Raw genomic sequence first — 57,671 nt, 5'->3', positions numbered from 1 at the left:
TCCCGATGCTGGTCGATGCCTCGCGCATGATCGATGATGCCGACCGTCGGGGCGCGACCATTCTCTTCGAGGGAGCGCAAGGCGCGCTGCTGGATATCGACTTCGGCACTTATCCCTTTGTTACATCCTCGACCACGACTATCGGCGGCGTGATGTCGGGTTTGGGCGTGTCGCCGCGCGTGATCGACCAGGTGGTCGGCGTGGTCAAGGCGTATACGACGCGCGTCGGCTTGGGCCCGTTTCCGACCGAGCAGGAAGGCACAGTCGCCGACCGCTTGCAGGAGCGCGGCCACGAATTCGGCGCGACCACCGGACGCAAGCGCCGCTGCGGCTGGCTCGATCTGCCGGCGCTCAAATACGCGGTTCGCATCAGCGGCATTTCGCATGTCGCGATCACCAAGCTCGATGTCCTCGATGAACTCGCCGAGATTCCGGTGTGTGTCGCCTACGACGACGGCGGCAAGCAGAGCGACGATGTGCCGATCGATATCACGCGGCTGGACTCGGTCAAGCCGGTCTACCGCAGTCTCCCCGGCTGGCAGACTCCGACCGCGGGCTGCACCGACTACGACGATCTGCCGTCCAACGCGCGGTCGTACCTGAAATACATCTGCGAATCGCTCGGCGTCGAAATGCTGATTGTCTCGACCGGCCCCGGCCGTGAAGAGACGATCTGTCTGGATCGAGCGGGGGCGGCGGTGTAGGTGGTGATGCCTCATTGACAGATTTTTCGCATTGATGCTGTCCAAAGCGAATTGCTTGGGGGGCGATAGACGTTAGAGATGGGTCTTGGACGATTGGGCAGAGGACTCTATTTTTCTTGGAGGTACGATGACACAAAGTCGAAAATATCGTAATCCTCCCGTGGTTGAGGCGCTCTGTGAACTGTTCTTCGAAGGCTCCAACTGGGACGAGGCAGTTCCGGGGCAGTTTTACGAACGGGTGAAAAAACGTTTCCCTGAGAAGGCACAGCGCGAGGCACAACAAGCTCACGTCGCTATGTCGTCGACGGGCGAAGCAACAGCCGGAGTACGACGGTTGCCTCCTCGACTCCAGTTTTTGACCCCGGACCGGAACAGAATGATTCAACTCGAGCAGGATCTGCTCGTCGTCAATCAACTTCCGCCCTACCCGCATTTTGAAGACTGGCAGCCGGAGATCAGCTCTGCACTCGAGGCCTATCGCAAACTGACCAGTCCCACAGGAGTAAAGCGACTCGGAATTCGTTACATTAACAGAATTGTGATTCCTCACTCTCCCATCGATCTAGAGGATTATTATACCGTTTACCCCAATCTTCCGAGAGATATGGGAAACGTTCTCGAGGGATTCTTGGTTAGATTTGAAATACCACGACAGAACGAGAATCACACGGTTCTTGTCACTTTGGCGGCGGCTCCCGCCGAGAAGCCTGGAGAGGTTTCCCAGCTTCTAGACTTGTATGACGTTTACCAACCATCGGAACCAATCGCTTTAAGTGACGTAGATCATCACGTTTTAGCGGCCCACAAAAACGTACAAGCCGCTTTCGAGGGAAGCATTACTGAGCAGTTAAGGAAACTGTTCGCGCCAGAGGATTGACATGACCAGTATTACGATTGAAGAGCAAGAAACACCATATCGCCACGTCGTGTCGATCAATGCTGTGCGAGACGCTGTACGTCTCCTGATCGCGCCCACCGAGCCTCGCGGGGAAAACTCCATCTATCTACTACGAGTGACTCGACCAAAGAATCGCAGCATTCTTTCGCTCGAAGGGCTCGGGAGTGAAATCTGGCGCGGGGTCGATCCGGTCAATTACGTGCGCGAGCTCCGCGATGAATGGTAGCCTTGCCAGCAGATTGAAGGGCAAACGACGCGTCCACGTCGATTCAAACGTCCTGATTTACTTTCTTCAGAATAATCCCGATTACGTTTCGCTCGTACGGCCATTATTTGAACTAATCGCAGAGGGTCAGATGGTCGGCATCTCGTCGTATATCACGCTTCTTGAAATCATGGTCCGGCCGCTCCGCGAAGGGAAAACGGCGCTGGCACTGGAATATCGCGACTACCTGGTCAGTTCGCGCAACTTTGAACTATTTCCAGTCGACAGAGTGATCGCTCAAGAGGGTGCGGACATTCGGGCTACACTCAACCTGAAACCACCTGATGCAATACAACTGGCCACTGCTCTCACACAACGCGCCGACGTATTTCTAACAAATGACATCCAACTGCGTCGATTCAACCGCGTGGAAGTTATAGTTCTCGACGAACTACTGGAAGCACCTGCGCAGGATCAGTGAGCGATTCACTGCTTCCAATTCACGCGATGCTTCTCTCCGCGTGAGTGGCCTCGGCGTCAGGTCGTGTACTGCTCGTGGGGCAGGCGAGCGGCGTGTGATGCAGACTCTTGCTTCATCATCCAGTCGATGACTTTGGTGATTCCTGATTTCACATCCACCGTCGGGTTCCAGCCCATCAGGTCGCTGGCACGGGAGTAGTCGCAGCAGAGGCGTTCGACCTCGGACTGTGCGGGACGGATGCGCTGCGGTTCGGTGACGACATCGAGCGGTTTGCCCAGGATCTCCCCGACAATCTTCACGACATCGCCGATTGAAGTCTCCACTCCGGTGCCGATGTGCAGTTCGGTGCCCGGCGGCAGATCTGCTGTCGCCGCGGCGATGAATCCCGACACCGTATCGGCGACATACAGAAAGTCGCGTGTCGGATCGGTCGCGCCCAGACGAATCACGTTCCCGGTCAGCGCCTGACGGATGATTGTCGGGATGACTGCGCGCGGCGACTGGCGCGGGCCATAGGTGTTAAACGGCCTCAGGATCACCGCGGGTAGATCGAAGGCACGAGCGTATGACTCGACCAACGCATCGGCGCCGATCTTCGACGCCGCATACGGCGACTGTCCACGACGAGAATGATCGAGCGTGATCGGCACGAATTGCGCGGTGCCGTAGACCTCCGATGTCGACGTATGCACCAGCCGCCTCACGCCCGCATCGCGACAGGCATTAAGAACATGCAGAGTGCCGACGACGTTGGTCTGCACGTAGTCTGTGGGATTCTGATACGAAAACGGAATCCCGATTAATGCGCCAAGATGGAAAACATACTCGCAACCGTTTACTACGCTTCGAACCGCTTCAGGGTCTTTCAGATCACCGCGGACGATTTCGATCTTGTCAAGGTTGGGCAGTTCTGCGAGATGGCCCAGGCGGTTTTGTGAGTCATAACGCAGCAGGGCGCGAACGCGCGAGCCCAATCCCATCAATCGTTCGGTCAGATGCGAGCCGATGAATCCGGCCGCGCCGGTGACAAGGACACGCTTTGTCGACAGCGGGTTCATATTGTAATCATCGGATGATTCTTCGGCTGACCGTAGGGGCACGGCGCGCCGTGCCCCTACGGCTCATTGAACAACACTGCGGCGATTCAGTATCACGGTTGCCCAGCCGATCGTGGCGAGAGCAAGAATCGCCGCGATCAATACGAGCCGCAACGCGCCGGCGTCATCGCCGATTTGCACGCGCTGGTAGATGGCCGAGGGAATCGTCTGCGTCATTCCCGGAATGTTTCCGGCAACGATCACGGTCGCGCCGAATTCACCCAATGCGCGTCCGAACGCCAGCAACACACCCGAACCGATACCGGCTTTCGTTTGTGGCCAGATCACTGACCGGAGAATCAGGACGCGGCCGGCGCCGAAACCGCGCGCCGTGTCGACCAATCGTTCATCGACTCCGGCAAATGCCGCCGCCGCGCTGCGGGCAAGAAGCGGAAAGGCGACGATTCCCGACGCCAGTATCGCGCCCCACGGTGTGAACGCGGGTGTACCTCCAATCGCATCCCAGACCGATCCGAGCGGCCCGCGCGGCGACGAGAGATAGAGTACGGCAAACCCAGTCACAACCGGCGGCAATACCAACGGCAATGCGACAACGGATTCGATCAGGGCGCGTCCTCGCAGTTTCCTGCGTCCGAGTAGTCCGCCGACTGCGATCCCGGGAATCGTGATCCATGCGGTCGCCCCGAGTGCGATCACCAGCGACAGACGCAGCGCATCCCAATCGGCCTGCGTCACTGTCCACCTGCCGACAAACGCATCTGTTGCGGCAACGGCTGAAATCCCGCCTGTGCAAACACCGATCGCGCGCGTTCGGAAATCAGGAAACCGAGCAGTTCGGCGCGTGACGCATCGTTTGCGGGCATCCGGTCGAGCACGACCAATCCATATACAACAGGAGGATAAAGCGTGTCGGGAACGATGCAACCGATGCGCAAATCCGTGAACGGCCGCAGGTCGGTCTCATAGACGATCGCCGCATCGGCCAATCCGACGCGCAGCGTTCGCGTCGCCGCCGCGGCATTCTCCGCGATGATCATGCGGTCCTGCACCTGCCCAGAGAGGCCGCACTGGCGCAATGCGGCTTCGGCATACCGCCCGACCGGTGCTGACTGTGGATCGGCGATCACGATGTGTGCGATCGCTTCCGCTTTCAAATCAGCCAATGAATCGACGCGGTACGTTGCGTTTTTATGCACCGCGACGACCAGCCGATTGGTCAGCCACGGAGTCCATGCCGCTATGCGGTCGACGTCGCCGTCGAGCAACCGTTCGATCCATGTCGTGTCGGCGGTGAGAAACAGATCGGCCCGCGCGCCGCTGCGGATCTGCTGCGCGAGCATCCCCGATGCGCCGTAGGCGACCCGCACGTCGGTGTCGTTTTCCCGCTCAAACTCCGACAGCAATGAATCCAGAGGATTCTGCAGCGATGCCGCCGCGAGGATCACCAGCGGTTTCTTCTGCTTACCGGGAGAGCACGCTCCCAGGATTGCCAAAAGCAGCATCGTCCAGCCGACGATCCGCGCCATCATCGGTCCCCCGCTCCGCCGGGTGCTGAAGGCGTATCGGCGAAAACCCGCCAACGAGCCAGCAACACGCGCAGATGACGCCGATACAGCGAGATCATCCCCAGCCCGCAGAGGCCGCCGTAGACCCAGCCGCCCAGCAAGTCGAAGGGATAATGAACGCCGACATAGACGCGTGAATACGAAACCAGGACAGACACCCCGATCAACGTCCAGAGCCACCGACGATAAAGCAGACCGAAGAAGAGCGCGGCCGCCATGGTCGATGTCGCATGACCCGATGGAAACGACAAGGTCCGGCCGCAGCGGGTCAGGATGCGCGCCCCCTCGACATCGTGGCAGGGACGGGGCCGTCCCACCAACGGCTTGAGCAGATACGATGCCGTCTGATCGGTGATCGCGACCAGTACGATAGCAATCAGCACGACCGCCCGCCCTTTACCTCCGCCGAAAACAACCAGTGGAATCAATGCCGCCGCAACCGCATAACGGATGTATGTGATCGACGTCACGATCGGCATGAGCCAGTCGAAGAATTCGTTGGCGGAGCCGACGTTGAGTTGCAGAAACAGACGGGTATCGATGGCGATCAGCCAGTCGGGCATCGCGACAGTCCCTCTTCGACGGACAGTCTAACAGGAATGGTCGCGCGAAGCGATGTTTAAGGAGAATCTAACAGACAGTCGCGTTCAGTCGGTACAGGGATCGCAACGCTGGTCGTCGTCGCGGAAAGCGGTGGACACGACGACCACGGCATCAAAGACGTTGATCAGTCCGTCACAGGTGACATCGGCGCGATTCTTGTGCGGACAGTACGGGTCGGCAAGCGGCATTTCACCATTGCGGAAGGCAATGTTCACGAGAATGACCACGTCGAAGACAGTGATGATTCCGTCTTCGTCGAAGTCACCCTGGTAACGGCAGTCGCATGCCACGCCATACCAGAAACCGTCGTCGACTCGGGCATCCGCCGATTGCCGCCGGATGACTGCGGTCTGTCCCGCCGAACCGCCGATCGCGCCGCCGCTGGTCAGGCCGCCCTGGTCGACCGTGGCGGCATCGGCCAGGGAGAGCATCAACAGTCCCAGCAGCCCGATGCACCATGTCCGCCGCAGCGACGGCCACGACGGTTGGCGCCAATGTCGCATTCGTCCCATGTTACGTGTCGCACCCTGCTCCGAGAGTTTTATCGGCAGGCACGGGACATCATCAAGTCGATGTCGGTGCATCCCCGGCGGTGGTAAAAGACCCGTCTGTAAGATACTCATTGTTTGGCTGGAGGCAATGAGGGTAACCGCGAGTCGTATTCCCAATGTTCCCCTTGGCTCGACCCGAACGGGCCAATAACTTTGGGGCATGTCCGCGAAGCGCATGCACAAATCGCATCCCGCCGCCGCCCCGTACGACCTGATCTCTGTCGGAGCACACCCCGATGATGTCGAGGTCGGCACCGGCGGTGTCCTATGCAAGATGGCGCAGCAGGGACGGAAAGTCGGGATCGTTCTTCTCACCGAAGGTGAGATGGGGACCGGGGGCAACCGGGGTGTCCGTCGCAAGGAGGCCGATGAAGCCGCCCGCATCATGGGTGCGACGATCATCAAACGATTCGACTGGGGTGACTCGAAACTGGCCGACAGCTACGAGCACCGCGCGGCGCTGGCGGCGCTCATCCGCAAACACCGTCCCCGAATCATCCTCGCCCCGCATTGGGATGGATTCACGGGACGGCGGCAATCACACCCCGACCATCTGGCGGCTGGGCGCATTGTCATGAACGCCGCCAACCTCGCTTCGTTGGCAAAGCTCGGCGGTCCGCACGACGCACATCGCGTGGCGGCAATCTATCACTACTTTCTCCCTTCGAGCGTCAGCCCGTCGTTTGTCGTCGACATCTCCGCCCAGTTTGACCAGTGGATGGCGGCGCTCTCCGCGCACAAGACGCAGTTTCTCAACCCGAGGAAGACCCGCGACTATATGTGGTCGCTGGACACGATGGCCCGCTCCTTCGGAGCGCGGATCGGTGTTCGATACGGACAGGGGTTTCTCTCGGCGGAACCGTTGCGCATCGACGACCCCATGACCCTCGTACAGGGCGACCAAGTTGTGATCTGACCCCCAGCAATCAGACTCCTGCCTCACCCGAACGAGCTCCATCGGGGTATATCCTTCTGATTGAATGCGTGGCTGAACGGAACGGTTCAAATCAGGACGCCGTGGTTCAGCTTCGAATCTTGTCAAATAGTCGGGTCTGGCAGCCGCATTCGAGGGAGCCACTAACAGCTTGGGTGGTATTATATTCCATGTGCGGTCAGAGAGCTGTCCGAGACAGACTGATTGGACGGTTGCTATCCCACAAGCAGGTACATGCGTCCGGGATGGGTAGTCACACGGGCATTTTAGTCACTGCGAATGCAACGGGCGCGGTCGTAGGATTGGTCGAAAGGGCGGCTGTGGAATGAAGCGGATCATCTGGGGAGTCATCATCGTCGCGTTAGTCGCCGGCGGGTATTGGTGGTACTCGAATCGCGGTGATGACGCGGCCACGGCCCTGTCGTTTGTGCGCGAGGCCGTCGCCGAACGAGGCGATCTGGTCGTATCGATCACCGCTACGGGTCGGATCGATCCGGTCGAGCAGGTCGAGGTCAAATCGAAGGCTTCCGGCGAAATCATCGAATTGCCGATCCAGGAGGGGAGCTTTGTTCATAAGGGAGATCTGATCGCGCGGCTCAACCGGGTCACGGCTGAAAACGACTATGAACAGGCCAAAGCCGATTTGGCGGTTGCCGAAGCGACTGTGCGGCAGCGTCAACGCGAACGCGACCGGGCCCAATCGCTGATGGAACAGGGCCTGGCATCGGCCAATGAACTCGATCAAGTCGTGCTGACCTATGAGCAGGCCAACTCGCAATTTGTGCGTGCACGGGCCGCGCTCTCAACGGCGCAGGAGCGATTGGAGGATACCGAAGTCCGCGCACCGATTGACGGTATCGTATTGACACGGCCCGTCGAGATCGGCCAGGTCATCTCCTCGGGGACCACGACCGTGACCGGCGGCACGTTGTTGTGCACCGTGGCCCGGATGGACAAAGTGTACGTTGTCGCCGACGTCGATGAGACCGACATCGGGCGCGTCGAGCCCGGCTTGGTCGCCAAAATCAGCCCCGATGCCTTCTCCGATCTGAGTCTGGAGGGCATCGTCCAGCGCATCGCGCCGCTGGCCAAAGTCGAGCAGAATGTCACGGTTTTCGAGGTCACCGCGCTCGTCAAAAACGAGGATTTCCTTCTGAAGGCGGGAATGAACGCCACCTGCGAGATTGTGATCGCCGAGTCGCGCAACACGATCATGATACCGGCGCGCGCGGTGCAGATGCGCCCACGCGAGACGCGCCCCGAAAACCGCGACACCACCAATGTTCCACGCCAGTTCTCCGCAAGCGATGCGATTGCCGGCGAGGGACCGCCGCGTCGTGGGGGCCGGATGGGACCGGCCGTCGAAGTACGGAGCAACGGACTGACTCAGTGGCGCCCGGTCACAACCGGCCTGTCCAACTACGAAGACATCGAAATCGTCGAGGGTGTGGCCGAGGGCGATACCGTTCTCTACAATCTGTCTTCCGGCGCCCTGCAGCAACGCGCCGATTTTCGTGACCGCATGCGCGAACGCAGCAGTGTGCCGGGCATGCAGCGCTCCCGCTGAGGCAATCCGGAGCACATGAGCTCATCAGACACAGGCGTACGCGTCGGTTCCGGCATCAGTCTGGGCGAAGCCATGGGTGTGGCGACCACCGCGCTCAGCTCCAACAAGATGCGCTCGGCGCTGACCATGCTGGGGATCATCATCGGAGTGGCCGCGGTCATCACCATGGTGGCGCTCGGCACCGGGGCCCAGCGGGCGGTCACCGATCGCATCACGTCTCTGGGCGCCAATCTGCTCTTTGTTCGACCGGGTGCTTCGATGATGGGGCATGTGCGACTGGCAGCGGGCGCCGTCGAATCGCTCGATCAGGATGACGCGGATGCGTTGGCGAAGGAGTGTCCCTCCATCACCGCCGTCGTACCCGAAGCCAGCGGCTCCTATCAGGTCAAATACGAAAACAAAAACTGGAACACTCGCGTGACAGGCACGACCGCCGACTTCGAATGGGTGCGCAATTCGCCGGTCGCCAACGGCGAGTTCTTCACGGTTTCTGATGACGCGCGACGGCAGCGCGTCTGTGTCATCGGCAAGATCGTCGCCGATAATCTGTTCGGCGAAGATGACCCGATCGGCCGCACGATCAAGATTCGCGGCATCAACTTCGCGGTCAAAGGCGTGCTGCAGGAGAAGGGATCGCAGGGGTGGTTTAATCCCGACGACATGATTTTAGTGCCGTTGCAGACAGCGCTCTATCGTGTGTTGGGACGCGACACGTACGGGTCGGTCACGCTGCGCGTCGCCGATGAGAGTCTGATGGACCTGGCGACGGTCGAAGTTGAGAATGTCCTGCGGCGGCGTCACAATCTCGCTGAAGGCCAGGAGAACGATTTTTCGGTACGCTCCAACAACGACGTCAGCGCCACATTGGGCGAGACCACGCAGACGTTTACCGCGCTGTTGGCGTCGGTGGCGCTCGTATCCCTGCTGGTCGGCGGGATCGGCATCATGAACATCATGCTCGTTTCGGTCACCGAACGCACGCGCGAGATCGGCGTGCGCATGGCATTGGGCGCGCGCCGTCGCGACATCCTGACACAGTTTCTGATCGAATCGACCTCGCTGGCGGTGATCGGTGGGATCGTCGGCATCGCATTGGGGATCGGGCTGACGGTGGCGCTGGCGCGCTTCTACGGCTGGAATACGCTGGTCTCGCCGCAGTCGGTCCTGCTCTCATTCGGGTTCTCCGCGGTGGTCGGCATCTTTTTCGGGATGTACCCGGCGCGCAAAGCCGCGCTATTGGACCCGATCGATGCGCTGCGCTACGAGTAGCGAATTTCCAATCACAGCTTGAAGTCGTAACGATTTGTCCGCTATGATGGCCGTGGCCTGCTGGTGGCGAAGTGTGCGGGTCAGCCTCTGGGGGGCCGGGGGTCGATGACCCGGGCGACTTCGTTCGTCGCGATCTCATCGTTGCGCGATGACCGTCGGCCCCAGGGCCGACTGGCACAGAATGAATCCTGAGTTATCGTGGCCATGCGTGTCATACGAACTGCGCCACTCAGACCGCTAAAAGGGAAACGCATCGCCGTTCTGGGATATGGCGCCCAGGGACGCGCGCAGGCGTTGAACTTGCGCGACGCGGGATTTGCGCCGATTGTCGGGCTACCGCCACGCAGCGGTTCGCGACGTGCCGCCCGTCGCGACCGCTTGGCCGTCGTCACACCAAGAGATGCGGTTCGCAATACGGACATTATCTTCGTCCTTGCCCCCGATCATCTGCACGGGCGTCTGTTCACATACGACATTCGTCCCAATCTCCGAACCGGGCAGATGCTGGTGTTTGCACACGCATCGTCGGTGCATTTCGGCATGGTCAAACCACCGAAGGGCGTCGATGTTGTGCTGATTGCGCCGTTGGGACCGGGCAAACGACTCCGTGAATTGCGCGGACAGCGCGACGGTGTCGGCTGTTTCTTCGCTGTGTATCAGAATGCCAGCCGACGGGCACGTCCCATCGGACTGGCGCTGGCCAGGGCGGTCGGCTGCATTTCCGCCGGCGCCATCGAAACGACATTTGCACTCGAAGCGGTGGGCGATCTGTTCGGTGAGCAGGCGGTTCTCTGCGGCGGATTGGGTGCGCTCTTGCAGGCAGGCGTCGAGACTCTGGTTCGCACCGGGCATCCGCCGCATGCGGCGTACCTCGAATGTGTCTATCAAATTGATCTGATCGTCGATCTGATCAAGCGCGATGGATTGGCCGGGATGTACGACGCCATCTCGCCGACCGCAGCGTATGGCGCAGCCGTTGCCGGGCCGGAGATCATCTCAGAGGGCACGCGTCGCGCGATGCGGCGATTGCTGCGTGAGATCGAATCGGGGCGGTTTTTCCGGCAGTGGGTGGAGAAGCAGTCCCGCAGGCAGAGGCGGCCCACGGTTTCGAAGCAATTTCGACGTGGGGAGAAGACAGTTCTGCAGCAACTGGGAGGTCCGTGACGTGATAGGACCGTTACCCGAGGGCGGGAGACATCACGGCGCAGGCCCTTCTGTATCGGAGATCGTGAACTCTTCGAGTGCGCTGTATAATCCGGTCAGCCGCTCGTAGAGTGTCGCGCGTTCTTCGGTCAACGCTGCCAGCCGCTGCCAGTCGCGGGCGCTGGATTCGTCGGCGAGTTCGGTTTCGATTCTTTCCAAACCCCGTTCGGTCTCGGCGATTTGGCATTCAATCTCTTCTCGCTTGCGCTGAATGCGGCGCTGTTCGGAGCGGGCTTTCTTCTGCTCCTGCCACTGTTGCGCGGCGTCGGATGGTTCCTTTGGCGATTCGGCTGCTGCACGTAACACGGCGTCCTGTTGTTGCCGATGAGACCAGTCGGAGTAGTTTCCCAGCGACATCGCAACGCCGCCATCGGCGACATACAGAATCTTTGTTGTGAAGCGATCGAGGAATCGCCGGTCGTGACTGACGACGATGGCGGTGCCCTCAAACTGCGCCAGTGCCTCTTCGAGCACCTCGCGCGCGTCGACATCGAGATGATTGGTTGGCTCATCGAGCACCAGACAGTTCGCATTCGTAAGCATCAACCGCGCCAGCGCCAGTCGGTTTTTCTCACCGCCGGAGAGGTCGACGACATTCTTGAAGACATCATCGCCCGTGAACAGAAACCGCGCGAGATAGCTGCGCAACGGTCCGGCCTCAAACTGCGGGTGCGCATTCCAGATTTCGTCGATGACAGTGCCGGTGCCGTCGAGTGTCGCGAGATGCTGGTCGAAGTAGGCGATGTTGACCCGTTCGCCGATGCGGATGGTGCCATCGTAATCCACATCGTCGCCGATCAGCATACGCAGGAGCGTCGATTTCCCCGAGCCGTTGGGGCCGATCACGCCGATCTTGTCGCCGCGTTCGCAGGCGAACGATACATTGTCCAACAGTGTCAGTTCGCCGATTGATTTGCTCAGGTCCTCGACAATCAGCACCTCGCGAAACGACCGCCGCTGGGCTTCAAAGCGCAGGCGCATCGTCGCGCCGTCGCCCTTGGGCTGCTCCAGACGCTCGAGCTTGCCGAGCGCTTTACGGCGGGACTGCGCCTGTTTGGTTTTCTGTCCGGCAATGTTTTTGACGATGAACTCTTCGATACGGGCGATCTCGGCCGCCTGCAGATCAAATGCCTTCTGCTGCCGGGCGCGGCGTTCGGGCTTGGCGCGGCGGTAGTAGACGTAGTCGCCATCGTAAAACTCCAATTCCTTGTGCGACAGATCGACGACACTTCCGGCAAAACGCTCGAGGAAGACGCGGTCGTGCGAAATCAGCACGACCGCGGCAGTCGATTCGGTCAGGAATGTCTCCAGCCACTCGACCGCGGGAATGTCGAGATGATTAGTCGGTTCGTCCAACAGCAACAGATCGGCCGGACGCAGGAGCAACCGGGCCAACTCGGCCCGGGTCCGTTCGCCGCCGGAGAGCAGGCCGACCCGACGTCGCCATGCCGAGGTCGGAAAACCCAGGCCGCCTAACGTTACCTCGACCTGTCGATCCAGATCGTACCCGCCGAGATGCTCAAACTCCGTCTGCGCCCCGCCTAGCTTCGTGTGAAGATCTTCGTCGTCGGGAGCCGCCGCCACCGCCCGCGTCAATTCATCCAGACGCGCACGCAACGCGAGGATGTCGGCGCGGGCATCGCGGACATACTCAAACAACGATTGTTCGATCGTGCGGTCGGGAATCTGATCCAGCTCGAGGATGCGCACGCCGCGCCCCAGCGTCCGGATTCCGGCGTCGGGGGTCATGCGTCCCGACAGAATGCCCATCAGCGTCGACTTGCCCGAGCCATTGCGCCCGACCAACGCGATCTTCTCGCCGGACTTGATCTCCCAGTCGATGCCGGAGAGGACCACTCCGGTCGGGTAGCGTTTGCCGATTCCATGGAGCGCGACCAGAATCATGCGAGACAAGAAAGCGGATCGGGGATCGGACATGCACCTGGAATCCCGGTGCTGGGGAAACCGGCGGGCTATTCGGCGGCGATCGCCGCCGCGCGCACGGGTTCACCGATCGCATCCCCGGAGAGCGGCATCTCGCGTTTGCGCGTGCGCGCAACCAGCATTTCGAGGAAAAACAGCGCCGCCACCGCCCAGAGGAAGGCGGGACGGATCTCGGTGCCGTAACGAATCTGATTGACGGCGGCCGTCAATGGTTCCTCGCCGTCAACAAAGACCACGTTATATCCCTCCAGCCGCCGCGTCAGCTCCTCACGGCTGATTTGCGCGGGCGCAGTCTCCAGGGGGTCGAGGTTGACGCTGAAGGCATCGATGGCGGCATCGCCGCCGGAGCCGGCCACCACACGGTAAACTCCCGGATCGGGACGACCGTCGAGCGTGATGCGCACCTGAGTCGCTCCCCGGTCGATACCTGGCATCAGGCGGCTGCCGTCGGGAGCGATCACCTCCAGGACGGCGTCGGCCGAGAGCGCCGACGTCAATTCGCGGCTGATCGGTTCGCCGACCAGGAAATCGCCGCGCCGTTCGCCGACATCGGCGGCGCAGTACTCAGCCAGCCGGTTCATGAACGGTACGAAGATCGAACGCAACGGAAAATTGGTGTACGGCGCATTCATCGGCGTCCACAGGACCAACAGTTTGCCCGCGTCGAGGTGGATTTCCTGCAGCGCCGGGCGTCCGCCGGAAAAGCGGACCAACGTGCGCCCGACGTCATCGCCTTCGGTACGGAAGATCGCATACCAGCGCAGCTCGGGAATCTTCTCGCGGCTGACCTCGGCGTAGACCGACCAGATCGGATGGCTCCAGTCGAAGTCTTCCCAGACAAAGTACCGATCGGGCTCCGGCAATGACGGCGGCTGTCCGAGGCGGCGCGAGAAATACGGCCCGGCCAGCAGCATGTTCCATGACGTGGTGTCGGCATCGAACGATGGCACCGCGAAAACTCCCCCTCCGGCGCGCACATAACGGGTCAGATGATCGACGACCGCGCGCTGCGGCGAACGCCAGTCGGTGATCACTACACAATCAAAATCGAAGAGATTAGTCCCTGGCAGATCATCGACTGTCGCATGCGTGACGTCGATGCGACGCTGCGCCGTCGGATCGGGCGCCAGCGCCAAACCGGCCGCGAGCCGCCCGGACGGAGAATCGGCGGCGAGCAGAACCTTGATCCGATCGGGGACCGTCACGGCAAAATACCGGCGGTTGTTGAGCGTGTTGTCGTCGGCGGAGATCTCGACAAAGCCATCGTGCACCCCCGGCGACTCCACCGCCGCATCGAAGGTGATTGTTGCACTCGCGCCCGGTCCGACGTTGGCGGTGTTTTGGGCAATGCGTCGCCCGTCGATGAACAGACTGACCAGTAGTTTGTCGACGTCGGCATCAGTGTTGTTGCTGACGGTGGCGCTGAGACGAAACGGCGACAACGGCTCGATCAACTGGTTTTCAAGATTCACCCGGCCGACACCCAGGTCGTAAGCACCCGGTTCCGACACGTCGACCGCATAGATCGTCACATTCCCGTCGCCGGGCTGCGGCGGCGCGATCGTCGTGTGGATGAATCCCTCGCGGCGAAAATCGCTGAAGAGATACAACTCGCGGTTGAGATTCTCCGACTGCCGCAAGGCGGCCAGCCCCGCGGTGATGGCCGCGCCGGCATCGGTGCCGGCATTTCCGACCGGTGTTTCCGCGAGACGTTTGGTCAGGGCCGCGATATCGGCGGTCGGCGGCAGCGTCGGCGGCGGGTGGATGTCAAACGGCAGGGCAATCGCCTCATCCCCTTCACCCCAGAGATCGGCCATCGAGGCAATCTTACGTTGCGCGCGGTCGTAGGCCGTGCCGTTGGGAGTTTCCAGCGCCATCGAGGCGGAACGGTCGACGGCGAGCACGGCTGTTGTCCGCGCGCGCGAACCCAATGCGGCGAACAACCCGCCTTTCAGAGCCGGACGCGCAAATGCCAGCACCGCCAGCGCGATCATCAGCGTGCGGATGGTCAACAGCAGCCAGCGTCGCCACTGGAGGCGGCGCATCCGCGTCTTGCGCAAATCGCGCAGGAACATCACCGACGAAAACTCGACCGTGCGGAGCTGTCGCCGATTCAGCAGGTGAATCAGCAGCGGCACGAGCGCGGCGGCCAGTCCCGCGAGGATGGCGGAATTCAAGAAGTTCATCAGTTCAAACGACGCCCGTTATCGGGTTTGTTGATCAAGTCGCGCGCAGCCACTTGTTCGGCGTAGGGTGACGGCATCGCAAAAACCTGATCGTACGCTTCGATTGCCAGCGCGCGCTCACCGCGTCGGTCGTGGCATTGGCCGATCAGGCGCGCGATGTGAGCACGGTCGACCACCGCATCGGCGATGTAGGCGGCTGCTTCCAAGTGCTGGAACGCGACATCGAGACTGTCCAGCTCCATGAGCGCTTCCGCCGCTTGTGCCCAGATACCCGGATCGCCGAAGTTTGTTTCCAATTGCTGATTGACGATCGTCAGCGCCTCGACGAAATACGGCCGTGCCAAATAAGTTTTGGGGTCATCACGCAGGCTCCGGCCGATGCGTAACAGCAGATCGGCGTGAGTGCGCGGCGCGGTTCGAGACACCAGTCCCCGCTGCCAGAGCGTCACGGCCGAGTCCACCCGGCGCCGGTCGTACTGGATGTCCCCCAAGCGCAAGAACGCCAGTCCGTTGATGCTGTCCTGCTCGACCAGCGCGTTGAAGGCCAGCGCCGCATTGACCCAGTCGCCCTGCGCCCAATACGCCTCGCCCAAAAGCGTGTAATACGACAACTCCTGTGGGAAACGCTTGTAGAGCCAGTAGAATGCCGACGATGATTTTTCCCAGGCGCCGATGTGTCCGTAGGCGTATCCCAGATCGCGGCGCACCGTCGGCTCCGGCAACGGCGCGACCGTCACCGCTTCCTCCAGCAGGCGCAGCGAACGCTCCAGCCGATGGTAGTAACGATCCCGTATCGCCTCATTGTAGAGTTCCTCGGAAGAAAACGTTCGCGCGTTCAAGTATTGCGCCCAGTCGGTTTCCAGCTCGCCGAGAGTCTTGCCGTACACCGACCACACGGCGCGGTGCACCGACAGATCGGTGGCGCGGTCGTAGAGGTCCCGGAACTGACCGCGACCATGCGTCGCGATCAGCCAGCGCACGAACGAGGCGGCGTGATGTAAAGCAGCCGTCGGATCGCGCCGCTTAAAACCGATCGTCGTCGCGATCGAGTCTAAGGCAATGCGCCGTCCGGCGGCCCAGTCGCCAAGGATTTCGTGGTCGGACAGATCGGCATACGCCGATGCGCCCAGCGCCAGGAGCGCCGGCGCGTATCCCCACCAGCGATACAGGCCGACCAGCATCGATCCCTGCACATTGACCGTGCTGACATCGGCGTCATAGCGGGACACGACGCGGTTGCGTGACGGATCGACCGACAGGCCGGTGGCGTCGTCGAAGGGAAACTCATCGCAGACGCCATCGATGAAATAGTAGCTGACTTTACCGTGCGCAGTGAGATTGAACGTATCGCGCAGTGTGTTGTACTCGTTCTCAAGAATCGGGCGCAAGCGGTCGGCATGAAAGACCGCCAATGAGAACTGTGTCGCAAAGAACTCGTGATACGTCGCCGGGGCCACCCGCCAGCCGGTCGTGTCGTTCGGTGACAGGGATCGCGACGGGACGAATTCGACGCGCGACGGCAGAATCGAAACGCGGTAAGTCGACTTCCCCTTGCCGGAGACGTGATCGATGAGCAAAGGAACGCCGTACTCGACGTGGACGTCCTCGAACAGCGGCGTCGGGTTGGGGCCGAACCGGTATAGTCCGTAACGTAGACTGACCGCCTCAGAGCCCGCCTCGGTGGCCGTGATATACAGCGTGAAATTCGCCGCATGCAGTGTCGCCTCGCGTCCCAACGGAATGACCACGTCCAGCGAATCGATGCGTTGCGACTCCGGCGGGTCGGCGTCGAGTTGCTCGGTCACCGAGATGAGCAGGCGGGTTCCCGGCTGTGTCCGCTCCGGATTCTGGGCGAGAGCCAAACCGGGCGCAGACACCGCTAGCAAAGCGCACAGTACCAGCGGCCGCAGCGATCGGGGTTTTGGGTGATGCATTGACAGCATGCAAGCGCGTGCGATTATGGTTTCGCGCCCGCCTGCTTGCGCAGGAAGGCGAGGTTCATCTTGTCGAATTTGCCGGCTTCGTCCTTCGGCGTCTCCAGCAGTTTGGGGACACGTTTCAGACGCGGATCGCGCATGAGAAACCCGAACGCATCGGGGCCAATAAAGCCCTTGCCGAGATGTTCGTGACGGTCCTTGCGCGTGCCGAAATCATACTTTGAGTCATTGCAGTGGATCGCATGGAGCCGCTTGAGGCCGATGACCGAATCAAAACTGCTCATCGTGTCCTTATAGCCCTTCTCGGTGCGGATGTCATATCCCGCCGCGAAGATGTGGCAAGTGTCGAGGCAGACGCCGGCGCGTTCACCGCGATCGACCTTGTCAAGAATCGCCTTGAGTTCTTCAAATGTCGCACCCAGATGCGCGCCCGTCCCGGCGGTCGTTTCCAGCAGGATCAGCGTCTGGCCCGTTGGCGTATTCGACAGCACATGGTTGATCGCATTGGCGATGCGTTCCAACCCCTGTTCGGGACCTGTGCCCATATGGGAACCCGGATGGAACACCAGTCCGGCGATCCCCAACTGATCGCAGCGTTCGTATTCGACCAGCAGCGCATCGCGTGATTTCTCCCACAGCGCCGCATCCGGCGACGCGCAATTGAGCAGATACGACGCATGCGCGATCGCCGGATCGATCCCGGTGCGCTTGCGCTCTGCGGAAAACTGCGCGACCTCCTCCTCGGTGAGCGGTTTGGCGCGCCACTGGTTCGACGATTTGACGAAGAGCTGCACGCAATCGCAGCCGGCCGTCTCGGCGTGGAGCACGGCATTAAACACGCCGCCGGCAATGGACATGTGCGCGCCGACCAGCGGACCATCGGCGCCGGCTTTGGATGTCTTGGCCATCAGTCTGGTGCCTTCCGGATCAGTTGAATCGGTTCAGAACAAACGTTGACGCTTGGACAGGTACGAGACCAACGCAAAGTCGTACGGGACCTGAGTGTCGATCGGTACATAGTCGATAAAGGCGCTGCGGCATTCGCGCCGGTAACGGTCGACGTGCGCGCGCAGCGACCGTTGATACTCCGAGCGAATCTGCCAGGGCAGTGTCGAGATTTCTTCCCCGGTTTCGAGATCCTTGAACAATGCCTCTTCGGTGAAAGTGAAATCACGTTCGGCCGGATCGAGGATGTGAAACACCAGCACCTCGTGTTTCCGATGACGGAAGTGCTTCAGCCCGGCCAGCACCCGTGTGGGATCGTCGAACAGATCGGAGAGCACGATGATCAGTCCACGCCGTTTGATGCGCTCGGCCATCTCGTGCAGGGCCGAGGCGGCATTGGTCGCACCCGACGGCTCGACACCGGCCAGCGTGGTCAACAGCGCGTGCAGATGCACGGAGGCCGATTTGGGCGGGACATAGTGACGAATTCGCTCATCGAAAACGACCATGCCCGCGGCATCCCGCTGCTTGAGCATCAGAAATGAAAGCGCGGCCGCGAAACTGGCGGCATAGTCGAACTTGCTGATCTTGCCGGAGGTGTAGTGCATCGAGCGCGAAGCATCCAGCAGGATGTATGACTTCAAGTTTGTTTCTTCCTCGAACTCTTTGACGAAATAGCGGTCGGACTTGGCGAATACTTTCCAGTCGATGTTACGGATCGCATCGCCGGGCATGTATTGCCGATGCTCGGCGAACTCGACGGAGAATCCATGATAGGGTGACTTGTGCAGCCCGGTGATGAACCCCTCGACCACCAGCCGCGCCTTCAGCTCCATCGACTTCAGCCGGGAGATGACATCGGGATCGAGGAATTTTCGGTAGTCGGTGGTGGGCATGGGGCGTATCAGATCGCGGTCAGCAAGCTCACTCCAAGATGCACAGAGACTGGGGCCCTACTCCTTCGCCTTCACGTCATTGAGCAGGCGTTCTACAATGTCGAGCGTGCCGACGCCGTCGGCTTCAGCGTTAAACGATGTCACTATCCGGTGACGCAGGACCGGACGGGCGACTGCCCGGACGTCTTCGACCGACGGGGTCGGGCGGCCATCGAGGATGGCACGGCATTTGGCGCCCAAGGTCAGATATTGGGCTGCACGCGGCCCTGCGCCCCAGGATACCCAGTCTTTGATATAGGGCAACGCTTGCGCGCCATTGGCGCTGGGACGGGTTGCGCGAGCCAGTGAGACGGCATAGGAGATCACATAATCGGAGACCGGGACGCGTCGGACCAACTGCTGCAGCGCCTTGATCTTCTCGGCGGTCATCACCACACGCAGATCGGCAGTCGCCGCCGAGGTCGTCGTGCGGACGATGGTGTTTTCATCGGTCTCGTCGGGATAGTCGACAAAGATATTGAACATGAACCGGTCCAACTGCGCTTCCGGCAGGGGGTAGGTTCCCTCCTGCTCGATGGGGTTTTGCGTTGCCAGCACGAAAAACGGCTCATCGAGACGGAATGTCTCACCGCCGGCGGTGACCTCATGCTCCTGCATCGCTTGCAGGAGAGCCGCCTGGGTTTTCGGGGGAGTCCGGTTGATTTCGTCGGCCAACACGATATTGGCGAAGATCGGCCCTTTGACGAACCGAAACATGCGTTTGCCGGTGGTGTGATCCTCCTCGAGGATGTCGGTGCCGGTGATGTCGGATGGCATCAGGTCGGGGGTGAACTGAACGCGGGAGAACTTCAGGTCCAGCGCCCTTGCCACGGTCGAGACCAACAGCGTCTTGGCCAAACCGGGCACACCGACCAACAGGCAGTGCCCATTGGAGAGCATGGCAATCAGGAATTGTTCGATGACTTCATTCTGGCCGACGATCACCTTGGCGATTTCCGCCTTGAGCGCGGCATACGACGATTTGAGGTCTTCAACGGCGTGCAGATCACTGTCGGACATGGGTGCGTTCGCTCCTTGGCGAGGATGTCGTTGGACCGGATGTCGGGGCCATGCAACCCCGCGTGACACAATCCATTAGTATCGTCGTTTTCAGACAGTCCGGTCAACCGCTTTGCCGCAGCTCCCCTCTTGGGGGCCGTCCGGCCTGCCGCTCCCGTCGCCCCAAGTGAGCATGGGGAGATCATGCGTGACTCTTGGTACAGCATCGCCGCACGGGAGTTCCTCACCGCACGCACGGCGGCGCGGATTACTGCAGAGTGATACCGGTCGTGTCGACGAAAAGCTGGGCGGAAAATTCCTCGTTGGAGTTGTACGGGGGCGACTGCAGCCGTTGAACCTCGACAAACGGCAGCCATTTGCGGAACCGGCCGAGCTGCCGGTACAGACGTGTCGGACCACTTCGGATGTTTGTGTGGTAGGTTGCCGACGTGAGGACTCCGTCTCTGGGTTCCGGATGGAAGCTGACTTCGGTCACCTTGGCAAAATCGTCCAAACCCAGCGATGCCAGGATCGGCGCCCAGTGGATTCGCTCGCCGGCGATCCGGAATGCCGCGTCACGGACCGGCACGATTTCGTAGATCTCGCGGCCATGGCGGTCGATCGAGCTGAACACCAGACGCGGTACGCCGTCGGATTCGTTGATCACTCCGACCATCCCGATGGGCAGGCCGGGTGCGACCGGTGAAAACGCTCTCAATTCGCTGCTGAGCCAAAAGACGAGATTGGCCACGCCGATGACCAGCAGCCCTCCCACAACCGCCGCCGCGCGACGAACATCGGATCGCCAGATCCCGGTCTGGTACTTACGTTCCCGGTCGGTCATGCGGGCACTGCGCAGAATCTGCCAGAGCAGAAAGCCCAATGCCAGGATCCCGACGATGAAGAGTGTCGCGGCAATGACGGGCAGAAAAGCCAGAGAGGTCACACAGACTCCCGGATCATCGATTGTTGGCGGCCACCGGCGTGATCTGGCCGCAGACCGATCCCGGTCCACGAGGCCGCAGGGTCGCTTCGGTGCCGGATTGCTACCGATTACTGCCGTTGCCGATCCCTCGCAACGGCAGACCGCCCTTATCGTGTTTTTTCGGCTGTAAAAGCGGGGGCTTTAGGAGCGGTGCTCACGGGCAGCGAGTCGCTCTTGACGGGCACAGGACGCTCAACACCGGATTGGCCCAAGTTCTGGTTCATCTTGCAATTGCCGTGGAAGACGGCGCCCTGCTCGATGATCAGCGACTTTGTCATCAAATCGCCGATAATATTGGCCTTGGCCTGCAGTTCAATGCGCTCGGAGGCGTGGATATTCCCCTTTACGGTGCCGGAGACAACCGCATTCTTGGTCTTGACATTGGCTTCGACCCGTCCCGTCGGCCCGACAGCAACCGTATCGGACACACTGACTTCGCCCTTGACCACGCCGTCGACACGGAGAGTGCCGGACACTTCCAGATTGCCGGAGAAAGTGGTATCCTTACCGATGATCGTATTCATATTACTCCCCCCGTCTGGGGCGATGCCGGTGTCGTCGTCTTTTCCTTTGAACATTGCCATAACCACTCCTTTGTGTCGGCGGGAGGCGCCCCGGGCTTGACCTGCACCCGCAGGGTGGCTAACGCGAGTCTAATCGCTGCCACGGGCGGCGTCCAGCGATAATTGGTGTTTCGACCGGGCGGCGTACTTCCTCAACCCAGAAACCGATCCCGATTCACGGTGGGTCAGTCGCGGCGGGCTTCTCCCTCATTTCGGCCTTCATTTTCTCCCAACGGCTTAGCCGTTCACCGAGGGCCCTTTCTTCCCCGCGATCGGTGGGACGATAGAATGCCTGTCCCCGGATCGCATCAGGGAGATAATCCTGAGCGACAATCGCCTCGTCGCTGTCATGCGGGTAGAGATACCCCTTCCCGTAGCCGGTGTCCTTCATCAAGCGCGTTACGGCATTACGGATGACCATGGGGACAGGAAGTGACGGGTTCTCGGCAATGACCCGGCGCACTTGTCCTTCGGCGCGGTACACGGCGTTCGATTTCGGCGCGCAGGCCAAATAGATCGTCGCCTCGGCCAGGGCCAGTTCCCCTTCGGGGGTGCCGAGGAAATGGTACGCATCCCTGGCGGCGATGCAGACGGTCAATGCTCTGGGATCGGCGAGACCGATATCCTCCGACGCAAATCGCACCAGTCTGCGTGCAATGTAGAGCGGATCCTCGCCGCCTTCCAGCATCCGATAGAGCCAATACAGCGCCGCCTGCGCATCGGAGCCGCGCAGAGATTTGTGCAGCGCCGAGATCAGGTTGTAATGTTCTTCGCCGGACTTATCATACAACTCGGTCTTGCGCTGCACGATGTCGCGCACCAGGCCCGCCGTGAGCGTCCGATCCGGCTCGGCCCGATGGCGCAGATCATCGGCTGCCGCCTCGAGAATCATCAGCACGCGGCGCGCATCGCCGTTGCCCAGCGCCGCGATCAGCCGCAGCGATTCGTCCGGAGAGTGGATCTTCCACTCGCCCAATCCCTGTTCGGCATCCGCGAGGGCGCGTTTCATGAGCGTGACCAGATCGTCCTCGGAGAGCGCATGCAGCATCCACACCGACAGTCGCGACAACAACGCTGAGTTGACCTCAAACGACGGGTTTTCCGTAGTGGCGCCGATCAGCACGAGCGTACCCGACTCGACATGCGGCAGGAAGGCATCCTGCTGGGCTCTGTTGAACCGGTGAATCTCATCGACGAAGAGGATGGTGCGGCCGCCGTCGAAGGCGCGGCGCTTCTCGGCGCGTTCAACCGCGGCGCGGACCTCCTTGACTCCCGAGAGCACCGCCGAGAAGTTGATGAAGTCCGAGCCGGTCATCTTCGAAATGATCGCCGCGAGCGTTGTCTTTCCGGATCCGGGCGGCCCCCAGAACAGCATCGAGCCGATGCGGTCGGACTCGATCGCGCGGCGCAACGGTTTGCCGGGGCCGATCAGGTGTTCCTGCCCGACAAACTCCGCCAATGTCCGCGGACGCATCCTCGCCGCCAACGGCTCGCGGCTGTCGACTGAATCATTCATGCCGGTATTCAACACAAAGTGATGTGCAATGCGATCACTTTGAGATGGTCAACTCATCCAGCGAGATAAGGCCGTTTTGCTCGTGGGCCGTCAGAGCACCCAGCAGATGCCCGATTGATTCCAAATACAAATCGGAGAGACCTGACCAGTGATCGGGCGCGTAGCAGTTGAATGGAGATTCACTGATTATTCGGAGCAGACGCGCTCCGTGCTCGCTGCCCTCTATCTGCAGATATCCCGCTGTCAGGACAGGCGCCGCCGGAAACAGCAGCCCCTGCCAATCCGCCACCCCGGCCGCCAGATGGATTGGCGTGGCATCGAATCCTGCCGGTTCAATCAGGCGTACGCGTCCGAAGCGATCGACCGCAAAGGCATATAACCCTGACGCGAGCGACCGGACCCTCGTGGAGTCAACCGGATCGGCTCCGAAGGATATGATGTCTTTGGCGTGACGACCGCTCGATGCGAACGCTTCCAGTTGTCGCTGCAGACGGTGTGCGTAACGACTTTCCCACAGCGTGTCCGGCGCATCAGCGGCGAATCGCGCACGCGCGGTACGCGTCGGCGTGAACGACACGAGGTCGTGCAGTCCCCAAGCCTTGATCTCGGTGTTGTCGCCCCGCTGGGCTTCGTTTGTCAGGAGACGGATGTCCGTCGTGTTCGAGGCGTTCAACAAATCCATCCATTCCGGCAGGGTGCGCGATGCTGCGACCGGCGGTTCGGTGTCGGGAACGCCTGCGTCCAGCGAGGCGAGGTATTGCCCGACTGACCGCGCATACCAATCGCGCACTTTGGGCTGGATGCTGTCGTTGTCGAAAGCGGGAAAGTAACGATCCCGGGCCCAGATCAAGAAGCGATTCTGCTGTGGCGTGAGGACGCTGACGCCGAGCAGCTCTTTATCCTCGGTGGCACACCAGACGCCGCGAAAGCCGACCAGGCCCGGCGCATCGGGGTCGCGGTCATAGCGCGTGACTTTCTTGATGGGCAACAGGGGCGCCGCTTGCAGAAGCTTGCCGACCGCCAGATCTAGCGCGCTCAGATCGGGGACAACGATTCGTTCGCACAGAAAAAACTGCTGGGCCTGCTGCGGAGTTTTGGGATGTAATCCCAACGGCTCCTCGATAAACCAGCCATCATGTTCGGGAAAGATGCGCAGCAACGTTTGCATGATCTCCGGCATCCGTTCGGCTGGGTGGGCCGAGGGTGTGAGGCGACAGAGTGCCACCAACGCGCCGAGAAGCGCGCACAGCCAACGGCCCGGTCCGATCCGGTTGCGAATCATCATGGGGCACCCGCCCTGCCGCCGCGAATGTAGTCAATGGCGCGCGTGATGCGGCGCAGGCATTCGTCGCGTCCGAGAATCGCTGCGATCTCGAAGAGTCCCGGACCGCCGGTGCGTCCCGACAGTGCCAGCCGCAGCGGGTGAATCAGGTCGGCCGGTTCGTGTCCCAACTCCTCCGCCAACGCGCGCAACGCCGCCTCGGTTGTTTCGGCGTTGAACCGGTCGGGGCCGATCATTTCCCAACGGTACCGCAGCAAATTCAGATTGCCGTCGACACCGGGGCGCTCGAACTGTTTGCGAACACCCTCCGTATCATATTCAAAGTTCGCATCGAAAAAAAATCGCCCCTGTTCGACGACATCGGTCAGCCGCCGCATGCGTTCCCGTAGCACACGGATAATAGACTGCAATCGTTGGCGATCGTACGCATCGCCGATCAGACCCGCGGACACCAGAAACGGCTGCGCCCGTTGCAGCAGGTCGGCCTCGTCGAGCGCGCGGATGTATTCGGCGTTCATCCATTCGAGCTTCTGCAGATCAAAGACCGGATTGGAAGCGTTGATGCGTTCCAGCGAGAATAATTCAACCATTTCCTCGCGTGCCAGAATCTCACGGTCGTCGCCCGGCGACCACCCCAACAGCGCCAGGAAATTGAGGAGCGCTTCGGGCAGATACCCGGCGTCGCGGTATTCGGTGATCGAGGTCGCCCCTTCGCGTTTGGAGATCTTACGACGGTCGCTGCCCAATCCCAACGGCAAGTGCGCGAACACCGGCCGCACCATCCTCAGCGCATCGTAGAGCAGCACCTGCTTGAAGGTGTTGGTGATGTGGTCGTTGCCGCGAATTACGTGCGAGATGCTCATGTCGGAATCGTCGATGACGCAGGCGAAATTGTAGGTCGGAGTGCCGTCGCCGCGCGCCACCACAAACTCATCGATGTCGGTCCCGGCGCGTTCCTGCGTGCCGTAGACGACATCGTCGAATCGAACCGGTCCGTCCGGAATCGCCAGTCGCCAGGCGGGTTTAATGCCCACGGCGAGGCGGCGCTGTTTCTCCTCGTTGGTGAGCGTCTCGCTGATCGCGCGAAAGCGGGGCGCATGCCCTTGCTTTTGCGCATCCTGTCTCACCGGCTCCAATTCGTCGGCCGTCGCCCAGCATTCATAGACATGGCCGCTGTCGCACAGGCGCGCAACCCAGTCGCGATACAGATCGGTGCGCTGCGATTGAAAATAGGGCCCCTCGTCCCAATCCAGTCCCAGCCAGCGCAGCGAGTTTTGGATCGACCGCGTGTATTCATTGAAGGAGCGTTCGCGGTCGGTGTCTTCGATCCGGAGGATAAATGTCCCCCCGTGCCGTCGGGCGTACAGCCAGTTGTACACGGCTGTGCGCGCGGTGCCGACGTGCAGATGTCCCGACGGCGACGGCGCGATGCGGACACGGACAGGGTCTGACATGACAGGTTGGTTACTCAAAGAGCGGCGGCGTCGACGGCGGTTTTTGCGAAGAAGTTTCCGGATATTTTGGCGCGGGTTTCGGCGGCACTATCGCTCCCAAGGGCAGTGGCGCGGCCGAAGTCGGCTCTGTCTCGCTGGGGGGGCGGCGGGCTGCGGTGGTCTGTCTGGAGGGCGCTTGCCCAGGATCCGTCAATTCGACTTCCAGCCCGCCCCAGAATCGCGCGCCCGTATTGTAGATCGCCGCACCGAGAAAACCGCCGATAATCCCCGCGACCGCACCGCCGAATGCGGTTGTCAGCGGAAAGAACAAGAGCATACCCGCGCTGACAAACTCGAACACCTCGGCGAATGAGTCGGGATCGACCCCCATTTGCGCAATGCTGTCTAATGCCATCAACCCAAACAGCGCGCCCACCAACCCGAGCAAGAATCCGCCGATCGCGCCGATCAGAAACCCGGCCTTGACCGCGGAAAACAGGCCGACTCGTTTGATCTCGTACGGTATCGTCATAATCCTCATGGGTTTCGCCTGGTGACCGCGCTTGTCTTCCCGCAGCCAACGCATTCCGGTACGGCACCATACACCGGATGCCGACTGATTCTCTTCGGCATATCCGGCTGAAGAAAGACGGAACCGCGCCCGGCGGTGGCCGTACAAAATACCCGGTTGCCATGAAGCTCAAAAGCGAAAACCGGGACATGATACAGGAGGATCTGCAATGACGCGGCTGACGAATGTCAAAGCGGGACGTTCCTGGGCGGCGGTTGGAGGCGTGCTGGTCGTTATCGGCCTGGTCGCGGTTCTGACTCTGCATGCTCAGGCGCGCAGCGATGAAGGGTATTTGGGGGTCTACATTCAGGAGATCGACGAGGATCTGGCGGCGGCCAACGATCTGACGTCGACCAAAGGGGTCCTGATTACCCGCGTGGTCGAGGATTCCCCGGCCGAGAAGGCGGGACTCAAACGCGGCGATGTGGTGCTGAAATTCGACGGCAAGGATGCCAGTTCGGTACGGCGTCTGACGCGACTCATCGACTGGTCAGAGCCCGATTCCAACAAGGACATTGTCATCGTTCGCGACGGCAAGAAGCAGACAGTCACAGTCGTCATGGGCGAGGACAAGGGCGGGGACTTCCAATTCTTCGGCGACCCTGACATGAACTTTGACTTCGACTTCGACACGCCCACACCACCCGATGCTCCGACTCCGCCGCGGGTCTATGGTTTCTCGACCGGACAGCTCTCGACCTCGCGTATCGGGGTTTCATTGTATGAGCTTTCCGATCAATTGGCCGAGTCCTACGGCGTTGAAGGCGGCGCCCTCGTCAATCAGGTCGAGAAGGATTCGCCCGCCGCCAAGGCGGGGTTGATGGCCGGGGATGTGATCTACAAGATGAACGGCAAGCAGGTCGACGACATCAACGACATCCGTAAGGCGATCGCCGATAAGGACGACGACGAGACCGTCGCCGTCACGATCAAACGCCAGGGAGCGGACAAGTCCTTCGATGTGAGTGTCGAAACCTACGACACTTGGTCGGGAATTGGCGCGCCGCGCATGCACGTCCAGCCCTTCCAGGCCGACATGCACTGGAACTGGGACGAGGATTCCCGTCGCCGGATGCGGGATGAGATGCGCGCATTACGTCGCAGTTGGAACAGCGAGGAAGGCCAGCAATTGCGCGAGGAGTTGCAAGAGGCCCTCGAAGAGCTGCGGGAAGAACTGCGCGACCTCCGCAAGGAACTCGACGACCTGCGTTGATTCGGCTTTTCATTCGTGTCTCATAAACGAAGCGGGACGGTCCTATTGGGGCCGTCCCGTTTTGCCAGTATGCCGCCCAATCATAACAAGGGGCTTAAGCCCCAGGAGAGTTTTTTGGACAAAAACAGGAATTGGAGTTAGGTATAACTTGAGAAAACGGGAGTACATGGCGAACCGCGTCTGGGTATTCTCGGGCCGCGTATTAGGGACTTTCATTGTCGGCACTTCGTCGATAATCGGGCCATGGTTTTCGTGTGTTCAAGAGAGAGCTTTGCAACCTGCCTCGACTCCAGAGGTGTTTTATTATGGCGCCGGCCGTCCGGAGTCGAAGAAGGAACCGAATGCCAGAATCAACTTTCTCTACACATATGAAAGCGAAACTCTCGCGCTGATCGACTCGATCCCACTGAATGGTCTGCCCTATGAGATGGCGATTTCAGCCAATAGAATGTCGATCTATGTCGCGACTCTCTCCGCGAAGGGGAAAGGCACCGATCTAACGAAGATAAACGCAACAACAAAGTCGATTGAATGGTCACGTCCCAGCGACACCTACAGGGCGATTCTGTTCAGCGATGGTGAGCTTGTCACCGACGGCGATACGGTTTATTCTGCAATCAATGGAACCCCAGTGCTCCCTGTCCCAGACACATTGAAGCTGGGGGAGGCATCTTTGAGGGATGAGTCGATCCCTGGGGTCGTCGTTGGCAATAACTTAGACGTACTCGATGACACGCTTATAATGATCTTCATTCCAACGATGCGCACATGTATCGGACAGTACGTGCCCCGATTGGAATCCGGTCGAGCCGTGTCGATTCAGTCGGCGGTCGTTCAACCGCAGGGACGATACCTCCTCGCCATCGGATTCTACCAAGTCGCGGCCAATTCCTGGTTTTTCATTCTCGACATAGCAACAGGGGTGACAGTATTGAGGCATCGGCTCGTCTATTCCGGCGGAGACATAGCCTTCAGCCGAGAAGCAGACCTAGCTGCGGTTACAGATCCGAGTAGAGCAGGATTCATAGAATCGATTCCTACCCTCGATCTCTTTGACCTAAAGAACATATCTCATCTGAAGCGTGTGACCGGACTTGATGGCCCCCAGCGGCCCGGGCAGGTCCGCTTCATCCGCGACGACAAGTATTTGGTCGTCGGACCTCCGGCCGACGGTGCCAGCGGCGGGCCCGTTTATACTCTGCGGGTTCCGTCCCTCGAGATTGAGCAGTATGTCCTATTGCCCGGCGCGGACTCTACTGGGTTCGGAGTCGTCGCCGGTGCTCTGGGAACGACGCATTGTTGGTGATGCCTTCGGTGCGTGGCCCTGACCGTCCGCCGGAGGCGGACAAGCCTTTGGTCCCCCAAACGGGATCGACAGCAGGGCTTGCCTAAGGAACGCTCGATACTGTGAAGTGCATCAACACGAATGTCCGCAATCTCGCTGGAGTCGACGTGGGCCCATCAAGATTTACGCCGCCGACCCGGACACGACGTTCTGCGATCCGTGTCCGTAGGCGCATGATGGCAGCGGCAACCGCGTCACCCGCGTAATGCTACGCCGTCGCCCGCCGGTTCAGTTCGGTCTGCACGATGAACCAGACGGCCGGCGAGAAGACGATCCACAAGAGAAACGTCAACCACTTGTTCATCTTGTCGGAACTGACCTTCTCATACAGCTCGCAATATCGGTACATCGCGAAGATGTTCGCGATGGGGATGAAGAGCATGACGGTCCATAACGTCGGATTCGCCGATGCGTCGTTGCCGAGCCCCTTCAGCTCGGTGGCTGTCTGATGGAACCAATAGATCGTGTAAATTCCGAACGTGACGATGGCCAGCAGTACCTGTGCGACCAAGTTGCGCTTTTTGACTCTCATGAGCTCCACCTCCATAGGGTCATTGCCCCGATGCGAGAATCAATCCGGTATGCAGTGATTCCGCAAGACCAAGTCGTCGTTGGGCTGAGCCCCCCTACTTTTTGCGCAAAACCGGGATCATCCGGTAGGACGCCTTCTCATTGGTCAATGGGTGGGCGATATCGAGCACGCCCAGCCAGGCAACCGGCTCAAAGACGCCGGAGGCGGCGATCAGAAGCTGAAGCTCCTGATGCGTGAGATGGCGGTTCAATGAGATAAACTCGTACTTCTCGGTGCCGCCACCCTTCACGACATCAAGCCGGACTGTGGTGGTGCAGACCTGTGTGATCGGATCGAAGGGGTCGTCGGGTTTGCCCCAGGAGGAGCGGACAATGGTCTCGCCGCGTTGCGACTCCCACTCGTGCTGCAACGATTGACCGACACGAAAGACATCGCGCGGATGCTCCGCCTCGATGACATACAGGCCGCCGGGTGTCAGATTCCGCGCCACAGTTCGCAGATGTGCGAGGGTGTCTTCGTTGGTTAACAGATAGTGGAACGACGACATCGCGCAGAAGGCCAGATCGACTGGCTGCCGCAGTTTGAAATCGCGCATATCGGCCAGCATGAACTCTGCCGAGGTTTCATTGGTCCTCGCCTTCGCCGAGGCGTAGTCGAGCATTTTGGGATTAAGGTCCAGCCCAACCGTTTGAAGGCCGCGCCTGGCATACTCGATGCAGTGATACCCCGGCCCGCAGGCCACATCCAGAAACGACGCGGGCGCGCCGCCGCGATGCGCGCGGCAGATGGCATCCAGCGCATCGCATTCCGCCGACAAATCACGGAAATCAAAGGCGATGTCGTAGGCCTCGCAGAGATCGTACAGCGGCTGATGCGCGGGCATCTGCGGCTGGATGATCGACGGCCCATCCGCGACATTCATACTTCAATGTACAACCTGTCGCCGGCCAGTGGGACCATCCATCCGCATCAGAGGTAACGGTAATTGATTATTCGATTCACGAACGGTTCATCGAACTGGAGCCGCACGGCGAGCCGTTTCCATTCCCAACCGCTCCGACTGCCATCCCCGTACGTACTGTAAAACGGCCAGTCGAGATGCAGCCGCCAGAGGATGATTCCGCCGGGAGCCGGGTCGGATATCGCAAACCCTATACCTCCCTCGCTGACAGGACCCCGAAGCTCACCTGGGCCGCCGACAATAACGAACGGGTATCCGAAGACCGGCCGCCAAAGATCGATTCGCCCCTCCGGACCCGACGACCAAAAGCGTGTTCCCAACTGGTTCCAAACCGGGACCGTCAAGAGCCCGCCATCGGCTCCGAGGTCGTAGAGGGTCTGATTGGGAGTGCTCCCGTCCGCGATCCCCCACGAACTCCAGATGCGGCCATACGAATGTGCCAGCCACAGGGCGCCCGATAGCTTTCGGTATGAATAGTCGCCGCCCAGTTGTCCGCCGGCTATTGTTCCCCTGAGCCCCATCAGTAAACCGAAGGAGCGCTCGGACCGAGTCAAATCGTCGTACACGATCTCGCCTGAGACGGTTCGCACAAGTCCCGATTCCCAGAATCGCTCACCAAGCCAACCCAGCCGGCTGTATTCCGTCAGCGCGGAATTGACCTCAATGCGAAGCCAATCACCTCGTCTCGGCGTACGCCTGTTCCATTCGGCTCCCGCATACCAAATGCAGCCGCGGATCCACGAAGCTGCCGAGTGCAGGACGGCGCGGCGGATCTTCCGGCACAAAGAGTCCGTACCGAAGCGCGAACACTGCGACCGCGGAGAATGTCCCCCACAGTACCACCAGCGTCAGCTATGCCCGAAACAGCCATTTGCGCCAACGGACCATCATCGCTCGCGCGTCCCCTATTCTGCCTCGGGGCCGGGCGAATGCAACCCGACCCCGGACACTCCGCACTCTCTGCACGCTGTCGAGGCACGCAACAACGGGCGCTGGGGGCACAGCAAGAGTTGTGCCCGATCAGCTACGAGGACCGCAAGCGCCGGCGCGATTGACCGTCAACAACTTGCGGCGACAGTGGCAGTCGAACGTGCGATCGATTGCCGATGATAGGGGACCGCGCCCGCGAAGTACGAAGTCGTCGGTGCGAAGTGCGTAGTGACTATGCGAAGTGCTTAGCGGTTTACGCAAAACTTACTCCGGTGTGTCCGAGTCGTCGCAGTCCGTTCACGGTTCAATTGCGAAGATGCCGTCGACGACGCGTGTCAGCCCAGCCACCGTGGCAGCCACTTCAGCGCTTGTCCGATCGCGAACACGCCGAACCCCAGCCACATCATGACATATCCGGGAGGTCGAAACGACTCTTTCACCTTTGGATGCCACATCGGTTTCCAGTGTTTCGGATTGAGGGACGCGAAAGGGACCCCGGGCTTTTTCATGAGTGCCGAACTGAAAAACACAACCCCTCCCAAGATGGTCAACACATTGCCAACTGTTTCCATGACAGCTCCCTCAGATGAAGAAGTCAGCAATCGCACACGCCAACGACGTACCGGCGCATGCATCGCACATAGAGTTGAGAAGGCCCCCGCCATAGATGCATTTGAAGAACGAGCAGAGCGTCGCGATCGAGCAAATGCACTTGTAATCGCAATCCATGGCCGGCAATTCCGGGACATCGGCGGCCGCCGGGACAAACGGTCGCAACCAGTCGGCGAATGCCGCGTCGGCGAGCAGGGCAATCATGGCGCGTCCATCCGGTGTATCGGATTCAGAATGCCTGCGCTCGCTGGGGGAATCACCCCAACCAGCGTGGTAGCCACCGGAGGGCCAGCCCGATCGAGAATACTGCGTATCCAACCCACAGGATGGCGAATCCGGGCGGACGAAGCCTCTGCCTGAACTCGGGGCGCCAGATCGGGATCCAATGGCGTGGGTTCACGGAGGCGAAGGGTGTGCCCGGACGACGGAAAAAGGCCGAGCCCAGGAACATCAGCAGCCCGACGAGCACCAGAATGTTTGACGCCAGTTCCATCACTCACCTCGCTAAATAAAGAAGTTGGCGATCGTACATGCGATGGAGACGCCCGCACAAGGGACGCAGACGACATTCGACCAGCCAAAAAACGGACACTTCAACCATGCACAAGCGCTGGCTATATTGCAGATGCACTCGTACTCACAACCCATGGCCGGCAATTCCGGTACATCGGCGGCCGCCGGGACAAACGCTCGCAGACGATCGGCGAATAGCACTGCAAATCATATATCAGTCCACTCTGGGCCCGACCGCCGTGCCGCCGATCCCCGTAAGGTACACCGGATTAATCAACTCGATGGATGGAGTATCCAATGTGATCACGCAGATCGGGCCTGTCGTCCATCCTTGAATGGGGGCGACTATTGCGACATCGCGTTCCTCGACTAAGTCAATCTGCGAGTTTGCAGTGAGGCCATCGTCACGGCCGTAACGCGCCAGATGTGTCAGTCCCTGTAAGTCGTATACGTCGACGATCCGAACCGGATCGTTGACCGGCGAACCCGGATCGGTCGCGACGGCGCGTGTGCCATCGCGGGTTACGGCAACTTCGCCCGCGGCGTATACGCGCGCGTGTCGATAGAGCATGCTGTCGGCGCCGATGTCGTACACGACAAACCAAGCGTGATATCGCTCATCGACACCCAGGAAGACCGCCCATTCACGGGTCGGGTGGACGACGCCCTGGTAAATGGTAATCGTATCGCCGCCCGGCGCGACCGGTGTAAAGGTCTTCACGACGCGACGTTCACGGACATCGTAAACTACTGCCTGCGGCAGCATGGCCCTAACGTAGCCCAATAGGCGCCGCCCGCGCGGCGGCTGCGCATAGCAGCAAAACGCCAGCACGGTGTCGACAAAGACCGTCCGGAAGTCGTCCATGTCGATCAACTCGATGTCGCAGACGGAACGAACCAGCAGGTTCTCGTCGTCCAGCGCGATCAGGTAGTGCTCGTAGGGGTCCTCGCGGATTCCGGCCTCCTGCTTCGTCCGCAAATCGATGCGGCAGGTGCGCGTGATCCGGTCTCCCTCCAGGGTCAACTCGACAAACAGCCAGCGCCCGTCGGCGGAGGCGGTCATGTGGCTCACCAGCCCCAAGCCGGGGATCGAATCAATGAGGGCCCGCGACGCGACGTCGATGACGTAGATGGTGCCCTCCGGCCCGGCGCTGACGTAGAGGTTGTAGCCGGCGATGTGCGGGGTGAGCGCGCGCTCCGTTGTGCAGCCGGTCCACAGCGCCACTGCTGCCAATGCGGCGATGGCCTGTCTGATCACGGCGGAAGTGATCGATGCCATGTCAATCCCCTTGCAGTATGCGAATCAACGCGAACGAATGAGCGCGCTATCCCTGCAAGCTGCACAACTCCGCCTCAGCCCAGCCAGCGCGGGAGCCACTTCACGGCCAAACCCATGCTGAACAGATCCATACCGAACCACATCATCGCCAATCCGGTCGGTCGGATCCTCTTTGCGGCGTCGGGGTGCCACAGCGGTCTCCAGTCGCGCGGATTGAAGGAGACAAAGGGGACCCCGGGCTGCCGAAAAAACAGGGCCGCGCCGAAGTACATCAACAACCCCGTGAGTTGAAGAATGTTGGCCGCCAAATCCATCGTGTCGTGCTCCTACAGGAAGAAGTCCGCGATTAAGCAGGCAATCGAGACACCCCCACACGAAACGCATACAAAATTTGACAATCCGCCTCCGAATCTACATTTGATCCACACGCAGGCGGAGGCGATTCGGCAGATACAGCTGTACTCGCAATCCATGCCCGGCGGGACGACGGGATCGTCGGCAACGGCGGGGACAAACGGTCGCAACCACTCGGCGAATGCCGCGTCGGCGAGCAGGGTCATCATGGCGCGTCCATCCGGATTATCGGCTTCCAGCGTCCTTCGCGCAAGCCCTGCATCCACCTGATGCTCGTAAAACGCAGCATATTCCGATTGTGCCGACTGCATCGATGGAGCGCCGACTTCATACTCCAGACGGATACTCTGCCCGTTGAAGCGGTACGACTCGACGGTCTGGTCACCTGACCGGGTGGCGCGCAACTCAAGTCGATCGGTCGGTGATTCCTCGGAGAGGAAGTAGTGAACAGTGCCGTCTGGATCCTGATTCCAACGCTGGGTGACGCTCACAAGGAGAGCTCCATCATTATCAGACATTCTGGCCGTGAATCCACGTTCGATACCGTCGTGACTTGGAGCCAGTTGGAGCAGCCGAGTAGATTCTGGGCCGTCATCGCGGCTGACCCTGAGAGGCACAGTGATTATTCTGAGCCGGGAATCCACTTGGTCCGGCTCCGCGAGAACCTGCACCTGGCCCGATTCCCATGCGACGCTTGGCATGACGGGGCCTACCGGATCGATGGTGGGAGTATCAGAGTAGCGACTGCATCCGTAATCGAGTAGAAACGCTGTAAGAGTCAGCGCGCATGTTACTCTTGTGCCCGCTCGCATGTCATTCTCCTCCCGTAACAAGTTGTTGTTCTCGGGATGCGCGGTCGGCATCCCACGCTTGCGGCCCGTTCAACGGCCGCGCCGGGCCGTGGCGCGGCGGTCTGATGCCGCACTAAGCAACGCCCGTGCCAAAACATCACCGATTATCTCGGCTCCGAAACTGATTGAGTTACAGTCGTTTGTCTCTCCCGCAGGGTGACGATCGATACTCTGCAGACGATTCTCTATCGTTCGGCTCGCGTAGTGCTCGGTCGCTGCGCGTAGTACTTCGCAAAAGAAACTTGACATGATCGGCATAAGTGGCGAGTAAATGCATTAGAGACTACAGGTTGCTAGGCACCGCCCGAGGGCGAGGCGACCACGAAAGGACTGATACCAGCATGAAGAAGTACATTGTGCGCGGCGCGGCCGCGCTGGGGACGGCGTTGGTGTTGCTGACGCCGGCGGCGGACGCCAGGAATCTGCGGCAGAATCAGCTGACGCCGGGACGGGGGTATTTCTCGGGACATCCGGACAATGGTCTGCGGGCAGAACTTGCTCCGCCGCAGTCCGAGACGGGACGGCTACGTGTCGTCATTCTCCCTTTACTGGGGACGTTAACGATAGCGTATTGGCCAATACTAAATCCACCAATGCCATCATCCACACAGCACTCCTCGCGGCTCAGTTTCGGTAGGGGAGAGTAAGTCGTGAACAAGGTTGCCGGGGAAAGCGTACTGCTGCAAGCCGAAGCGTTGTTACGCCTTCGTGACTATGGCAGCGTACTGGCAATCCTGTCATCCTTCAAAACCGAAAGTAGTTCGGAGTTGCTTTGGGCCGATGCGCTGCGTGCGGAGTGCTTTGCGCTTACCGGTCGGCAAAGGGAAGCTCACTCGATTGCCGCGCGGATCATGCAGGCGACCGAGGCTACCGAAAAGCATGAGTTGTATGGCCGCGCATGCTTTGCGGCAGGGCTGGCAAGCTATCGGCAAGGAAAGTTTGAAAATGCCGGCGAGTATTTTGAAATGTCATACCATGCGCATCGTCGATGTGAAAGTCCTCTCGGCCGAGTGCGCTCGCTAAACTGGCTTGGCATTACTTATTTTTATCGCGCGAAGTTTGACCGAGCGCTCGAGTATTATTCGCGCGCGATGCCGGAGGCACGCTCTGCGGGGCTGCCACGTGAGGAACTGGCGGCGTCGATGAATGGGCTATTGGCGCTCATGTGGTCGGGTCGGCTGGCTGAAGCACGTGAACGTCTCCCGCTTGCCCGCAAACTTACACTCGCGAATCGCGACGAACTGAACGTGCTCCGCACCGAACTGATTGCCGCTTCACTCTACACGCATTTGCGCGAATTCAACGAAGCGAAGACGATTCTCGAGTCGCTGAACACATCGGTCTTCTATAAGGCCCACCAGCGCGAACAGGGCGCCTGGTGCGAGTATTCGGCCGAGCTGGCGCTGGCGACCGGCGATCCCGACAGTGCGGTTCGATACGCCGAGCGTGCGATACGGATTGCCACGACCGGCGACCGCGACGAATCGGTCGTCGGACAGGCGGGGCGTATCCTGACCGAGGCGCTGGTTGCCAAAGGCGACTACGCGCGGGCACAGACTGCCGGGGACGAGGCGCTGGCATGTCTCCAGCGGATCGGCGAACGAATCGAAGTCGCCATAGTGCAACGGGCGCTGGGCGACACCGCCTGCGCCCTCGGGCAGACCGACAGTGCGCGCGATCTGTACCGGGCATCAGTGGAGTTGTTGCGCACGATCGGCGCGCGCCTCGAGTTGGTCAAATCCTGTCTGCGCTATGCGCAGCCGCCGCTTTTGCCCGACCACGAGCGGCTGGCTGTTTTGTTCGAGGCGCAACGCCTCACGGAGGCCGTCGGCATCGGATACTGGCGTGATCAGGTGCGCGATGCGTTGGCCGGTTTAGTGTCGGTATCGGATTCGGGGTCCGATCAGGATGGCGAAGGCCCAATCGCGATGCGGCCGGATGAGGATTTCATCGCCGTCAGTCCCGCGATGAAACACGTCATGGAACTCGCCTCCGGCTGGGCATCGACCGATATGACCGTGCTCATCACCGGCGAGACCGGGGTCGGCAAAGATCGCCTCGCGAAAATCATCCACGATGCCGGCCCTCGCCGCGACCGACCGTTCGTCGCAATCGATCTGGCGACCTTGTCGCCGTCTTTGTGGGAAAGTGAACTTTTCGGCCACCGGCGCGGCGCATTCACCGGCGCCGGAAAGGATCATCAGGGATTGTTGCCGTCGGCCGACGGCGGGACAGTCTTCCTCAACGAAATCGGGAATCTGTCTTTGGAATCTCAGACCAAGCTTTTGGAGTTCCTCGAGACGCGCCAGGTACGCCCCGTGGGTGAAACGAGTCCGATCGCTCTGAATGTCCGCGTGATCGCCGCGACGAATCGCGATTTGCGGGTTGATGTCCAGTGCGGGAGCTTTCGCGAGGACCTCTACTATCGACTCGAACAGGCCCCGCTGACGATTCCGTCGTTGCGGGACCGGACCGAAGACATTCGTCCGCTGTTGGAGTACTACTTCGAACGCTTCGGGTTCCCCGCAGGATACCGCGCGATGCTCGAAGGGGCCGGTTGGTTCGTGCGTGCGCAGCGGTGCCGTTGGCCGGGAAACGTGCGCCGACTCCGCAATATCTGCGGACGCATGGCGGCACTGGCGCGTATCGGGCCGAGCTTCGATCCGGTCTTATGCGGCGACGATTTGCTTGAATGGCTCAACGATGGCGCCCGTGAGACCGTGTCCACGGTGACGGAGCGCGTGATGCCGCCGGGTCGCGAACAGATTCTCGCCGCCCTGCATCGGCACGACTGGAATCAGCGCGCCGCCGCGCGCGAACTTGGCATCTCCGAGGGCGGAGTCCGCTATCACATGCGCCGATTCGATATCCAACGCCCGATGTCTGCCGACGAAATCTCCCGCATTGCCTGAATCGCACTGCTGCTTATCGCTCATGTCGCCAAATCGCGTGTAGCAACCACGGGCGCAGGGGTGGGCGCACCGATTTTGTCCGCCAGACGGAAACTCATCGTCTTAAACTTGATCGCAATCACGCTGCCGCGGACCAGCCAGTCGGCGAACATCATCCACCAGACGCCCCACAGTCCGAAACCCAGGACATAGCCAAACAGGTACGCCAGCGGCAAGCGCACGAGCCACCCGCCCAACAGCGGCATCATCATCACCCAGCGCGTCTCACCGGCGCCGCGCAACGCGCCGGCCAAGGTCAGCGCCAAAGCCAAGGGCGCCTGAATGGCGGCGGCTACAACGCAGAAGTGCATACCCAGCCGAACGACTTCGGGATCGTCGGTAAACAGCCCGATCCACTGCCGTGCGAAGATCAGGAAGGACAGTCCCAACGCCGACATGAATCCCAGTGCGATCCATGTGGTCATCCAGCCCGCGCGTCTTGCCCCTTCGGGGTCTCCCGCGCCGAGACGCTGTCCGACCAGGGTTGTCGCCGCTTGCCCGAATCCGAGTGCCGGGAGAAACGACACCGCCTCCATGTCGACCCCGATGCGATGCGCGCCGATGGCGGCATAGCCGAATCCGGTGATCATGCGCAGGTAGAAACCCTGCATGCCGTTGACCAGGAGACGTTCCCCTGCGGTCGGACCGCCCAGCCGCCCAACCGCTTTGGCCGCGCCCAATGAGAGGTTGCGCAATCCGCCGCCCCAAAGGCCTCGTCGAATTGCCAAGACAGCGAGGACGATTGTCCCGGCCAGTTCCGAGATTCCCAGCCCCAGTGCAGCTCCCATGATACCAAGCTGGGGACAGCCGAACTCGCCGTAGATGAATACATACGAAACCACGACGTGCAGCGCGTTGACGCCGATCGTGACATACAGAGGCGTGCGCGCGTCCCCGGCGCCCTGGAAAATCGAGGAAAAGACGAAGAACAACCCTGAGAAAACGAAGAACGCGTAGTACAGATACAAGAACCGCATGCCCTCGCCGACGGTCGCTTGATCCGCGCCCATCCAGCGCAGGATCGTCGCGGACGCCGGCAGAAGCAGCGCCGCCACGGCGGCCGCGACCAATACCGAGAGCACAACGACGGCACGAGCAACTTTAAGGCGACGGTCCGGCTCGCGCGCGCCCGTGTGATACGCCACCAACACCTGTGCACCGACACCCAGTCCGCGCACGACCGCCATCGACAGGAAATACGGGATCTGCGCCATTCCGAGCGCGGCGAGCGGAATCTGACCGAGACGGCCCACGAACGCGGTGTCGACAATGGCTGCGCCACGCAACAGGAAGTTCGCTCCCGCAATGGGCCAGGCCAGTTTCCAAACTTCGGCGAAGAGTTGACGGCGGCTGGGGGTCAGGATCGACATGAAGCGGGCAAGTAAGAAGAATCGCCCCACGCGCACAACGGCACTTCCCCGGCAGTGCCCGTCCCTGGCCATGCGAGAGAATCGTGTTGCCGTTGCTGCGCCGTACCGTTTCCCTAAGTGCGTCAAGGAACGCCATGCCCAGTCAATGGCCGGACATCTCGCCGCGACGACTGACAGCGGTGCGCGAATTGTCGACGAAGAAAGGACGCCGTCGGCAAGGAGCCATCCTCCTCGAGGGAGTCCGCCTCGTCGGGGAGGCATTGACCGTGCGGTTGGATGTCGAATGCGTGCTGATTGCCGACGACGCTCAAGGGCATCGGGCCGCGGCGCAATTACCGCTGCAATCGCCGCATGTCAAAGATTCTGTCTTCATTGTCTCCCGCACCGTATTCGACAAGCTTGCCGACACGATCCATGCCGCCGGTATTGCGACCGTGGTCCGCTGGTCGCCGCCGAGTTGGCCACCGCAGGGCGATGTCGCATCCATTCGATCCGTTCTGGTGTGTGACAGAATCTCCGATCCGGGAAACCTGGGGACACTGATCCGCACCGCGGCGGGGCTTGGTGTCGATTGTGTCATCCTGCATCCCGACTGTGCCGAACTGACCAACCCCAAAACGCTCCGCGCCACGGCAGGGGCGGTCTTTCGCATTCCGGTGTACATTGATGTTCCGGCCAGAGTCGTCAGCGATTGGTTGAAGTCACGACAGCTTGATGTACTCGTCGCCGATGCGCACGCGGGCGCATCATCTTATGACGTCGGGCGGGCAGGTGGATGGGCACTGGTCATCGGCGGTGAAACCCAACCACTCGATCCGGTCTGGCGTGCGCCAGACGTGCGCCGTCTACGCATCCCCCTGGCGCGCGGCGTTGAATCGCTGAATGCCGGCGTCGCCGGTGCGCTGCTGTTGGATCGGCTGCGGAGACACGTCGAAACGTGAGAGATGCCCCAATAACAGTTGCAACTGCCGCAGACCGATTCCGTAACTTGACTCGGGCGTTGCCCACTATACGGGGCCGTATGCCAATGTCACTCGACCGACTGATGAAATGCGCGCTGGTGATGTGTATTCTGGGTCTATCGACCGGCATGCCTTCCCGCTGCGTACATGCTCAGGCGTCAAAAATCCAGAGCTTGGGTGGCGGACGTTTCATGACCGAGTGGCAGCAACGCCTGCCGATTGCCGGAGTCGATCGACTCCGGATTGCGGTTTCGCACAACCTCGGCGGGCAAATCGTGGTGGCCGTGACCAGCACGGATACGGCGCGCGTGAATGTGTCCAAAATCCTGAGGGCCGAATCACCAGCGGCGGCCGAAGTGTTCGACCGCGCGGTCAACGTGCGGCTTGAGCGCAACGGCAGCGATCTGCGGCTGAATTTCGACTCGCCGCCGGGTGCTCCCTGGGAAGGGACAGATTTCAGCGTGCGGTGCAATGTCGAAATCCTGCTGCCGCCCAATCTCGCCATCGACGTCGACGCACGTCATTTCGACTACGACTTTGAAGGTCCGTTGCGCGCGGTGAGCATCGACACCGAGTTCGGCCTGATCAAGCTGCGCGATGTGCGCGAAAAAGTCGATCTGCGCGGATCATTCACGCCGATTGAACTGACCCAGGTACGCGGCGCCATTTTCGCGCAGACCAGCTACGCGACGATCAAAGTCTCCGACGCCATCGCCGATCCCGAACGCGCCGCGCGATTTGTCAATGAGTCCGGCGCCATCGAGATCTCCGGTATCGCCGGGGCGTTTGTCGTCGAAAGTTCCGGGTTCATCAAAATCGACGATGCCGTTTTGGTCGGGGCGGCCTCGCGGCTGAACAGCCGGCGCGCGCCGGTCGAATTGGGGATCACTGAATTCTCCGGCGCGCAGCTTAAGATCGCCTCCGACCTCGGCCCGGTCTCCGTAACCTTGCCATCGGCCGTCTCGGCTCGGTTTCAGATGAGCGTTGGCGAGGGCGGCTCGATTCGCACACGCGGCGTCGAACTGCAAACCCACAAACACCTGTTAAGCAGCGGTCGCATCGAAGGAACTGCCGGACGCGGCGAGGGGGTCGTCGATATCGAGGTGACCGGTCGCGGGATGATCAATGTGTCCGGCATCTGATTCGGGCAGGTTGCCGCACCCGGTCGATAGCGGGCCGGTGCCACGGTCCAGGGGTCAGGGGGGGCAACAATCTGCCGATTTCATTCACGGGAGGGTGTCATGTCCAGTCTCAAGCGTCCGGCGCGCGTCATCGTCGCCGTTTGTACGGTTGTCTCGTTCTCCATCTGCGGCGCGGCTGCGCAGGGGGGGCAAACCTTCCCGCGCGACAACATGCTGCTGCCGTACACACCGGCCGCGATGGCCGAGGGACCGTCGGCGATGCGTTTCAATCCCGCCGCGCTCAGTGTCCAAAACGGCATGGCGCTCAATTATTACCACGGCTATACCGATACAGACTTTCCGCCGGACATGACCGGTGATGACGCCCTGTATTTTTCCGCCGAAGGATTCGGGATGAGCGTCGAGTGGCTCGGCGCCGGGGTGTTCGCCGATGGACGGGCGTACTCCGCCGGTTTTTCCAGCGGTGCGCGCTCGGCGCTGCGCTGGGGGACATCGTATCAGTGGCGGTCCTCGGATGATCCGGTGCAGAACAAGTCGCACTTCTGGACACACGGTGCTTTATATCAGCCCACCGACTGGCTGTCGTTGGCGGCCGTCGTGCACAACCACAATCGCATGAAGGTCGATGGGATCCGTAGCGATGCCGAGTTCGTCTATTCGGCGGCGGTGCAGATGCTCGATGGCTCACTCCGCGTCGGCGGCGACTGGATGCAGACCACATCGCAACGGGTCGCCGACGGGACCTACCGCCTGGCGGCGAGTTGGGAGGCATCCGATGGTCTGACCATGTTTGCCGATATCGATGAAAACGAAAACTATTCGTTGGGCGGGCGACTGAATCTCACGCAACTGATCGCCGGGATGCAGGCGTCATTCGACAACAAGCAGGGACATCAGGCCGGGGTCATGTATGCGGGACTGCATGAGGCGCGGCGTCGGCCGTTTGTGCGGGTCGAGCGCGAAGTGGTCATGCTCGACATCGGCGGGACCGTGCCCGACCGCAAACCGCCGCGCCAGTTGTTCGGACGATCCGAGGCCACGACATTGGATTGGTTGACACTGCTGGAGCGCGCTGCCGCCGATCCGGTCGTCGGGGCGGTGGTCATCACGCTCGATGATCCTGAAATGGGGTGGGCGCGGCTGGATGAAGTTCGGCACGGCATCGCGCGCCTGCGTGATGCGGGCAAGTACACGGTCGTGTACGTCAACGGCCGCATCGGCAACGGTGAATACTATGTCGCCAGCGCGGCTGACCTGATCGTGGCCGGGGCCGTGTCGTCGGTCGAATTGGTCGGACTGCGCGCCGAGGTGACCTTCGCACGGCGTCTGCTCGACAAGCTCGGGATCACCGCCGACTTCGAACGGGTCGGAGACTATAAAACCGCATCCGACTTTCTGACACGCACATCGATGTCCGAGGAGCACCGTGAGACGGTCAACCGTCTGCTCGACGACTTCGATACGGCACTGGTCGACGGTGTCGCGGCCGGGCGCGGGGTGACCCCGGATGTCGTGCGCGGCTGGATTGCACACGGGCCCTATGTCTCCATCGATGCCCAGGACGCCGGCATGCTCGATCGCATCGCTTATCCCGATGAACTGCGGGAAATCGTCAGTGACGAGATCGGCCGGGTGTCCCGGTGGGTCGACGGCCGCGAATTTGCCGGTCGAGTTTATTACGATTCGGAATGGGGCGATCCGCCGCGTGTGGCGGTGATCTTTGCCGAGGGATCGATCCGCGACGGTAAGGATCGCAGCGACTGGACCGGAGGGGTCATGGGCTCCGAGTCGGTCGGCCGTGCGATCCGGCAAGCGCGCGAAGATCAGACTGTCGATGCGATCGTGCTGCGAGTCAATTCCGGAGGCGGGGAGATCGTCGCATCGGATGCGATCTGGCGCGAAATGCAGCGCACGGTCGGACGCAAACCGCTCATCGTCTCGTTCGCAGACGTCGCCGCGTCCGGCGGATACTATATCGCCTGCCTCGCCGACTCGATCTTTGCCATGCCCAACACGATCACCGGCTCCATCGGCGTGCTGTACGGCAAGCTCGATCTGTCGGGGCTGTATGACAAAGTCGGGTTGGATCGCGAAGTCGTCACCCGCGGCCGTTACGCCAATCTGTTCGGCAGCTCACAGACTTTCGATGACGAAGAACGCGCCGTGGTTCGCGAGTACACTGAACGCGCATATGAGCGTTTTATCGAGGTGGTGGCCGAAGGGCGCGGTCTCCCGGTCGATTCGGTCGATGCCATCGGGCAGGGACGCGTCTGGTCGGGGACGGCAGCCCAGCGGTTGGGATTGGTCGATCGATTTGCCGATCTGCACGACGCCATCACTGCGGCGGCGCGGATGGCGGGTGTCCGTCCCGGCCAGTCTGTTGCCGTCGAGGTCCTTCCCGATCCGGAATGGCGGCTGTTTTCCTTATCCGGCATGGGACTGACCGGAATCGATCTGACCGGAAATGCGCTGGCATCGCTGGCGACGCGCGCTCTCGGTCTCAGCAACGACGACACCGCGTATGAGATGCCATTTACCATCACGATCCGTTAGCCGGACTTGGATTGCATGTTTTGGAAACGTGCCCTATTTTGAATGGGTGCAACGCACGACAATCCGAAAGTGACGTCATTATGAGCGCAGTCAGCATCGAGACCGATTCGAACATCTGTAAGTTCACACTGCACGGCGTACCTGACCGTCCGGGAATGGCCGCCGAAGTCTTCGGCCGGCTGGGTATTGCGGGAGTCTGCGTGCATATGATGGCGGCAGCCGGCGCGGAAGCCGGCAGAACCGATATTTCCCTGACCGTTGCGGGGCGCGACGGCACGAAGGTTTCCGCCGTTTTGAAGGAGATCGCACAAGAGATGCAGGCCGGGCCGGTCGGACGGCGCGACGACGTCGTCGCGGTCAGTCTGGTCGCCGATGAACTCGACCATCAGCCCGGAGTCGCCGGGCGCATGTTCCGTACACTGTCGGCTCAGGGGATCAACATCGACATGATCTCCGCGACCAACACTGCGGTCACCTGCCTGGTCGACGCCCGTTTTCTCAAGAATGCGACCGAGGCGCTTGAGAAGGACTTTAAGGCAGAGACAGTTCCGTAGTTTCGTCCTCTGGGCCCTTGCGCAACAAGGGCTTAGATGGGCATGGAACAGATTATGAAGGAGTTGTGTTCTGTTCCGATGGATTAGTTAGTGACAGCAAATCAACCGCGTTCCACCAGGTTTTGTCTGGACAGCAACTGAGTCAGAAAGCATGCACGGAAACTTCCGCTCGCTGATCGTCTTGGTGCTGGTATTTGCTTCCAGCGTCGCGCCGGCGCGTATCTGGTACCAGTGCACGATGATGCAGACCACCGATACGAAGCCCTGCTGCTGCTGCGTCGCCGAACAGATACCGGGCTGTTGCGCAAACAAGACGGAAACGGCCACGGCAGAGTCGGATCAAGCGGCCTGTGTCCAGAGTGAATCGGAAACGGCCCTCTCAACGAGCGTGTGCTGCCTCAGAGTCTTCCAGTCCACGATGCCCCCGAGCGCGAACCGGGTCGAAACGGCCGGTCGTGCGGGCGATCTGAGTTCTGCAGGCGCGGATGTTCCGTGTGTGACGCCCGTCGTTCCAATTGTGACTCTCACTGAAGTGAACAGACTTGTTCAAAGCACATCAGCTCCACCATTCACCTGTCCTATCTTCATTGCCATCGGTTCGCTCCGCTGCTGATCTTCTGACATAGCGACGCGTAGTTTTGCCCCCGGGCACGAAGCCCTGTGCCTCGTTGTCGGAGGCTGTGGCCGTCACGCACGCGCGTCCGATTGTTGACACGGACCCCGTGCTCAATGTGAAAGAAGAGACCATGTCGGAATCACATCGAACCTTTACGGCGGTATCTCACGTGTGCCGATGGCGAACGCCATCGGTGGTCGCATCGCTGGGAGCGGTTGCTTTCCTGGCGTCCTCCTGTGCCGGCAGTGGGTATGGGGAACTGCGCGACGAACTGGCCTCCGCACGGCCGAAAGCCGTCGCGGTTGCCCAAACCCCGGCGACCGCACCCGATGCTCTGCCGGAGTCGGCGGACCTCTACGATCTGCTGCGATACGCGCGCGATCATAATCCCGGTGCCGTTGCCGCGTATCATCGCTGGCATGCGTCCACTGAACGCGTCCCCCAGGAACGCGCGCTGCCCGATCCGCAACTTCTATTGGAACAAATCGACGTCAGCGTCGGACCCCGTCCGCGCGAGATCGAAGTCTCGCAGATGGTGCCGTGGTTCGGCACGCTCGGCCTCAGAGGGCAGGTGGCGGCGCACGAGGCGCGCGCAGCGCGCGAAGGATTCCATGCCCTGCTTGATATGCTCTACTATAACGTCGTGGATACCTATGTCGAATACTACTACGTGTCGCAGTCGGCTGACATCACGCAGGCACTGATCGAGTTGATGGCCGATGCCGAGGCGGTGGCGCAGGCGCGGTATCGCGACGGCAGCGGGTCGTTCGCGGATGTCATTCGCGCGCAACTTGAGCAGGACCGTCTCGATAACGAGTTGATTTCGCTGCAATCGGAGACGCGGCCGATCCGCGCACGACTGAACGCCGCTCTCTCGCGGCCGGCCGACGCGTCTCTTGCCGCGCCCAGGGAATTGCCGGCGGAGTCACTCGCCCTGTCGGACGATGAGGTGTTGGCGTCGGCCGCGTCCGGCAACCCCCGTTTACTCGCGCTCGACGAAATGGTCGCGCGGGAGGAACGCGCGGCATCGGTCGCGGCGCGGCGTTATCTCCCGGATTTGATGTTCGGGATCACCTACATGGACCGCGATCAATCCGCATCGGCACACGACGCGGTCGGGGCTGACGATGATGTCATGGCCATGGTGGGATTGAACATCCCGATCTGGTGGGGTTCCTACAACGCCGGACGGCGGGAGGCGCAGGCGCGACGGCGAGCCGCAGAGGCGGAACGGCACGACCAGGAAAACGTGCTGTCCGCCGAGTGCGCCCGTGTACTGTTTGCTTATCACGACGCCGAACGAAGGGTCGCGCTGTATCGCGACGAGCTGATTCCGCGCGCGACCGAGGCGCTCAACGCCGCGCGCGCGGGCTTTGCAGCCGGCGATGTCGATTTTTCCGGTTTTCTCGATACCGAACGCCTGCTGCTGGACTTTCAGCTCTCCCTGGATCGCTCACGCGCGGACCGTCTGTCGCGCCTGGCGCAATTGCGAATGCTCATCGGCGGCGCCTTCGAAGCGTCCGCGGATTGGTGAGGTGTCAGATGACAGATCACGCCCAACATGAAAATCATCGGTCCGCCGGACGGCTGGGATGGTGGATATCGGCAAGACGGCAGCCGTTTTTCTGGGCCATCCTCGCGATGCTGCTCGTCGCCGGGTATCTGCTGCGCGGAGGCAGTGAGCGGTCGCATGGGCTCGAAGACGATGCCGCCGCATCGGCGCCAACATCGATGTGGACCTGTTCGATGCACCCGCAGATTCAATTGCCGGAACCGGGCCGGTGCCCGATTTGCTTTATGGATTTGATTCCTGTCCCACAGGGCGGTGGTGCCGATGATGGCCCCCGAGTGTTGACGGTTTCCGAAAGTGCACGTGCATTGGCGCAAATCGTCACTACCCCGGTCCGACGGGGCTGGGCGCACGCCACTGTGCGCCTCGTCGGCAAGGTTGACTACGATGAAACCCGCGTCGCCGACATCGTCGCACTCGTGCCCGGTCGCCTGTCGCGGCTGTATGTCGATTACACAGGAATTCGGGTTCGCAAAGGCGAGCATATGATCGAGATCGACAGCCCCGGTTTGTATGCCGCGCAGGAAGAGTTGCTCCAGGCCGTGGCGCGGTCGAAGCAGGTCACCGACGTGGCAACCGGACGCGCGGCCGATCAGGCGACCGAACTGGTCGAATCGGCACGCGAGAAGCTGCGTCGCTGGGGATTGCTGGATGAACAGATGCGACAGATCGAAGCACGCGGCACACCGTCGGACTTGCTGACGATCTACGCCCCCATCAGCGGCGTGGTCATCGACAAGCGGGCGCTGGAGGGCACGTACGTCATGGTCGGCAACCCGATCTACCGTATCGCCGATCTGACGACCGTCTGGGTCATGCTGGAGGCGTATGAATCCGATCTGCCGTGGCTCCGCTACGGCCAACAAGTCACGATCACGAGCGCGGCGTTGCCGGGCGAAGTAGTGACGGGCCGCATCGTCTTCATCGATCCGATTCTGGACCCGATGACGCGCACCGTCAGGGTCCGTGTCAATGTTCCCAACTCCGACTACAAGCTCAAACCGGGGATGTTTGTTCGCGGTGTCGTCGAAGCCGACATCGCGACCTCGGGATTAGTGCTCGACCGATCATTGGCCGACAAGTGGATGTGTCCCATGCACCCGGAAGTCGTTTCAACGGCGTCGGGTGCATGCAGCATTTGCGGTATGCCATTGGAACGCGCAACGTCGCTGGGTTACGCCAGCATATCCAAAGACACCTTGACACCGCCCCTCGTTATTCCCGCATCGGCGCCGCTGATTACCGGACAACGGGCGGTGGTGTATGTCAAACTCCCGGATCGTTCCGCGCCGACTTATGAAGGCCGTGAAGTCATACTTGGACCGCGCGCGGGCGACGAGTACATCGTCGTTTCGGGTTTGTCCGAAGGCGAAGAAGTCGTCGTCAACGGGGCCTTCAAGATCGACAGCGAGCTGCAGATCCGCGCCAAGCCCAGCATGATGTCGCCACAGGGCGGCGCCATGCCTGCGGGACACTTGCACGATGGGATGGACCGTCAAGATCACCGAGCGGAATCCACGCCGGGTCACCCTCAACGGGTGTCCGGGCTGTCGGCGGCGTTTCTTGAGGCGTTGGGAACGGTCTATGACAGCTACTTCAATCTCGCCGAGTCGCTGGCCGCCGATGACAACGAAACCGCGCGCAGAGCGATGAGCACTCTGGCCAATTCGGTGTTTTCGATCTCATCGAGCAGCAGGCCGGAAGCAACTTCCGAGCCATGGGCGACCGTCTCCAATCGGCTGATTCGAACGGCCGGGCGAGATTTTGAAGCGGACGACTGGAATTCGCTGCGTGCGGCATTCGACACGGTTTCTGCGGCAATGATCGAATGCGACTACCGTTTCGGCCACACCGATTCCTTGCGGCACTATGTCACCTTCTGCCCGATGGCGTTCAACAATCGCGGCGCGTCGTGGCTGGCGAAGACCGAAGCCGTTTTCAATCCGTACTTCGGCCAGGCGATGCTCAAGTGCGGCAAAGTGACTGATCGCATCGCCGGCAGCATGGAGGCGTCGGATGAATGAAAACGCCACCCATGACACCGCGGTCTCGCTGATCGACCGGGTGATCCGCTATTGTCTCTACAACAAACTGATCGTGGTCCTGATCACCGCGGCAGTAGTGGCCTGGGGAGTGATGGTGGCCCCATTCGACTGGCAGCTCGGCGGGTTGCCGCGCGACCCGGTTCCGGTCGATGCCATCCCCGACATCGGCGAGAATCAGCAAATCGTTTTCACGGATTGGAAGGGGCGGTCGCCGCAGGACATCGAGGATCAGATCACCTACCCGCTGACGGTCGCGCTGCTGGGCGTACCGAGCGTCAAGACGATTCGCAGTTTCTCGATGTTCGGATTCTCGAGCATCTACATCATCTTCAAGGAGGATGCCGAGTTCTACTGGACGCGTTCGCGCGTTCTCGAGCGCCTCAACAGTCTGCCGTCCGGGACCCTGCCTGAGGGTGTGCAGCCGATGCTCGGTCCCGATGCAACGGCGCTGGGTCAGGTCTTTTGGTACACGCTGGAAGGACGTGATCCGCAAGGGAATCCGACCGGCGGTTGGGATCTGCATGAGCTGCGCACGATCCAGGACTGGCAGGTGCGCTTCTCGTTGGCATCGGCCGATGGCATTGCCGAAGTCGCCTCGGTCGGCGGGTTTGTGCAGGAATACCAGATCGATGTCGATCCCGATGCCTTGCGCGCACACGACGTCTCGCTGCCGATGGTGTATGACGCGGTACGCAACTCCAACATCGATGTCGGGGCGCGCACGATTGAAATCAACAGCGTCGAGTTTGTCATACGTGGCGTCGGTTTCATCAAGAGTGTCGCCGACCTCGAAGAGGCCGTGGTCAAGGTCAGCGGTCATGTGCCGCTGCGCATTCGCGATGTGGCCACGGTCGGCCTGGGGCCGGCCCTACGGCGCGGTGTCCTGGATAAGGAAGGCGTCGAGGCGGTTGGCGGGGTGGTCGTCGTCCGCTACGGCGAAAACCCGCTGGCGGCGATCAAAAACGTCAAGGCGCGCATCGCCGAGATTGCGCCCGGATTGCCGCAAAAGACGCTGCCCGACGGCACCATTTCCAAGGTCACGATCGTGCCGTTCTATGACCGCACGGGGTTGATCTACGAGACGCTCGGCACGCTCAACACCGCCATCGTCGATGAAATCCTCATCACGATCATCGTCGTGCTGGTCATGGTCATGCACCTGCGCAGTTCGGCGCTGATCTCGGCGATGCTTCCGCTGACGGTGCTGGGCGCTTTTATCGGGATGCGGTACCTGAGGGTCGACGCCAATATCGTGGCGCTCTCGGGTATTGCCATTGCCATCGGCACGATCGTCGACATGGGGATCGTCATCACCGAAAACATACTCAAGCATCTCGATGCGGCGCGGCCGGAGGACAACCGTCTCACAGTGGTCTACCGCGCCTCCTCGGAGGTCGGGGGGGCTGTCCTGACCGCCGTCGCCACGACGGTTGTCGGTTTTCTGCCGGTGTTCATGCTGACCGGCGCCGAGGGAAAGCTGTTCAAGCCGCTGGCGTACACGAAGACCTTCGCGCTGATCGCATCGATCATCATCGCACTGACCATTATCCCCGCCATGGCGCATTCGCTCTTTACATCGACAGTGCGACAACGCCTGCGTTCTTGGCTCAATGGCGGACTGATCGTGGCCGGTGTCCTCACCGCGGTTTTGGTGTCGTTCTGGGTCGGGCTGGCGCTGGTACTCTTCGGCGCATTCTACCTCGTGCGATCGCGTCTGCCGCAACACGTCGCGGCAAAGGCGCCCTCATTCGCCAACTATCTCGTTGTGGGTGTCGTCGCCATTCTGCTGGCGATGCACTGGCTTCCATTGGGACCGGATCATGGCGCGATCCCCAACCTGCTGTTTACCCTGATTGTCATCGGCGTGCTGCTGTTTGCGATCGACCGATTTCGGCGGCACTACGAGCCGCTCTTGCGCTGGTGTCTCGCCCACAAGTCCGCATTCCTTGCGATTCCTGTCGCGTTGATGCTCCTGGGCGGCGTGATCTGGATCGGGTTTGATGGCGTCTTCGGTTTCATACCCGACGGCCTCGGAGCGATCGGGATTCCTCAGCGCTGGACACGAGGCAATGTCGTTTGGCGGGCAGCAGCGCATGCGTTCCCGGGACTGGGGCAGGAGTTCATGCCGCCCCTCGATGAGGGGTCATTTCTCTACATGCCCACGACGATGCCTCACGCATCCATCGGCGAGTCGTATGACGCGCTACGCATGCAGGACCTGGCGATCCGCGCCATTCCCGAAGTCGAGTCGGTCGTCGGCAAGATCGGTCGCGTAGAAAGCCCGCTGGACCCGGCACCCATCTCGATGGTGGAGACGGTAATCAATTATAAGCCGGAATACGTCGTAGACGCCAACGGTCGGCGGCTGCGTTTTCGGTATGACGACGAAACCGAAGAATTCGTGCGCGATGCCGACGGCCAACTGATCCCCGACCCAGATGGGAAACCGTATCGCAATTGGCGCGACCATATCCGTTCGCCCGACGATATCTGGGATGAAATCGTGGCGGCGGCCCAGATGCTCGGGTCTACGTCGGCCCCGCAACTGCAGCCGATCGCCACACGGCTCGTCATGCTCCAGACCGGGATGCGCGCGCCGATGGGCGTCAAGGTGTACGGCCCCGACCTGGAGACGGTCTCGGCAGTCGGGTTGCAACTGGAGGAACTGCTCAAACAGGTGCCGTCGGTCCGGCCGGCCACGGTCGTGGCGGACCGTATTGTCGGCAAGCCATACCTGGAAATCCTCCCGGACCGTCCCGCCATTGCGCGATACGGGCTGAGCGTGCGCGATGTCATGAACGTCATCGAGACGGCGGTCGGCGGCGAACCCCTGACCATGACGGTCGAAGGGCGCGAACGCTACCCGGTACGCGTGCGGTACCAGCGCGAGCGGCGCGGGGACATCGACAATCTGCGCCGGATCATACTGGCCGGCACAGAGGGGGCACAGATACCCTTGGGCGAGGTCGCCGAGATTCGCTACGTCCGCGGTCCGGACATGATCAAAAGCGAAGACACCTTCCTGACCGGGTATGTCGTTTTCGACAAGCAGCCGCAGTTTGCCGAAGTCGACGTGGTCGAGCAGTGCCGGCGCTACCTCGAGGAAAAACAGGCATCCGGCGAATTCGTTCTGCCCGCCGGCGTCAGCTATCGGTTCACGGGCAGCTATGAAAACCAGGTGCGATCGGCGAAGACGCTCGCCGTCGTGATCCCGCTGGCGCTGTTCATCATCTTCCTGATCCTGTATTTTCAGTTCCATCGGGTTTCGACCTCGTTGCTGGTGTTCTCCGGTATCCTCGTCGCCTGGAGCGGCGGGTTCATCCTGATCTGGTTGTATGGGCAATCGTGGTTTCTGGATTTCAGTCTGTTCGGCGTGGAGCTGCGCCAACTGTTTCAGATCCACACGATCAACCTGTCCGTTGCGGTCTGGGTCGGGTTCCTGGCGCTCTTTGGGATCGCCTCCGACGACGGCGTGATCATGGCGACGTACCTGGATCAGTCGTTCACCGAACAAAAGCCCGCATCGGTCGAAGCGATCCACGAGGCGACCGTGCAGGCCGGGCTGCGCCGTGTACGGCCGTGCCTGATGACCACCGCCACGACCATCCTTGCGCTGCTGCCGGTGCTGACCTCGACCGGGCGCGGCTCCGATGTCATGGTGCCGATGGCGATCCCGTCCTTCGGCGGAATGACGCTGGAGCTGATCACGATGTTTGTCGTGCCGACGATTTACTGCGCGCTGGCGGAACGGCGGCTGAAGCGATCCCGGGCGGCCGCTGTCTGAGACCACACCTGAACTTGAGAATTGATGAACCGGACCAGATGCTGTTGATTAATAGCAAACCCACACTGGGAGGATTAGCGATGGGCAAGTACCTCAGACTCATTCCGGCAACGTCGACATTGGCCGGACTCGTTGTGCTTCTCGGCTGCGGCGGTGAACAGCAATCGCAAACTCAAACCCCGCCCGCGGCGCAACCGGCAGCGACCGCGCAGGCGTATCCGATCGATTGGTGCGTCGTCTCCGGCGAGAAACTCGGAAGCATGGGTGACCCCGTGGAGAAAGTCTACAACGGCCGCACCATCAAGTTTTGCTGTGCGCATTGCGTCGAAACGTTTGAGGCCGATCAGGCCCGATACATCGCGCGAGTCGACTCCGCCGCGGCCGGACAGATCATGCCCCCCGGTCAGATCGAAGAGCACGATCATGACCACGACGGGCACGAAGGCCACGATCACGGCGCGTGACACGCAGTGCATTCGACAATCTGTAACGGTCATTCCGAGTCCCCGATCACGCACGAAGCGCGGGATCGTGGGCGAGGAATCTCCAATTCCCGTGCCGTATGTTTTGGAGATTCTACGTCCTTCGCCCCACGGAGCGGGGCTCAGTCCCTGGAATGACCGCTGATTGTCCGAGCGCCTCTGTTCTACGACAAGCTCTGGTACAGCATTAGCGTGTGGCCATCGGGATCATAGAAGGTCGCCAGCTTGACCATGCCTTCGATCGTCCGCGTTGGGCCATCGAAGCGCACCTGCTGACCCTCGAGGGTCTTGCGCGCGACCTCAATGTCTTTGACGCCGAACGTCAATACCGCGCCGCCTTTGACCTCGGGCTTTTCGACTTGCGACAGCCCGACATTGACGCGCGCGACCGATGAGGCCAGCTCGCACCAGCCCATCTCGTCCATCGCGTAGAGGAGTTTGAAACCCATGACGTTCTCGTACCAGCGAATCGACGCCTGCATGTCTTTGACGTCGTAGGCGCAGGTGAGGCCGCCGTCGTAGTTGAGTGATTCCGTCATAGCGTGCTCCTTTCGGGGTTGGTCGAGCGATACGAAAAGTATACTTGCTTTATTTCCGTGTCAACGTATTTTGATCGTGTGAATCAGATTGACAAGCTGGTCGCCCTGTGTCATCACCGTTGGGCGATCCCGGTCATGGCGGAGCTGTCGCGTCTGCACGGCGAAGCGAAGTTCGTGCAACTCACATTCCGGCTGGGGATCAGTCCCGATTCGCTAAAGCACACACTGCGCGCGCTGACCGGGCAGGGGCGGGTCCGTCGCAATCCCGGCTATGGGCACCCGATGCGTCCCGAATATCTGCTCACCGTGGCGGGACAACGCCTCGCTCCGGCGTGCGACCGACTGATGCGCAGCGCCGAACGCCTCGGTCTCGGCGACGTCGTTTTGCGCAAGTGGACGCTGCCGACGCTGTTCGTCCTCATTGTCTCGCAGGGCGGGCTGCGTTTTTCGGAGATGCGCGAACAAATATCGCCGATCACGCCGCGCGCGCTGGCACAGTCGCTCAAAGAAATGGAACACGCCGGACTCATCGACCGTGACGTCGCCGACACTTACCCGCCGTCAGTGACGTACCGCGTCGCTCGTTTGGGCCGACGCATGGCGCCGTCGCTGGGGCGATTGGTTGCTGGACTTCTATTGAAGGGGAAACGGTGCAATGCGGGAACACAAGTCGGACGGAGTATTATTGCTGAAGCCGATTCCATTGACCGAGAAGCCCCCCATAAGACGCGGCCATTCCTTGATCACAAGTCGGGACACAGAACTCCGTTTCAGGTGAGGCGTTATTGAATGCAACATTCACATAGTGCACGACATCAGTGACGTCTGTCACACCTGAACAATCGACATCGGTCCATTCCCGCGTACACAGACCTTCCTCAGCCAGCCCGGCGCGGAACGCAACATCGACGACCCGTGTGACGTCGAATACATTCGGAATACCGTCGCACATCGGATCGGCATGGCACTGGCAGTCGCAAATCCGGAATTCTGTCGGATCGGAACCTGCACCGTCCGGTCGCCAGCCATAGAATTGCGCTATGGCCGGTCCCCGGAATATCTCGAGCTCCAAGGTCGTGCTGTAAGTTCCCGGTGCCTCGCGCTGATGGTCCCAGACCGGCCGTGCAATCAGCCCCTCGTCCGAATCGTCATACAGGAAACAGCGGACATGCGCAAACGACATATCCAAGGTCCACGTCAGAACTTGATCGGCATAAGAGATGTCGTTGAATGTGGGCGTTGCTTCATCCAGATCCGTGTGAGTGAGCCCAACCGTGCCTTGCAGTTGGCCGTTTATCAGGAGATACCGGACCTGTGGCGCGGTCTCGTAACCGTAGTTGTTGAGTCCATCCCAAAAGACACTTCCATAAATCGGATCGCGTGTGATCTCACTAACAGCTATCGTCTTGATAAGTGAACCCGTCAATGTGGTGATCTGTACGATGTCTCCAAGCGCAACCGGCTGAACCCGCAGCGCCCACTCGAAATGCGGATCAATCGCGTCGGCGGGGCCGTCTCCATCGGTGTCGGTCCAACCCCAATGTTTCACAGTGTACTGACACAAATAGGGGGTCTGCGCGTCTGACCGCATGACGCATGATACCGCAGAAGGATTGCACACGTCGCAATTACCGTTTAGGCCGTGCAAGTAGCCATGACTGCCGCCGCAATCGCAATCGGCCTCCGAATATTCGTCAGGCGCACCGAAGACATGCCCCGTTTCATGTGCGAACACTGTGCTGAGACCAGAGGTGCCCCAGCCGTCATTGTGATACGTCAGGACTATTAGGGGGCTCTCGTATCGCGTCCCGTCAATGTCGTAGTACGGAGCATAATATGCGAACTTGTCGTTTGAGAACTTATGATCATCGTCGTTCTCGTCCATGACGATAAAAACCTCGTACGACCAATCCGAGGCATAATCGTGACGAATGCGGTTGGCCAGCTCGTACACGCCGTCCCATTCGTCAGCCACGCCCAAGTACGAGAATGCGTCATCCATCCACTCAAACTCCCAACTCAGAATCGGACAGCAGACGCTGTAGTACGGAACAGATCGACCCGTAATCGGCTCATAGGAAGTCGGAACACCTGTATGGATTGAGTAAACAAAACTGAGGTACTGTCCATGCAGCTCGGCTTGGTCGATTAGCCAATCCGCCCCTTGAATGACTTCGGATATCGCCTGCGTTTCAGCACTGCTCGTCCAGTTTTCGCCCGAACCGCTGCTCTCCATGAGAATAACGGCTACGGCGACGCGGCCAATCATGTATTCCGCGGTGTACATCTGAAGTGGGCTTGTGGCGATGTCCTTGAATCCGCTTGCCTCTTTGGTCGTCGGTTCCGGTTTGATGACGCACCCGCCTGCCGGCCAGGACGAGGTTCCGAAAGGTTTTTCAGCATGCTTGTCTGATTGGGACAAATGCATCAAGACAGCAGTGGCCCTGGCGATTTGGCCATCTCCAGTCTCTGATGGAGAATCAGTCGGGCTAATCGTTCTTGCAATGCCGGCAATGCCGGTGAGCGATTCCGGCAGAAAGCCCTGTGCGTCAATTATGCAATAGTTCGGAGGGAAGAAATGCCGGACATGCATGCCAATTCCCTCGAGCCGCGACACGGCCGCGTCATACTCAGCCAGGGCTGTATCGGAGAATTCCACCAACATGTAGTTCTGGGAGTACGCCATCTGTGTCGCGAGCGAGAGTATCGAAGTGGTGATGACAGAATAGGTTCGCCGGAGCATGGCAACCTCCAAAAAGCCACTATGGCGAAGCTGTCAACTCCACCAAGACATCTTCCAGATCATCGTCAGCCTTACGAAGTGTTGTGTCACGAGTGTGATACCCTGTCGCTCCAATGATGAGAAGGTGCTCCGACCACGGTGGCGCAGCAAAACCAAAGCTTCCTGTGGAATCGGTCTCCACACGAATACCCTCGAGGGAATCGGACAATGCAACCCACGCCGAGGCGATTGGCGCTTGCGTGGAATGCGAACTGACGGTTCCGGAGATGGTGACCGTTTGTTCGCTCACGTCTCCGGGGCATCCCACGATGACGCCAAGCCAGAATAAGCAGATGGCGAGGCGCCCGACTGAATGTCCACCCCGAATCATTATCATCTTCCTTATATCGCCTGTGGCGATGGCACAAGTTCGATTAAGATTGTATCGGTATCCCCATGTACGTCTTCCAAGAGCGTGTCAAACGTTTTGAACCCGTCTGCCCCAACGAAGAGTGATTCTCTGGTGATCGGGAAGGAACCTATGGAGAATGTGCCAGCGGAGTCGGTTTCCGCTCTCGGTCCCAGCAAGGAGTCTGCAAGCGCGACCCATGCGGAAGTGACCGGCGTATGCGTCGTGGCCGACTGCACTACGCCCGATATGATGACAGATTTCTCACTGACGATGTCCCCGGGGCACCCCGCGAACATGCAGAACGTGCTGAGGCAAAGGGCGATGCAGCAGAGCGATCGTCGAAGTCGCATCATACGCAGCCACCTCTCGTTAAGATTCGCTAGACCCATAGCTGTTGGAGCCATGCCTTGTCAACCCAATAATTTTCTCCGTTGCCGTCGTGAGCCACGTCGGCCAGATCATTTTATATCTTCCCGAGTTTCTAGAGTCAGTTTCATGACCGAATTCGTATGTAAATCAACGGATTACGCCGATGTTGGGCCTCTTTCATCCGCCGCCCCTGTCACGGAATCGGGTCTGTTTGGGATGGACCAGACTGTCTCCTCCCTCCTCGGGAGGACCGGAGCCTCAAAGCTTGGACGGTCCCTGCTTCGGCGCGCCGAAGGGTCGTCAGAACGGATCGACGGACTACGTCTAAGGCCATGAGTATCAATCAGAACGGGTTATGAAACTGATTCTAGGGCGATGGCACAAGTTCGATTAAGATTGTATCGGTATCCTCATGTACGTCTTCCAGCACTGTGTCATACGTCAGGAACCCGTCCGCTCCAACAAAGAGTGAATCTCTGACTATGGGGAAAGAAATCAGGGAAATCATGCCTGCGGAGTCAGTCTCAGTTCTCGGACCAAGCAACGAGTCTGACAACGCAACCCACGCCGAGTCCAATGGCAGCGAGGTTTCCGATGATCTTACTGCGCCAGTAACGTGTACCACGGGTTCTTCGGCAACGGGCCCATTCTGGCAGCTGATAAGGAACCCGAGTGA

Annotated in this window: 49 protein-coding genes (1 of these 49 only partly in view); 20 read left to right on the top strand and 29 right to left on the bottom strand. The window is 60.6% G+C overall.

All coding sequences use genetic code 11. The features are described from left to right. The 4 genes from VGB22_11055 to VGB22_11040 all read left to right on the top strand — a co-directional run. A protein-coding gene (locus VGB22_11055) for an adenylosuccinate synthase (protein ID HEX9751806.1) crosses the window boundary here: on the top strand, positions 1-704 show its 3' portion. It extends 592 nt beyond the left edge of the window; only the last 704 of its 1,296 coding nucleotides appear in the window; its start codon lies off the left edge, out of view; the stop codon is at positions 702-704. 127 nt (positions 705-831) lie between these two features. Continuing rightward, positions 832-1,581 (top strand): TIGR04255 family protein, encoded by a 750-nt coding sequence (locus VGB22_11050; protein HEX9751805.1) that lies wholly within the window; start codon positions 832-834, stop codon positions 1,579-1,581. A gap of 1 nt (position 1,582) precedes the next feature. Next, the gene (locus tag VGB22_11045; GenBank protein ID HEX9751804.1) at positions 1,583-1,828 is read left to right on the top strand and encodes a hypothetical protein; all 246 of its coding nucleotides are present in this window, start codon (positions 1,583-1,585) and stop codon (positions 1,826-1,828) included. After that, entirely contained in the window at positions 1,818-2,288 is a 471-nt protein-coding gene (locus VGB22_11040) for a type II toxin-antitoxin system VapC family toxin (protein HEX9751803.1), read from the top strand. The genes VGB22_11045 and VGB22_11040 overlap by 11 nt, the downstream gene beginning before the upstream one ends. A gap of 56 nt (positions 2,289-2,344) precedes the next feature. Here the strand turns inward: VGB22_11040 and VGB22_11035 are convergent, their stop codons facing one another. The 5 genes from VGB22_11035 to VGB22_11015 all read right to left on the bottom strand — a co-directional run bounded on the left by VGB22_11035 (position 2,345) and on the right by VGB22_11015 (position 6,026). Beyond that, positions 2,345-3,346, bottom strand: a complete 1,002-nt coding sequence (locus VGB22_11035; GenBank protein HEX9751802.1) for an SDR family NAD(P)-dependent oxidoreductase — start codon at positions 3,344-3,346, stop codon at positions 2,345-2,347. Between the two features lie 63 nt (positions 3,347-3,409). Further along, entirely contained in the window at positions 3,410-4,081 is a 672-nt protein-coding gene (gene modB / locus VGB22_11030; GenBank protein ID HEX9751801.1) for a molybdate ABC transporter permease subunit, read from the bottom strand. Further along, a complete protein-coding gene (gene modA, locus VGB22_11025) occupies positions 4,078-4,875 on the bottom strand; it encodes a molybdate ABC transporter substrate-binding protein (GenBank protein ID HEX9751800.1) in 798 nt (265 codons plus the stop codon). Before modA ends, modB begins: the two co-directional genes overlap by 4 nt. Further along, a complete protein-coding gene (locus VGB22_11020) occupies positions 4,872-5,474 on the bottom strand; it encodes a phosphatase PAP2 family protein (GenBank protein HEX9751799.1) in 603 nt (200 codons plus the stop codon). The genes modA and VGB22_11020 overlap by 4 nt, the downstream gene beginning before the upstream one ends. Positions 5,475-5,558: 84 nt before the next feature. Next, positions 5,559-6,026: a hypothetical protein gene (locus VGB22_11015; GenBank protein ID HEX9751798.1), complete on the bottom strand. Its 468-nt coding sequence runs from the start codon at positions 6,024-6,026 to the stop codon at positions 5,559-5,561. Between the two features lie 214 nt (positions 6,027-6,240). On the opposite strand from VGB22_11015, the gene bshB1 reads away from it, so the two are divergent. The 4 genes from bshB1 to ilvC all read left to right on the top strand — a co-directional run bounded on the left by bshB1 (position 6,241) and on the right by ilvC (position 10,999). Further along, entirely contained in the window at positions 6,241-6,981 is a 741-nt protein-coding gene (gene bshB1 / locus VGB22_11010) for a bacillithiol biosynthesis deacetylase BshB1 (GenBank protein ID HEX9751797.1), read from the top strand. Between the two features lie 343 nt (positions 6,982-7,324). After that, on the top strand, positions 7,325-8,566 hold the full coding sequence (locus VGB22_11005; protein HEX9751796.1) for an efflux RND transporter periplasmic adaptor subunit: 1,242 nt from the start codon (positions 7,325-7,327) through the stop codon (positions 8,564-8,566). Positions 8,567-8,581: 15 nt separating this feature from the next. After that, positions 8,582-9,835, top strand: a complete 1,254-nt coding sequence (locus VGB22_11000; GenBank protein HEX9751795.1) for an ABC transporter permease — start codon at positions 8,582-8,584, stop codon at positions 9,833-9,835. A gap of 204 nt (positions 9,836-10,039) precedes the next feature. Continuing rightward, positions 10,040-10,999, top strand: a complete 960-nt coding sequence (gene ilvC, locus VGB22_10995; protein ID HEX9751794.1) for a ketol-acid reductoisomerase — start codon at positions 10,040-10,042, stop codon at positions 10,997-10,999. Positions 11,000-11,032: 33 nt separating this feature from the next. On the opposite strand, the gene VGB22_10990 is transcribed toward ilvC, so the two are convergent. The 12 genes from VGB22_10990 to VGB22_10935 all read right to left on the bottom strand — a co-directional run bounded on the left by VGB22_10990 (position 11,033) and on the right by VGB22_10935 (position 26,295). Further along, on the bottom strand, positions 11,033-12,943 hold the full coding sequence (locus VGB22_10990; protein HEX9751793.1) for an ABC-F family ATP-binding cassette domain-containing protein: 1,911 nt from the start codon (positions 12,941-12,943) through the stop codon (positions 11,033-11,035). A gap of 68 nt (positions 12,944-13,011) precedes the next feature. Continuing rightward, a complete protein-coding gene (locus VGB22_10985) occupies positions 13,012-15,168 on the bottom strand; it encodes a BatA domain-containing protein (protein ID HEX9751792.1) in 2,157 nt (718 codons plus the stop codon). Then, positions 15,168-17,030, bottom strand: coding sequence for a hypothetical protein (locus tag VGB22_10980; GenBank protein HEX9751791.1), 1,863 nt, complete (start codon positions 17,028-17,030; stop codon positions 15,168-15,170). The genes VGB22_10985 and VGB22_10980 overlap by 1 nt, the downstream gene beginning before the upstream one ends. Before the next feature lie 95 nt (positions 17,031-17,125). Further along, entirely contained in the window at positions 17,126-18,013 is an 888-nt protein-coding gene (locus VGB22_10975; protein HEX9751790.1) for a deoxyribonuclease IV, read from the bottom strand. A gap of 33 nt (positions 18,014-18,046) precedes the next feature. Continuing rightward, positions 18,047-18,946, bottom strand: coding sequence for a DUF58 domain-containing protein (locus VGB22_10970; protein ID HEX9751789.1), 900 nt, complete (start codon positions 18,944-18,946; stop codon positions 18,047-18,049). Between the two features lie 57 nt (positions 18,947-19,003). Next, a complete protein-coding gene (locus VGB22_10965) occupies positions 19,004-20,005 on the bottom strand; it encodes a MoxR family ATPase (protein ID HEX9751788.1) in 1,002 nt (333 codons plus the stop codon). Between the two features lie 247 nt (positions 20,006-20,252). Continuing rightward, entirely contained in the window at positions 20,253-20,930 is a 678-nt protein-coding gene (locus VGB22_10960) for a hypothetical protein (GenBank protein HEX9751787.1), read from the bottom strand. Positions 20,931-21,076: 146 nt separating this feature from the next. Next, complete coding sequence (locus VGB22_10955; protein ID HEX9751786.1) at positions 21,077-21,553, bottom strand: polymer-forming cytoskeletal protein; 477 nt, start codon at positions 21,551-21,553, stop codon at positions 21,077-21,079. 154 nt (positions 21,554-21,707) lie between these two features. After that, on the bottom strand, positions 21,708-23,048 hold the full coding sequence (locus tag VGB22_10950; GenBank protein HEX9751785.1) for a replication-associated recombination protein A: 1,341 nt from the start codon (positions 23,046-23,048) through the stop codon (positions 21,708-21,710). Between the two features lie 34 nt (positions 23,049-23,082). Further along, the gene (locus tag VGB22_10945) at positions 23,083-24,333 is read right to left on the bottom strand and encodes a hypothetical protein (GenBank protein HEX9751784.1); all 1,251 of its coding nucleotides are present in this window, start codon (positions 24,331-24,333) and stop codon (positions 23,083-23,085) included. Continuing rightward, entirely contained in the window at positions 24,330-25,784 is a 1,455-nt protein-coding gene (gltX, locus tag VGB22_10940; GenBank protein HEX9751783.1) for a glutamate--tRNA ligase, read from the bottom strand. Before gltX ends, VGB22_10945 begins: the two co-directional genes overlap by 4 nt. Positions 25,785-25,794: 10 nt before the next feature. After that, positions 25,795-26,295, bottom strand: a complete 501-nt coding sequence (locus VGB22_10935) for a DUF3566 domain-containing protein (GenBank protein HEX9751782.1) — start codon at positions 26,293-26,295, stop codon at positions 25,795-25,797. A 208-nt stretch (positions 26,296-26,503) separates the two neighbouring features. Between VGB22_10935 and VGB22_10930 the strand changes: the two genes are divergently transcribed. Continuing rightward, positions 26,504-27,547, top strand: coding sequence for a PDZ domain-containing protein (locus VGB22_10930; GenBank protein ID HEX9751781.1), 1,044 nt, complete (start codon positions 26,504-26,506; stop codon positions 27,545-27,547). Positions 27,548-27,695: 148 nt separating this feature from the next. Next, positions 27,696-28,853: a hypothetical protein gene (locus tag VGB22_10925; GenBank protein ID HEX9751780.1), complete on the top strand. Its 1,158-nt coding sequence runs from the start codon at positions 27,696-27,698 to the stop codon at positions 28,851-28,853. Between the two features lie 247 nt (positions 28,854-29,100). Here VGB22_10925 and VGB22_10920 read toward each other — a convergent pair whose 3' ends face one another. The 8 genes from VGB22_10920 to VGB22_10885 form a co-directional block, all read right to left on the bottom strand. Further along, a complete protein-coding gene (locus VGB22_10920) occupies positions 29,101-29,424 on the bottom strand; it encodes a DUF4234 domain-containing protein (protein ID HEX9751779.1) in 324 nt (107 codons plus the stop codon). Between the two features lie 94 nt (positions 29,425-29,518). Then, a complete protein-coding gene (locus VGB22_10915; protein ID HEX9751778.1) occupies positions 29,519-30,346 on the bottom strand; it encodes a class I SAM-dependent methyltransferase in 828 nt (275 codons plus the stop codon). 47 nt (positions 30,347-30,393) lie between these two features. Continuing rightward, positions 30,394-30,975 (bottom strand): hypothetical protein, encoded by a 582-nt coding sequence (locus VGB22_10910; GenBank protein ID HEX9751777.1) that lies wholly within the window; start codon positions 30,973-30,975, stop codon positions 30,394-30,396. 675 nt (positions 30,976-31,650) lie between these two features. After that, positions 31,651-31,887 (bottom strand): hypothetical protein, encoded by a 237-nt coding sequence (locus tag VGB22_10905; protein ID HEX9751776.1) that lies wholly within the window; start codon positions 31,885-31,887, stop codon positions 31,651-31,653. 10 nt (positions 31,888-31,897) lie between these two features. Further along, positions 31,898-32,131, bottom strand: coding sequence for a hypothetical protein (locus VGB22_10900; GenBank protein HEX9751775.1), 234 nt, complete (start codon positions 32,129-32,131; stop codon positions 31,898-31,900). 523 nt (positions 32,132-32,654) lie between these two features. Continuing rightward, positions 32,655-33,719, bottom strand: a complete 1,065-nt coding sequence (locus VGB22_10895) for a hypothetical protein (GenBank protein HEX9751774.1) — start codon at positions 33,717-33,719, stop codon at positions 32,655-32,657. A gap of 74 nt (positions 33,720-33,793) precedes the next feature. Beyond that, positions 33,794-34,033 carry a hypothetical protein gene (locus tag VGB22_10890; protein HEX9751773.1) on the bottom strand — a complete coding sequence of 80 codons (240 nt, stop codon included), beginning with the start codon at positions 34,031-34,033 and terminating at the stop codon, positions 33,794-33,796. A gap of 12 nt (positions 34,034-34,045) precedes the next feature. Next, complete coding sequence (locus VGB22_10885; protein ID HEX9751772.1) at positions 34,046-34,591, bottom strand: hypothetical protein; 546 nt, start codon at positions 34,589-34,591, stop codon at positions 34,046-34,048. Positions 34,592-35,574: 983 nt separating this feature from the next. On the opposite strand from VGB22_10885, the gene VGB22_10880 reads away from it, so the two are divergent. Beyond that, on the top strand, positions 35,575-37,836 hold the full coding sequence (locus VGB22_10880) for a sigma 54-interacting transcriptional regulator (protein ID HEX9751771.1): 2,262 nt from the start codon (positions 35,575-35,577) through the stop codon (positions 37,834-37,836). Positions 37,837-37,856: 20 nt separating this feature from the next. On the opposite strand, the gene VGB22_10875 is transcribed toward VGB22_10880, so the two are convergent. Then, positions 37,857-39,317: an MATE family efflux transporter gene (locus tag VGB22_10875; protein HEX9751770.1), complete on the bottom strand. Its 1,461-nt coding sequence runs from the start codon at positions 39,315-39,317 to the stop codon at positions 37,857-37,859. Positions 39,318-39,379: 62 nt separating this feature from the next. On the opposite strand from VGB22_10875, the gene VGB22_10870 reads away from it, so the two are divergent. The 4 genes from VGB22_10870 to VGB22_10855 all read left to right on the top strand — a co-directional run bounded on the left by VGB22_10870 (position 39,380) and on the right by VGB22_10855 (position 44,456). Next, positions 39,380-40,186 (top strand): RNA methyltransferase, encoded by an 807-nt coding sequence (locus VGB22_10870; GenBank protein HEX9751769.1) that lies wholly within the window; start codon positions 39,380-39,382, stop codon positions 40,184-40,186. 212 nt (positions 40,187-40,398) lie between these two features. Next, entirely contained in the window at positions 40,399-41,349 is a 951-nt protein-coding gene (locus tag VGB22_10865) for a hypothetical protein (GenBank protein HEX9751768.1), read from the top strand. Between the two features lie 99 nt (positions 41,350-41,448). Beyond that, positions 41,449-43,902 carry a signal peptide peptidase SppA gene (gene sppA, locus VGB22_10860; protein HEX9751767.1) on the top strand — a complete coding sequence of 818 codons (2,454 nt, stop codon included), beginning with the start codon at positions 41,449-41,451 and terminating at the stop codon, positions 43,900-43,902. An 80-nt stretch (positions 43,903-43,982) separates the two neighbouring features. Next, positions 43,983-44,456, top strand: a complete 474-nt coding sequence (locus tag VGB22_10855; protein ID HEX9751766.1) for an ACT domain-containing protein — start codon at positions 43,983-43,985, stop codon at positions 44,454-44,456. 87 nt (positions 44,457-44,543) lie between these two features. On the opposite strand, the gene VGB22_10850 is transcribed toward VGB22_10855, so the two are convergent. Further along, entirely contained in the window at positions 44,544-44,783 is a 240-nt protein-coding gene (locus VGB22_10850) for a hypothetical protein (GenBank protein HEX9751765.1), read from the bottom strand. 458 nt (positions 44,784-45,241) lie between these two features. On the opposite strand from VGB22_10850, the gene VGB22_10845 reads away from it, so the two are divergent. The 4 genes from VGB22_10845 to VGB22_10830 all read left to right on the top strand — a co-directional run bounded on the left by VGB22_10845 (position 45,242) and on the right by VGB22_10830 (position 52,935). Continuing rightward, positions 45,242-46,606: a TolC family protein gene (locus tag VGB22_10845; GenBank protein ID HEX9751764.1), complete on the top strand. Its 1,365-nt coding sequence runs from the start codon at positions 45,242-45,244 to the stop codon at positions 46,604-46,606. 8 nt (positions 46,607-46,614) lie between these two features. Continuing rightward, positions 46,615-48,666, top strand: coding sequence for an efflux RND transporter periplasmic adaptor subunit (locus tag VGB22_10840; GenBank protein HEX9751763.1), 2,052 nt, complete (start codon positions 46,615-46,617; stop codon positions 48,664-48,666). Further along, positions 48,659-52,471 (top strand): efflux RND transporter permease subunit, encoded by a 3,813-nt coding sequence (locus VGB22_10835; GenBank protein ID HEX9751762.1) that lies wholly within the window; start codon positions 48,659-48,661, stop codon positions 52,469-52,471. Before VGB22_10840 ends, VGB22_10835 begins: the two co-directional genes overlap by 8 nt. Positions 52,472-52,551: 80 nt before the next feature. Then, positions 52,552-52,935, top strand: coding sequence for a hypothetical protein (locus VGB22_10830; protein HEX9751761.1), 384 nt, complete (start codon positions 52,552-52,554; stop codon positions 52,933-52,935). A gap of 182 nt (positions 52,936-53,117) precedes the next feature. On the opposite strand, the gene VGB22_10825 is transcribed toward VGB22_10830, so the two are convergent. Further along, positions 53,118-53,492 (bottom strand): VOC family protein, encoded by a 375-nt coding sequence (locus tag VGB22_10825; GenBank protein ID HEX9751760.1) that lies wholly within the window; start codon positions 53,490-53,492, stop codon positions 53,118-53,120. A 78-nt stretch (positions 53,493-53,570) separates the two neighbouring features. Here VGB22_10825 and VGB22_10820 point away from each other — a divergent pair, with 78 nt between their 5' ends. Continuing rightward, positions 53,571-54,281, top strand: a complete 711-nt coding sequence (locus VGB22_10820) for a winged helix-turn-helix transcriptional regulator (GenBank protein ID HEX9751759.1) — start codon at positions 53,571-53,573, stop codon at positions 54,279-54,281. On the opposite strand, the gene VGB22_10815 is transcribed toward VGB22_10820, so the two are convergent. Beyond that, entirely contained in the window at positions 54,175-56,235 is a 2,061-nt protein-coding gene (locus tag VGB22_10815; protein ID HEX9751758.1) for a hypothetical protein, read from the bottom strand. The two genes, VGB22_10820 and VGB22_10815, sit on opposite strands and share 107 nt — an antisense overlap. Between the last annotated feature and the right edge of the window lie 1,436 nt (positions 56,236-57,671).

It is taken from the genome of Candidatus Zixiibacteriota bacterium (assembly GCA_036397555.1).
Lineage (GTDB): Bacteria > Zixibacteria > MSB-5A5 > WJJR01 > WJJR01 > DATKYL01.
This window is presented reverse-complemented; position numbering and strand designations above follow the sequence as displayed.

Bases quoted from the DNA above. Each gene is read 5' to 3' on its own strand.
- gltX (HEX9751783.1), bottom strand. From the start codon at position 25,784: ATGTCAGACCCTGTCCGTGTCCGCATCGCGCCGTCGCCGTCGGGACAT.
- VGB22_10895 (HEX9751774.1), bottom strand. From the start codon at position 33,719: ATGGCATCGATCACTTCCGCCGTGATCAGACAGGCCATCGCCGCATTG.
- VGB22_10955 (HEX9751786.1), bottom strand. From the start codon at position 21,553: ATGGCAATGTTCAAAGGAAAAGACGACGACACCGGCATCGCCCCAGAC.
- VGB22_10975 (HEX9751790.1), bottom strand. From the start codon at position 18,013: ATGGCCAAGACATCCAAAGCCGGCGCCGATGGTCCGCTGGTCGGCGCG.
- VGB22_10835 (HEX9751762.1), top strand. From the start codon at position 48,659: ATGAATGAAAACGCCACCCATGACACCGCGGTCTCGCTGATCGACCGG.
- VGB22_10890 (HEX9751773.1), bottom strand. From the start codon at position 34,033: ATGGATTTGGCGGCCAACATTCTTCAACTCACGGGGTTGTTGATGTAC.
- sppA (HEX9751767.1), top strand. From the start codon at position 41,449: ATGTCCAGTCTCAAGCGTCCGGCGCGCGTCATCGTCGCCGTTTGTACG.
- VGB22_10935 (HEX9751782.1), bottom strand. From the start codon at position 26,295: ATGACGATACCGTACGAGATCAAACGAGTCGGCCTGTTTTCCGCGGTC.
- modA (HEX9751800.1), bottom strand. From the start codon at position 4,875: ATGATGGCGCGGATCGTCGGCTGGACGATGCTGCTTTTGGCAATCCTG.
- VGB22_10905 (HEX9751776.1), bottom strand. From the start codon at position 31,887: ATGGAAACAGTTGGCAATGTGTTGACCATCTTGGGAGGGGTTGTGTTT.
- VGB22_11000 (HEX9751795.1), top strand. From the start codon at position 8,582: ATGAGCTCATCAGACACAGGCGTACGCGTCGGTTCCGGCATCAGTCTG.
- VGB22_10950 (HEX9751785.1), bottom strand. From the start codon at position 23,048: ATGAATGATTCAGTCGACAGCCGCGAGCCGTTGGCGGCGAGGATGCGT.
- VGB22_11020 (HEX9751799.1), bottom strand. From the start codon at position 5,474: ATGCCCGACTGGCTGATCGCCATCGATACCCGTCTGTTTCTGCAACTC.
- VGB22_10930 (HEX9751781.1), top strand. From the start codon at position 26,504: ATGACGCGGCTGACGAATGTCAAAGCGGGACGTTCCTGGGCGGCGGTT.
- VGB22_10945 (HEX9751784.1), bottom strand. From the start codon at position 24,333: ATGATGATTCGCAACCGGATCGGACCGGGCCGTTGGCTGTGCGCGCTT.
- VGB22_10815 (HEX9751758.1), bottom strand. From the start codon at position 56,235: ATGCTCCGGCGAACCTATTCTGTCATCACCACTTCGATACTCTCGCTC.
- VGB22_10865 (HEX9751768.1), top strand. From the start codon at position 40,399: ATGACCGAGTGGCAGCAACGCCTGCCGATTGCCGGAGTCGATCGACTC.
- VGB22_10920 (HEX9751779.1), bottom strand. From the start codon at position 29,424: ATGAGAGTCAAAAAGCGCAACTTGGTCGCACAGGTACTGCTGGCCATC.
- VGB22_10855 (HEX9751766.1), top strand. From the start codon at position 43,983: ATGAGCGCAGTCAGCATCGAGACCGATTCGAACATCTGTAAGTTCACA.
- VGB22_11040 (HEX9751803.1), top strand. From the start codon at position 1,818: ATGAATGGTAGCCTTGCCAGCAGATTGAAGGGCAAACGACGCGTCCAC.
- ilvC (HEX9751794.1), top strand. From the start codon at position 10,040: ATGCGTGTCATACGAACTGCGCCACTCAGACCGCTAAAAGGGAAACGC.
- VGB22_10870 (HEX9751769.1), top strand. From the start codon at position 39,380: ATGCCCAGTCAATGGCCGGACATCTCGCCGCGACGACTGACAGCGGTG.
- VGB22_10840 (HEX9751763.1), top strand. From the start codon at position 46,615: ATGACAGATCACGCCCAACATGAAAATCATCGGTCCGCCGGACGGCTG.
- VGB22_11035 (HEX9751802.1), bottom strand. From the start codon at position 3,346: ATGAACCCGCTGTCGACAAAGCGTGTCCTTGTCACCGGCGCGGCCGGA.
- VGB22_10915 (HEX9751778.1), bottom strand. From the start codon at position 30,346: ATGAATGTCGCGGATGGGCCGTCGATCATCCAGCCGCAGATGCCCGCG.
- VGB22_10985 (HEX9751792.1), bottom strand. From the start codon at position 15,168: ATGAACTTCTTGAATTCCGCCATCCTCGCGGGACTGGCCGCCGCGCTC.
- VGB22_10900 (HEX9751775.1), bottom strand. From the start codon at position 32,131: ATGATTGCCCTGCTCGCCGACGCGGCATTCGCCGACTGGTTGCGACCG.
- VGB22_11005 (HEX9751796.1), top strand. From the start codon at position 7,325: ATGAAGCGGATCATCTGGGGAGTCATCATCGTCGCGTTAGTCGCCGGC.
- VGB22_10825 (HEX9751760.1), bottom strand. From the start codon at position 53,492: ATGACGGAATCACTCAACTACGACGGCGGCCTCACCTGCGCCTACGAC.
- VGB22_10965 (HEX9751788.1), bottom strand. From the start codon at position 20,005: ATGTCCGACAGTGATCTGCACGCCGTTGAAGACCTCAAATCGTCGTAT.
- VGB22_10970 (HEX9751789.1), bottom strand. From the start codon at position 18,946: ATGCCCACCACCGACTACCGAAAATTCCTCGATCCCGATGTCATCTCC.
- VGB22_10990 (HEX9751793.1), bottom strand. From the start codon at position 12,943: ATGATTCTGGTCGCGCTCCATGGAATCGGCAAACGCTACCCGACCGGA.
- bshB1 (HEX9751797.1), top strand. From the start codon at position 6,241: ATGCACAAATCGCATCCCGCCGCCGCCCCGTACGACCTGATCTCTGTC.
- VGB22_11045 (HEX9751804.1), top strand. From the start codon at position 1,583: ATGACCAGTATTACGATTGAAGAGCAAGAAACACCATATCGCCACGTC.
- VGB22_10830 (HEX9751761.1), top strand. From the start codon at position 52,552: ATGGGCAAGTACCTCAGACTCATTCCGGCAACGTCGACATTGGCCGGA.
- VGB22_11015 (HEX9751798.1), bottom strand. From the start codon at position 6,026: ATGGGACGAATGCGACATTGGCGCCAACCGTCGTGGCCGTCGCTGCGG.
- VGB22_10885 (HEX9751772.1), bottom strand. From the start codon at position 34,591: ATGTCTGATAATGATGGAGCTCTCCTTGTGAGCGTCACCCAGCGTTGG.
- VGB22_10875 (HEX9751770.1), bottom strand. From the start codon at position 39,317: ATGGCCAGGGACGGGCACTGCCGGGGAAGTGCCGTTGTGCGCGTGGGG.
- VGB22_11050 (HEX9751805.1), top strand. From the start codon at position 832: ATGACACAAAGTCGAAAATATCGTAATCCTCCCGTGGTTGAGGCGCTC.